Origin of the sequence: Haloarcula sp. CBA1131, from assembly GCF_008728975.1 — an archaeon.
GTDB lineage: Archaea > Halobacteriota > Halobacteria > Halobacteriales > Haloarculaceae > Haloarcula > Haloarcula hispanica.
This window is the reverse complement of the sequence record NZ_RPCY01000001.1, coordinates 2393600-2448284: the sequence shown is the minus strand read 5'-3', so window position 1 is coordinate 2448284 and position 54685 is coordinate 2393600. Positions and strand designations below refer to the sequence as shown.

Annotated in this window: 57 protein-coding genes, 2 tRNA genes and 2 pseudogenes (2 of these 61 cut by a window edge); 37 read left to right on the top strand and 24 right to left on the bottom strand. The window is 63.4% G+C overall.

Going from position 1 to position 54685, the window contains the following annotated elements; genetic code table 11:
* From Har1131_RS12390 to pfkB, 11 genes are all read left to right on the top strand, one after another.
* Positions 1 to 883 carry the 3' portion of a LeuA family protein gene (locus Har1131_RS12390; RefSeq protein ID WP_014039970.1) on the top strand. Its footprint begins 362 nt before the window's first position, so only the last 883 of its 1245 coding nucleotides appear in the window; its start codon lies beyond the left edge, outside the window; its stop codon occupies positions 881 to 883.
* A 345-nt stretch (positions 884 to 1228) separates the two neighbouring features.
* Positions 1229 to 2986, top strand: a complete 1758-nt coding sequence (gene ilvB, locus Har1131_RS12385; protein WP_151146669.1) for a biosynthetic-type acetolactate synthase large subunit — start codon at positions 1229 to 1231, stop codon at positions 2984 to 2986.
* A gap of 14 nt (positions 2987 to 3000) precedes the next feature.
* Positions 3001 to 3588, top strand: coding sequence for an acetolactate synthase small subunit (ilvN, locus tag Har1131_RS12380; RefSeq protein ID WP_005535182.1), 588 nt, complete (start codon positions 3001 to 3003; stop codon positions 3586 to 3588).
* Positions 3581 to 4612, top strand: a complete 1032-nt coding sequence (gene ilvC / locus Har1131_RS12375) for a ketol-acid reductoisomerase (protein WP_050037790.1) — start codon at positions 3581 to 3583, stop codon at positions 4610 to 4612. Before ilvN ends, ilvC begins: the two co-directional genes overlap by 8 nt.
* The gene (locus Har1131_RS12370) at positions 4605 to 4871 is read left to right on the top strand and encodes a hypothetical protein (protein ID WP_023843192.1); all 267 of its coding nucleotides are present in this window, start codon (positions 4605 to 4607) and stop codon (positions 4869 to 4871) included. Before ilvC ends, Har1131_RS12370 begins: the two co-directional genes overlap by 8 nt.
* The gene (gene leuC, locus Har1131_RS12365) at positions 4868 to 6289 is read left to right on the top strand and encodes a 3-isopropylmalate dehydratase large subunit (protein ID WP_014039974.1); all 1422 of its coding nucleotides are present in this window, start codon (positions 4868 to 4870) and stop codon (positions 6287 to 6289) included. Before Har1131_RS12370 ends, leuC begins: the two co-directional genes overlap by 4 nt.
* On the top strand, positions 6286 to 6930 hold the full coding sequence (gene leuD, locus Har1131_RS12360) for a 3-isopropylmalate dehydratase small subunit (RefSeq protein ID WP_151146666.1): 645 nt from the start codon (positions 6286 to 6288) through the stop codon (positions 6928 to 6930). Before leuC ends, leuD begins: the two co-directional genes overlap by 4 nt.
* Before the next feature lie 161 nt (positions 6931 to 7091).
* Positions 7092 to 7832 (top strand): DUF6293 family protein, encoded by a 741-nt coding sequence (locus tag Har1131_RS12355; protein WP_050037792.1) that lies wholly within the window; start codon positions 7092 to 7094, stop codon positions 7830 to 7832.
* Between the two features lie 469 nt (positions 7833 to 8301).
* A complete protein-coding gene (locus Har1131_RS12350; RefSeq protein WP_014039977.1) occupies positions 8302 to 9285 on the top strand; it encodes an isocitrate/isopropylmalate dehydrogenase family protein in 984 nt (327 codons plus the stop codon).
* Positions 9286 to 9373: 88 nt separating this feature from the next.
* On the top strand, positions 9374 to 10135 hold the full coding sequence (gene glpR, locus Har1131_RS12345) for an HTH-type transcriptional regulator GlpR (protein WP_014039978.1): 762 nt from the start codon (positions 9374 to 9376) through the stop codon (positions 10133 to 10135).
* Entirely contained in the window at positions 10132 to 11040 is a 909-nt protein-coding gene (gene pfkB, locus Har1131_RS12340; protein WP_151146663.1) for a 1-phosphofructokinase, read from the top strand. Before glpR ends, pfkB begins: the two co-directional genes overlap by 4 nt.
* 37 nt (positions 11041 to 11077) lie before the next feature.
* On the opposite strand, the gene Har1131_RS12335 is transcribed toward pfkB, so the two are convergent.
* On the bottom strand, positions 11078 to 12205 hold the full coding sequence (locus Har1131_RS12335; protein ID WP_151146660.1) for a hypothetical protein: 1128 nt from the start codon (positions 12203 to 12205) through the stop codon (positions 11078 to 11080).
* A 3-nt stretch (positions 12206 to 12208) separates the two neighbouring features.
* On the bottom strand, positions 12209 to 12991 hold the full coding sequence (locus Har1131_RS12330) for a class I fructose-bisphosphate aldolase (RefSeq protein ID WP_004962592.1): 783 nt from the start codon (positions 12989 to 12991) through the stop codon (positions 12209 to 12211).
* A 119-nt stretch (positions 12992 to 13110) separates the two neighbouring features.
* Here Har1131_RS12330 and Har1131_RS21790 point away from each other — a divergent pair, with 119 nt between their 5' ends.
* Positions 13111 to 13260 (top strand): hypothetical protein, encoded by a 150-nt coding sequence (locus Har1131_RS21790; protein WP_008309953.1) that lies wholly within the window; start codon positions 13111 to 13113, stop codon positions 13258 to 13260.
* Here the strand turns inward: Har1131_RS21790 and Har1131_RS12325 are convergent.
* Positions 13257 to 13706 (bottom strand): DUF5799 family protein, encoded by a 450-nt coding sequence (locus tag Har1131_RS12325; RefSeq protein WP_008309952.1) that lies wholly within the window; start codon positions 13704 to 13706, stop codon positions 13257 to 13259. The two genes, Har1131_RS21790 and Har1131_RS12325, sit on opposite strands and share 4 nt — an antisense overlap.
* A gap of 175 nt (positions 13707 to 13881) precedes the next feature.
* Between Har1131_RS12325 and Har1131_RS12320 the strand changes: the two genes are divergently transcribed.
* A complete protein-coding gene (locus Har1131_RS12320; RefSeq protein ID WP_050037795.1) occupies positions 13882 to 15165 on the top strand; it encodes an FIST signal transduction protein in 1284 nt (427 codons plus the stop codon).
* A 55-nt stretch (positions 15166 to 15220) separates the two neighbouring features.
* On the opposite strand, the gene Har1131_RS12315 is transcribed toward Har1131_RS12320, so the two are convergent.
* The gene (locus Har1131_RS12315; protein WP_050007744.1) at positions 15221 to 15616 is read right to left on the bottom strand and encodes an OsmC family protein; all 396 of its coding nucleotides are present in this window, start codon (positions 15614 to 15616) and stop codon (positions 15221 to 15223) included.
* A 167-nt stretch (positions 15617 to 15783) separates the two neighbouring features.
* Between Har1131_RS12315 and Har1131_RS12310 the strand changes: the two genes are divergently transcribed.
* Both Har1131_RS12310 and Har1131_RS12305 read left to right on the top strand, forming a co-directional pair.
* The gene (locus tag Har1131_RS12310) at positions 15784 to 16155 is read left to right on the top strand and encodes a hypothetical protein (protein WP_129754994.1); all 372 of its coding nucleotides are present in this window, start codon (positions 15784 to 15786) and stop codon (positions 16153 to 16155) included.
* A 52-nt stretch (positions 16156 to 16207) separates the two neighbouring features.
* Positions 16208 to 17062, top strand: coding sequence for a UbiA family prenyltransferase (locus tag Har1131_RS12305; protein WP_023843193.1), 855 nt, complete (start codon positions 16208 to 16210; stop codon positions 17060 to 17062).
* A gap of 72 nt (positions 17063 to 17134) precedes the next feature.
* Here Har1131_RS12305 and Har1131_RS12300 read toward each other — a convergent pair whose 3' ends face one another.
* On the bottom strand, positions 17135 to 17794 hold the full coding sequence (locus Har1131_RS12300; RefSeq protein WP_151146657.1) for a DnaJ domain-containing protein: 660 nt from the start codon (positions 17792 to 17794) through the stop codon (positions 17135 to 17137).
* A gap of 127 nt (positions 17795 to 17921) precedes the next feature.
* Between Har1131_RS12300 and Har1131_RS12295 the strand changes: the two genes are divergently transcribed.
* From Har1131_RS12295 to Har1131_RS12285, 3 genes are all read left to right on the top strand, one after another.
* Entirely contained in the window at positions 17922 to 18470 is a 549-nt protein-coding gene (locus tag Har1131_RS12295; protein ID WP_008309944.1) for a DUF1684 domain-containing protein, read from the top strand.
* A 70-nt stretch (positions 18471 to 18540) separates the two neighbouring features.
* On the top strand, positions 18541 to 19401 hold the full coding sequence (locus Har1131_RS12290; RefSeq protein WP_151146654.1) for a CPBP family intramembrane glutamic endopeptidase: 861 nt from the start codon (positions 18541 to 18543) through the stop codon (positions 19399 to 19401).
* A gap of 263 nt (positions 19402 to 19664) precedes the next feature.
* A complete protein-coding gene (locus tag Har1131_RS12285; protein ID WP_050037799.1) occupies positions 19665 to 21314 on the top strand; it encodes a PAS domain S-box protein in 1650 nt (549 codons plus the stop codon).
* 68 nt (positions 21315 to 21382) lie between these two features.
* On the opposite strand, the gene Har1131_RS12280 is transcribed toward Har1131_RS12285, so the two are convergent.
* From Har1131_RS12280 to Har1131_RS12265, 4 genes are all read right to left on the bottom strand, one after another.
* Positions 21383 to 23443, bottom strand: a complete 2061-nt coding sequence (locus Har1131_RS12280) for a TRAP transporter fused permease subunit (RefSeq protein WP_064288462.1) — start codon at positions 23441 to 23443, stop codon at positions 21383 to 21385.
* A gap of 45 nt (positions 23444 to 23488) precedes the next feature.
* A complete protein-coding gene (locus Har1131_RS12275; protein ID WP_146417397.1) occupies positions 23489 to 24655 on the bottom strand; it encodes a TAXI family TRAP transporter solute-binding subunit in 1167 nt (388 codons plus the stop codon).
* Between the two features lie 663 nt (positions 24656 to 25318).
* Entirely contained in the window at positions 25319 to 26677 is a 1359-nt protein-coding gene (locus Har1131_RS12270) for an NAD(P)/FAD-dependent oxidoreductase (RefSeq protein ID WP_151146651.1), read from the bottom strand.
* Between the two features lie 96 nt (positions 26678 to 26773).
* Positions 26774 to 27295 (bottom strand): response regulator transcription factor, encoded by a 522-nt coding sequence (locus Har1131_RS12265; RefSeq protein WP_023843195.1) that lies wholly within the window; start codon positions 27293 to 27295, stop codon positions 26774 to 26776.
* A 216-nt stretch (positions 27296 to 27511) separates the two neighbouring features.
* Between Har1131_RS12265 and Har1131_RS12260 the strand changes: the two genes are divergently transcribed.
* Complete coding sequence (locus tag Har1131_RS12260) at positions 27512 to 28465, top strand: D-2-hydroxyacid dehydrogenase (RefSeq protein ID WP_151146648.1); 954 nt, start codon at positions 27512 to 27514, stop codon at positions 28463 to 28465.
* 30 nt (positions 28466 to 28495) lie between these two features.
* On the opposite strand, the gene asd is transcribed toward Har1131_RS12260, so the two are convergent.
* From asd to Har1131_RS12245, 3 genes are all read right to left on the bottom strand, one after another.
* A complete protein-coding gene (gene asd / locus Har1131_RS12255) occupies positions 28496 to 29533 on the bottom strand; it encodes an aspartate-semialdehyde dehydrogenase (protein ID WP_050037803.1) in 1038 nt (345 codons plus the stop codon).
* Positions 29534 to 29601: 68 nt separating this feature from the next.
* Positions 29602 to 30036: a hypothetical protein gene (locus Har1131_RS12250; protein ID WP_050037804.1), complete on the bottom strand. Its 435-nt coding sequence runs from the start codon at positions 30034 to 30036 to the stop codon at positions 29602 to 29604.
* A gap of 58 nt (positions 30037 to 30094) precedes the next feature.
* A complete protein-coding gene (locus Har1131_RS12245; RefSeq protein ID WP_050037805.1) occupies positions 30095 to 32320 on the bottom strand; it encodes an AAA domain-containing protein in 2226 nt (741 codons plus the stop codon).
* 104 nt (positions 32321 to 32424) lie between these two features.
* On the opposite strand from Har1131_RS12245, the gene Har1131_RS12240 reads away from it, so the two are divergent.
* The 3 genes from Har1131_RS12240 (at position 32425) to Har1131_RS12230 (ending at position 34439) form a co-directional block, all read left to right on the top strand.
* Entirely contained in the window at positions 32425 to 33465 is a 1041-nt protein-coding gene (locus Har1131_RS12240) for a tyrosine--tRNA ligase (protein ID WP_151146645.1), read from the top strand.
* A gap of 12 nt (positions 33466 to 33477) precedes the next feature.
* Entirely contained in the window at positions 33478 to 34167 is a 690-nt protein-coding gene (locus tag Har1131_RS12235; protein WP_146417390.1) for a class I SAM-dependent methyltransferase, read from the top strand.
* 201 nt (positions 34168 to 34368) lie between these two features.
* Positions 34369 to 34439: transfer RNA gene (locus Har1131_RS12230), tRNA-Gly, on the top strand.
* A gap of 93 nt (positions 34440 to 34532) precedes the next feature.
* On the opposite strand, the gene Har1131_RS12225 is transcribed toward Har1131_RS12230, so the two are convergent.
* On the bottom strand, positions 34533 to 34847 hold the full coding sequence (locus Har1131_RS12225; protein ID WP_014039998.1) for a hypothetical protein: 315 nt from the start codon (positions 34845 to 34847) through the stop codon (positions 34533 to 34535).
* 394 nt (positions 34848 to 35241) lie between these two features.
* On the opposite strand from Har1131_RS12225, the gene dinB reads away from it, so the two are divergent.
* A complete protein-coding gene (gene dinB, locus Har1131_RS12220; protein ID WP_151146642.1) occupies positions 35242 to 36591 on the top strand; it encodes a DNA polymerase IV in 1350 nt (449 codons plus the stop codon).
* Here the strand turns inward: dinB and Har1131_RS12215 are convergent, their stop codons facing one another.
* A complete protein-coding gene (locus Har1131_RS12215; RefSeq protein WP_044952195.1) occupies positions 36592 to 36939 on the bottom strand; it encodes a hypothetical protein in 348 nt (115 codons plus the stop codon).
* A gap of 169 nt (positions 36940 to 37108) precedes the next feature.
* Between Har1131_RS12215 and bluB the strand changes: the two genes are divergently transcribed.
* Positions 37109 to 37780 carry a 5,6-dimethylbenzimidazole synthase gene (gene bluB, locus Har1131_RS12210; protein ID WP_014040001.1) on the top strand — a complete coding sequence of 224 codons (672 nt, stop codon included), beginning with the start codon at positions 37109 to 37111 and terminating at the stop codon, positions 37778 to 37780.
* Positions 37781 to 37949: 169 nt separating this feature from the next.
* Positions 37950 to 39887 (top strand): helicase HerA domain-containing protein, encoded by a 1938-nt coding sequence (locus Har1131_RS12205; RefSeq protein ID WP_050037807.1) that lies wholly within the window; start codon positions 37950 to 37952, stop codon positions 39885 to 39887.
* 27 nt (positions 39888 to 39914) lie between these two features.
* On the opposite strand, the gene tpiA is transcribed toward Har1131_RS12205, so the two are convergent.
* Positions 39915 to 40562, bottom strand: coding sequence for a triose-phosphate isomerase (gene tpiA / locus Har1131_RS12200; protein ID WP_014040003.1), 648 nt, complete (start codon positions 40560 to 40562; stop codon positions 39915 to 39917).
* Between the two features lie 98 nt (positions 40563 to 40660).
* On the opposite strand from tpiA, the gene Har1131_RS12195 reads away from it, so the two are divergent.
* Positions 40661 to 41266 (top strand): response regulator, encoded by a 606-nt coding sequence (locus Har1131_RS12195; protein WP_023843197.1) that lies wholly within the window; start codon positions 40661 to 40663, stop codon positions 41264 to 41266.
* A gap of 1 nt (position 41267) precedes the next feature.
* Here Har1131_RS12195 and Har1131_RS12190 read toward each other — a convergent pair whose 3' ends face one another.
* From Har1131_RS12190 to hisC, 5 genes are all read right to left on the bottom strand, one after another.
* A complete protein-coding gene (locus Har1131_RS12190) occupies positions 41268 to 41798 on the bottom strand; it encodes a multiprotein bridging factor aMBF1 (RefSeq protein WP_023843198.1) in 531 nt (176 codons plus the stop codon).
* A gap of 67 nt (positions 41799 to 41865) precedes the next feature.
* Positions 41866 to 43107: an RNA-guided endonuclease TnpB family protein gene (locus tag Har1131_RS12185; protein WP_050037808.1), complete on the bottom strand. Its 1242-nt coding sequence runs from the start codon at positions 43105 to 43107 to the stop codon at positions 41866 to 41868.
* A gap of 163 nt (positions 43108 to 43270) precedes the next feature.
* Positions 43271 to 43879 (bottom strand): CDP-alcohol phosphatidyltransferase family protein, encoded by a 609-nt coding sequence (locus Har1131_RS12180; RefSeq protein WP_151146639.1) that lies wholly within the window; start codon positions 43877 to 43879, stop codon positions 43271 to 43273.
* Entirely contained in the window at positions 43876 to 44382 is a 507-nt protein-coding gene (locus Har1131_RS12175; protein WP_151146636.1) for an adenylate kinase family protein, read from the bottom strand. The genes Har1131_RS12180 and Har1131_RS12175 overlap by 4 nt, the downstream gene beginning before the upstream one ends.
* Positions 44379 to 45461 carry a histidinol-phosphate transaminase gene (gene hisC, locus Har1131_RS12170; protein WP_050037811.1) on the bottom strand — a complete coding sequence of 361 codons (1083 nt, stop codon included), beginning with the start codon at positions 45459 to 45461 and terminating at the stop codon, positions 44379 to 44381. Before hisC ends, Har1131_RS12175 begins: the two co-directional genes overlap by 4 nt.
* A gap of 255 nt (positions 45462 to 45716) precedes the next feature.
* On the opposite strand from hisC, the gene Har1131_RS12165 reads away from it, so the two are divergent.
* From Har1131_RS12165 to Har1131_RS12155, 3 genes are all read left to right on the top strand, one after another.
* Positions 45717 to 46415 (top strand): chemotaxis protein CheC, encoded by a 699-nt coding sequence (locus tag Har1131_RS12165; RefSeq protein WP_151146632.1) that lies wholly within the window; start codon positions 45717 to 45719, stop codon positions 46413 to 46415.
* A gap of 48 nt (positions 46416 to 46463) precedes the next feature.
* Positions 46464 to 46916, top strand: a complete 453-nt coding sequence (locus tag Har1131_RS12160; protein WP_008309881.1) for a hypothetical protein — start codon at positions 46464 to 46466, stop codon at positions 46914 to 46916.
* 84 nt (positions 46917 to 47000) lie between these two features.
* Complete coding sequence (locus Har1131_RS12155; RefSeq protein WP_050037813.1) at positions 47001 to 47579, top strand: metal-dependent hydrolase; 579 nt, start codon at positions 47001 to 47003, stop codon at positions 47577 to 47579.
* On the opposite strand, the gene Har1131_RS12150 is transcribed toward Har1131_RS12155, so the two are convergent.
* Positions 47576 to 48892 (bottom strand): GMC family oxidoreductase, encoded by a 1317-nt coding sequence (locus Har1131_RS12150; protein ID WP_370455091.1) that lies wholly within the window; start codon positions 48890 to 48892, stop codon positions 47576 to 47578. The genes Har1131_RS12155 and Har1131_RS12150 overlap by 4 nt on opposite strands.
* Between Har1131_RS12150 and Har1131_RS22705 the strand changes: the two are divergent.
* A pseudogene (locus Har1131_RS22705) lies at positions 48779 to 49021 on the top strand (hypothetical protein); the annotation flags it as partial. The gene Har1131_RS12150 and the pseudogene Har1131_RS22705 overlap by 114 nt on opposite strands.
* Before the next feature lie 99 nt (positions 49022 to 49120).
* Here Har1131_RS22705 and Har1131_RS22700 read toward each other — a convergent pair.
* Positions 49121 to 49207: pseudogene (locus tag Har1131_RS22700) on the bottom strand (hypothetical protein); the annotation flags it as partial.
* 247 nt (positions 49208 to 49454) lie between these two features.
* On the opposite strand from Har1131_RS22700, the gene Har1131_RS12145 reads away from it, so the two are divergent.
* Positions 49455 to 49820 carry a hypothetical protein gene (locus Har1131_RS12145; protein ID WP_151146625.1) on the top strand — a complete coding sequence of 122 codons (366 nt, stop codon included), beginning with the start codon at positions 49455 to 49457 and terminating at the stop codon, positions 49818 to 49820.
* Here Har1131_RS12145 and Har1131_RS12140 read toward each other — a convergent pair.
* Together Har1131_RS12140 and Har1131_RS12135 are read right to left on the bottom strand one after the other, a co-directional pair.
* Positions 49789 to 49862 (bottom strand) — tRNA-Arg (locus tag Har1131_RS12140). The two genes, Har1131_RS12145 and Har1131_RS12140, sit on opposite strands and share 32 nt — an antisense overlap.
* A gap of 77 nt (positions 49863 to 49939) precedes the next feature.
* The gene (locus tag Har1131_RS12135) at positions 49940 to 50179 is read right to left on the bottom strand and encodes a twin-arginine translocase TatA/TatE family subunit (RefSeq protein ID WP_014040012.1); all 240 of its coding nucleotides are present in this window, start codon (positions 50177 to 50179) and stop codon (positions 49940 to 49942) included.
* Positions 50180 to 50815: 636 nt separating this feature from the next.
* Between Har1131_RS12135 and Har1131_RS12130 the strand changes: the two genes are divergently transcribed.
* From Har1131_RS12130 to Har1131_RS12105, 6 genes are all read left to right on the top strand, one after another.
* A complete protein-coding gene (locus Har1131_RS12130; RefSeq protein ID WP_004515651.1) occupies positions 50816 to 51061 on the top strand; it encodes a hypothetical protein in 246 nt (81 codons plus the stop codon).
* A 56-nt stretch (positions 51062 to 51117) separates the two neighbouring features.
* Positions 51118 to 51585 (top strand): peroxiredoxin, encoded by a 468-nt coding sequence (locus Har1131_RS12125; protein WP_014040014.1) that lies wholly within the window; start codon positions 51118 to 51120, stop codon positions 51583 to 51585.
* A gap of 46 nt (positions 51586 to 51631) precedes the next feature.
* The gene (locus Har1131_RS12120) at positions 51632 to 52444 is read left to right on the top strand and encodes an HD domain-containing protein (RefSeq protein WP_014040015.1); all 813 of its coding nucleotides are present in this window, start codon (positions 51632 to 51634) and stop codon (positions 52442 to 52444) included.
* A 62-nt stretch (positions 52445 to 52506) separates the two neighbouring features.
* Positions 52507 to 52905, top strand: coding sequence for a hypothetical protein (locus Har1131_RS12115; protein WP_151147274.1), 399 nt, complete (start codon positions 52507 to 52509; stop codon positions 52903 to 52905).
* A gap of 224 nt (positions 52906 to 53129) precedes the next feature.
* On the top strand, positions 53130 to 53411 hold the full coding sequence (locus tag Har1131_RS12110; protein WP_050007372.1) for a hypothetical protein: 282 nt from the start codon (positions 53130 to 53132) through the stop codon (positions 53409 to 53411).
* Positions 53412 to 53413: 2 nt separating this feature from the next.
* A protein-coding gene (locus tag Har1131_RS12105; RefSeq protein WP_050007371.1) for a methyl-accepting chemotaxis protein crosses the window boundary here: on the top strand, positions 53414 to 54685 show its 5' portion. 303 nt of this gene lie beyond the right edge of the window; the window shows 1272 of its 1575 coding nt (coding positions 1–1272); its start codon is at positions 53414 to 53416; the stop codon falls past the right edge of the window.

The window sequence follows — 54685 nt, the reverse complement described above, 5'->3', positions numbered from 1 at the left end:
GGACATGGTCCACACCTTCGTCTCGACGTCGGACGTACAGTTGCAAGATTCCATGCACGCGACCCGTCAGGAGGCACTCGACACTGCCGTCGACTGTGTCGAGATGATCAAAGATGCGGGCGTCGAATGCATGTTCTCGCCGATGGACGCGACTCGGACTGACGAGGACTTCCTCGTCGAAGTCATCGAGGCCACGTCCGCGGCGGGGGCGGACTGGATCAACATTCCGGACACGTGTGGGGTCGCCACGCCGCGGCGGTTCTACGACCTCATCGAAATCGTCGACGACTGCACCGATGCCTACATCGACGTGCACACGCACGACGACTTCGGACTGGCGTCGGCCAACGCCATCTCCGGCTTTGAGGCCGGAGCCAGCCAGGCGCAGGTGTCGGTCAACGGGATCGGCGAACGTGCCGGCAACGCGGCCTACGAAGAGGTCGTGATGGCGCTGGAGTCGCTGTACGATGTCGACACCGGAATCGACACCACCCGCATCACAGAGCTGTCGCGGATCGTCGAGGAGAAGTCTGACATCGGGGTGCCGGCGAACAAGCCCGTCGTCGGGCGCAACGCCTTCTCCCACGAGAGCGGTATCCACGCCGCCGGTGTCATCGAGAACTCCGACACGTTCGAGCCGGGCGTCATGACCCCCGAGATGGTCGGGGCCACGCGCGAACTCGTGCTCGGCAAGCACACCGGGGCCCACTCGGTCCGGGAACGGCTCGTCGACGCGGGCTACGACCCGACCGAGGCGGAGGTCAGAGAAGTGACCCGCCGCGTCAAGGAGTACGGCGCGGAGGAACAGGTCACCATGTCGGTGCTCGAACGGTTCGCCGAGGAGATCGGCGTGACCGAGGAAAGCGAGGAGGTCCGGGCGTAGGCCGATGACCTCGCTTCCGGCCGTCACCACGAGTGAGCAGCTACCGGTGAGTATCCGGTTCCGAGCGGCTGTCCGCCAACAGCTATCACAGAACGTTTATTATTCGGGACGAACTGCATTTGGATGTGATGACCGCGGCTGCTGGGCGTCAGGTTCGACCACCCGCCAGCACCGCGACCGCTATTCTCGGCGTGCGTATTGTAGGGGCACTATAGCCCCTCATTTCACATTTTCACCCCCGGCCGAATCGATTCGCCTGAACACCACAGAGTCACCAGTCATGCACGCAGCATACACATCACCGCGGTATCGACCCCGAACACGAACAGACGGAGGGATGACACGATGAGCGAACGTGCATCCGTCCCCAAGGAAGCGGAAGAAACGGAGTCAGAAACAGAACAGGAGCCGGTCACGACGGGCGCGCAATCGGTCATCCGTGCGCTTGAAAACGCCGGGACAGACTACGTCTTCGGCGTCCAGGGCGGCGCGATCATGCCCGTCTACGACGCGCTGTACGACTCCGACATCAACCACGTCACGATGGCCCACGAACAGGGGGCCTCACACGCGGCGGACGCGTACGGAATCGTCACCGGCGACCCCGGCGTCTGTTTCGCCACCTCCGGCCCCGGTGCGACGAACCTCGTGACCGGCATCGCCGACGCCAACATGGACTCGGACCCCGTCATCGCACTAACCGGCCAGGTCCCGACGGAGTTCGTCGGCAACGACGCCTTCCAGGAGACGGACACGGTCGGCATCACCCAGCCGATCACGAAGGAGAGCTACTTCGCCGCCGACTCCGACACCGTCGGCGACGACGTCAGCGAAGCGTTCGCGCTCGCTGACGCCGGCCGGCAGGGGCCGACGCTGGTCGACCTCCCGAAGGACGTGACCCAGGGCGAAACCGAGGTCGAACCCGGCAGGCCGGAGACGCCGGAGACCTACGAGGTGCCCGAGGAAGCCGACGACGAGGACGTCCAGGAGGCCGTCGAGGCGCTGGCCGAGGCCGACCGTCCGGTCATCCTCTCGGGCGGCGGCGTCATCAAGGCGAACGCGTCGAGCGCGCTCCGGGAGTTCGCCAAGGAGTACGAGATCCCGGTTATCACGACGATGCCCGGCATCGGGAGCTTCCCCGAGGACCACGAACTCTCGCTTGAGTGGGCCGGGATGCACGGCACCGGCTACGCCAACATGGCGATTAGCAACACCGACTGCATGCTGGCCATCGGGACGCGCTTCGACGACCGCCTGACCGGCGGCGTCGACTCCTTCGCCCCCGACGCGGAGGTCATCCACGTCGACATCGACCCGGCCGAAATCAGCAAGAACGTCTACGCTGACTACCCACTCATCGGAGACGCCCGGAACGTGCTCCGGCAGCTGTTCGACGCGATGCCGCGTGCGCCGGACGCCGACGAGTGGCGCGACCAGTGCCAGACCTGGAAAGATGAGTACCCGATGGACTACGACACGCCCGACGACGAGCCGCTGAAGCCACAGTACGTCGTCGAGCAGTTCTCGGAGATGACGCCGGACGACACTATTGTCTGTACCGGCGTCGGCCAGCACCAGATGTGGGCCTCCCAGTTCTGGGAGTACACCGAGCCCCGGACGTGGGTGTCGTCCCACGGTCTCGGGACGATGGGGTACGGCGTGCCAGCCGCCATCGGTGCCAAACTCGCCGCGCCGGACCAGGAGGTCGTCTGCTTCGACGGCGACGGCTCGTTCCTGATGACCGTTCAGGGCCTATCGGTCGCCGTTCGGGAGCAACTCGATATCACCTACGTCGTCCTGAACAACGAGGCGGTCGGGATGGTCCGCCAGTGGCAGGACGGCTTCTACGAGGGCCGCCGGATGGCCTCGGAGTACCCGTGGATCCCGCAGTTCGACAAGCTCGCCGAGGCCTTCGGCGCGCGCGGGTTCACGCTCGAATCCTACGAGAACGTCGAGGAAACGATACAGGAAGCACGCGACTACGACGGCCCGAGCGTCATCGACGCCCACATCGACCCCGGGGAGAACGTCTTCCCGATGGTCCCCAGCGGCGGTGACAACGGCCTGTTCGCGCTCAACGAAGACCAGCTGGACATGATCTAACAATGACTGGAGGAATGCCAGGCCCCGCGCCGGACGAACGGATGCGCCCGAAGGGCCGACGCAACACGCAGGGAATCCGCGTCGATCCCGAGGCCGAAGTGACCCACGAACCGCGCCAGGCGGTGCTGTCCGCGCTGGTCAAGCACCGACCGGGCGTGCTGTCGGAAGTGTCAGCGCTGTTCAGCCGACGGCAGTTCAACATCGAAAGCCTGACCGTCGGGCCAACGGTCGACGACGACACAGCCCGGATGACGATTCTCATCGAGGAACCGGAACCGGGAATCGACCAGGCGAAAAAGCAACTGCGGAAGCTCGTGCCCGTCGTCTCGGTCAGGGAACTCGAAGGCGAGGCCGTCCGTCGGGAGCTCGCACTGGTGAAAGTCAGCGGCGAGAAGCCAGACGACGTCAACGCCGTTGCCGACATGTACGACGGCCAGGCCGTCGACGCGTCGACCGACTCGGTCACCGTCGAGATCACGGGCAGCAAGCAGAAGATCGACGCCGCCATCGAGGCGTTCAAGCAGTTCGATGTGCAGGAGATCGTGCGAACCGGGGCCGCCGCACTGGAACGCGGCCCGAAAACACTAGAGAAAGATGTCTGACGAACTTACCACAACAGTCTACTACGACGAGGACGCTGACGTATCGACTATCGACAATGAGACCGTAGCCGTGCTGGGCTACGGCTCACAGGGCCATGCCCACGCGCTGAACCTCCACGAGTCCGGCGTCGACGTAATTGTCGGCCTCCGCGAGGACTCGTCGTCTTGGGCGGACGCCGAGGACGCGGGTCTCCGCGTCGAGACGCCCGACGTGGCCGCCGGCGAGGCGGACCGCGTCGTGATGCTCGTCCCGGACACGATTCAGCCGGCCGTCTACGAGGCCATCGAGGACGAACTGGACGCCGGAGACACGCTCCAGTTCGCACACGGCTTCAACATCCACTACGGCCAGATCGAACCGCCGGAGGATGTCGACGTGACGATGGTCGCGCCGAAGTCGCCCGGCCACCTCGTGCGCCGGACCTACGAGCGCGGCGAGGGGACGCCCGGTCTCATCGCGGTCTATCAGGACGCGACCGGCAACGCCAAGCAAGAGTCGCTGGCCTACGCGAAGGGCATCGGCTGTACCCGCGCTGGCGTCATCGAGACCTCCTTCCAGGAAGAGGTCGAGACGGACCTCTTCGGCGAGCAGGCTGTCCTCTGTGGCGGCGTCACCGAGATGGTCAAGGCCGGCTTCGAGACGCTGGTCGACGCCGGCTACGCGCCGGAGATGGCCTACTTCGAGTGTCTGAACGAGCTGAAGCTCATTGTCGACCTCATGTACGAGGGCGGCCACATGGGCATGTGGAACTCCGTCTCCGATACCGCCGAGTACGGCGGTCTCACCCGCGGTGAAGAGGTCATCGACCGCGAAGGGATGGAGAAAATCCTCGAAGAGATCCAGAACGGCGAGTTCGCTCGCGAGTGGATCAACGAGAACCAGGCCAACCGGCCCGCCTACAAGCAGTACCGCGACGCAGAACAGAACCACCAGATCGAAGCCGTCGGCGAGAACCTGCGCGACCTGTTCGCGTGGGGAGAGGACGCCGACGCAGAGAAGACAGAAGCCCCAGCAGATGACTAAGGAACACACGGATACGATGGACGGCGAACAGAGCGAATCGCGTACGACGATGGGCAGCATCGAGCACACCCACCCCGAGACGAACGGGACCTTCGGCGCGGTGTTTCGCCGCGGCCCGGTCGTGGCCGCCGACGGCGGCGAACGCGACGCGGAGGAGGAGACTGACGAGACGATGGAAGACATCGACCACGAAGCACCCGACGAGGGTGTCACCCGGGCGTACGAGCGCGGAACGGAAGGACGGGACGAGACAGTATGAGCCAGGGAACGCTGTACGACAAGGTATGGGACCAGCACAAGGTCACGACCCTGCCGAACGGCCAGGACCAGCTGTTCGTCGGCCTGCACCTCATCCACGAGGTCACCAGCCCGCAGGCCTTCGGGATGCTCAAAGAGCGCGGGCTTGAGGTCGCGCGCCCGGACCTGACTCACGCGACGGTCGACCACATCGTGCCGACCGCCAATCAGGACCGGCCCTACAGCGACGACGCGGCCGAGACGATGATGGCCGAACTCGAAGAGAACGTCCGGGACGCCGGTATCCAGTTCTCTGACCCAACGACGGGCGACCAGGGTATCGTCCACGTCATCGGCCCGGAGCAGGGTATCACCCAGCCCGGCAAGACCATCGTCTGTGGCGACAGCCACACCTCCACCCACGGGGCCTTCGGCGCGCTCGCGTTCGGTATCGGGACCAGCCAGATTCGGGACGTGCTGGCGACCCAGACCATCGCGATGGAGAAACAGAAGGTCCGCAAGATCGAGGTCACCGGCGAACTCGACGAGGGCGTCGAGGCCAAGGACATCATCCTCGAGATCATCCGTCGGCTCGGGACCGAGGGCGGCGTCGGCTACGTCTACGAGTACGCCGGCGAGACCATCGAGAACCTCGACATGGAAGGCCGGATGTCCATCTGTAACATGTCCATCGAGGGCGGCGCTCGCGCGGGCTACGTCAACCCCGACGAGACCACCTACGAGTGGCTCGAAGGCACGGACTACTTCCAGGAGCACCCCGAGAAGTTCGAGGAACTCAAGCCGTACTGGGAGTCTATCCGCTCGGACGACGACGCCGAATACGACGACGTCGTCGAGATCGACGCGAGCGAACTGGACCCCGTCGTCACATGGGGAACCACGCCCGGTCAGGGCATCGGTATCGACGATCCGATCCCGGAACCCGAGTCGCTGGCCGACGACAAGGTCGACACCGCCCGTCGCGCTCAGGAACACATGCGCGTCGAGCCCGGCGAGACGATGGAGGGCTACGACATCGACGTTGCCTTCCTTGGCTCCTGTACCAACGCTCGGCTGCCTGACCTGCGACGGGCGGCCCGCATCGTCAAGGGCCGCGAGGTCGCCGACGACGTGCGAGCGTTCGTCGTCCCCGGCAGCCAGCGCGTCCAGCGCGCCGCCGAGGAAGAAGGCCTGAAGGACATCTTCGAGGAAGCCGGCTTCGAGTGGCGAAACGCCGGCTGTTCGATGTGTCTGGGCATGAACGAGGACCAACTGGAGGGCGACGAGGCCTGTGCCTCCTCCTCCAACCGGAACTTCGTCGGCCGACAGGGCAGCAAGGACGGCCGGACCGTCCTGATGAACCCACGGATGGTGGCCGCTGCGGCCATCACCGGCGAAGTGTCTGACGTGCGCGACCTAGAGGAGGTGGCTCTGGCATGAGCGACCCCACTGAAGACATCCCGTCGGTCGACTACGTCGAGGGGTCTGGCATCCCGATTCGCGGGAACGACATCGACACGGACCAGATCATCCCGGCGCGGTTCATGAAGGTCGTCACCTTCGACGGGCTGGGCGAGTTCGCCTTCTTCGACCTGCGGTTCGACGACGAGGACAACGAGAAGGACCACCCGTTCAACGAGGAGCGGTTCCAGGACTCGAACGTGATGGTCGTCAACAACAACTTCGGCTGTGGCTCCTCGCGCGAACACGCGCCCCAGGCCCTGATGCGCTGGGGCATCGACGCGATCATCGGTGAGGGCTTCGCCGAGATTTTCGCCGGGAACTGTCTGGCGCTTGGCATCCCGACGGTCACTGCCGACCACGAGACGATCAACGCGCTCCAGCAATGGGTTGATGACAACCCCGACGGCAAGATCGAAGTCGACGTGCGGGCGGAGACAGTCACCTACGGCGACAACGAGATCAACGTCAGCGTCGACCGCGCCCAGCGCGAAGCCCTCGTCGAGGGCAACTGGGACACGACGGCGCTGATGAAGGCCAACCGGAACGCTATCGAGGAGACGGCCTCGCAGTTGCCGTACCTCGACCGGACGCGGTCAGATATCGAAGCGGACGACTAGCGAGGTCACTTGCGACCTCGAACGCGCGAACGGCAGCGCCGTGAGCGCAGCGCGATCATTTTCCGTTCACGGCCAGGTCGGTAATCCGACGGTCGTGCCACAGGAGAGGTCTGTCCCGGAGATGGCAAGACCAATAGCTGTGCGGGGCGCGTTCTTCCTGCATGGACCAGATTCGGGAGATACACATCGCGCCGCTGGGGCACGAACGCGACCGGATCGCCGAACCGATTCACCAGCACAACGCTGACGACGTGTACCTCCTCACAGCGACGACGGAGCCGTCACGGCTGACGCCGTACCAGCAGGCACTCGTCGAAGAACTGGACGCCAACGGTGTCAGCGTCGACCTGCACTGCGCGGATCTACACGACCTCTACGACGTGCTGGCGGTCGTGACGACGCTGACCGCCGACCATCCGGAAGATATCGTGCGCGTCAACGTCTCCAGCGGGCCGAAAGTAGCGGCCATCGGAAGCGCCATCGCGTGTATGGCGACGGCGGCGACGGCCTACTACGTCCATCCCGAGGAACACGTCCCGCCGATTTCAGCGGAGCCACTCACTCGTGGCATGGAGCGCGCGGAGGTCCTCCCGTCGTACCCCATCGAAGCCATCTCCCGCGATCAGGTCGCAGTACTGGACTATCTCAAGCGGACGAACACGAACACCTACACCGCCAAGAAATCAGACCTCATCGGGTTCGCCGAGGACGCCGGGCTTTCGTTCATCGACGACGCGGACCCGGCAAACGAGAAGGCGAAATTCGCGTTGCTGAACGCCAACATCGTCGACCCACTGGTCGAGGACGGCTACATCGAAGTCAACGATGTCGGCCGGACGAAACAGGTGGAACTGACCGAGACTGGCGAGAACGTCCTCCACGCCTTCCGACACAAACTCTGAGCTAAGCCACCCTCTGCCGTGACCGGCGCTTGGTATCGTTGTTTCGACAGTAGTGGTCCCTGCTGGACCGATAGTATCGATAGTATACTTTGTATCTGTAGTATCTACGGTATCAGTAGTTTCCATAGTGTTGTGGTAGTAAATACATATTAACCACCACAATACTCGGGTGCGCACGGTCCCTGGCGACGCGCTGTTCCCGTCGCTTCGGCCCTCCAGCAGTTCGATGCGCTCGCTGGGGAGCCGTGCCACCGCGCTGCCATCCCTGTCTCGGCCCCGAGCCATCGTCCGGCTCGCCGGGTCGAGACGGTCCACCGCTGACGCGTTCCACGAGTATGGCGGACCCCGGAGTCAACCGCTTCGGATCCGCTCCGGAAACTCCCGCTCGACGGACGCTGCCACCGCCCGAGCGCTACGTGTGAGACGGCGAACCGAACCACTTTCACCGGCCGACTACGTGCCTCCTGCTATGACACACGAGATAGCCGTTATTCCCGGCGACGGGATCGGACAGGAGGTCACACCCGCCGCGGTCGAAGTGCTTGAGGCCATCGACGCCGTCGACTTCGACTTCGTCGAAGGTGCGGCCGGCGACGCAGTGAAGGCAGAAACCGGCGAGGCGCTGCCCGAAGAAACGCGCGATCTGGCGGCCGACGCCGACGCGACGCTGTTCGGCGCGGCCGGCGAGACGGCGGCCGACGTCATCTTGCCCCTCCGGCAGGTCGTCGGCTCCTTTGCCAACGTCCGCCCGGCCCGCTCGTATCCGGGGCTCGACGCCGTCCAGCCCGACACCGATATCGTGTTCATCCGGGAGAACACCGAGGGCGTCTACAAGGGCATCGAGAGCGAAATCTCCGAGGGCGTCACCACCTGCACCCGGGTCATCACCGAGGACGCTTCCGAGAAAATCGCCGAGTACGGCTTCAGCTACGCGAAGGGGAACGGGTACGACGACGTGACGATTGCCCACAAAGCCAACGTCATGCGCACCACGGACGGCCTGTTCCTCGATACGGCCTCGGCGGTCGGCGAGGACCGGGACGCGTCCTACGACACCGCGCTGATGGACGCGCTCGCGATGCACCTCGTGATGAACCCGCAGGACTACGGCGTCGTCATCTGTCCGAACCTCGCCGGCGACATGCTGTCGGACCTCGCCGCTGGCCTCGTCGGCGGCCTCGGTCTGCTGCCGTCGGCCAACATCGGCGAGGAGAACGCGCTGTTCGAGCCGGTCCACGGCTCCGCGCCGGACATCGCCGGCGAGGGTATCGCAAACCCCTCGGCGATGATTCTCTCCGCCGCGATGTTGCTCGACCACCTCGGATACGACGAGCAGGGCGATGCTGTCCGGTCGGCCGTCGAGTCCGTGCTCGACTCGGGTCCCCGAACGCCGGATCTGGGCGGCGACGCATCCACTGAGGACGTGACCGCCGCGGTAATCGACGAGCTGTAGGCAGTTTTCTCGCGTTCTATCCGGGCAGAAACAAGCACGGTCCGATAGAAAGAGGTAAAACCGAAGCGAAACAATCACAGCAGAGAGAATGCTCCCGGCCGAGCGAAAGCGCACTATCGTCCAGTTGGTGACAGAGCGAGACGGCTGTTCAGTGTCGGAACTGGCCGCGGAACTCGAGTTTTCGAAGGCGACGATCCGCCGTGACCTCCGGGACCTGGAGTCGCAAGGCCGCATCAAGCGGTCCCACGGCGGCGCAGTACCGGCGTCCTCCGCCGGGACCGAACGACCGTACGGCCAGCGCGAGGTTGACCACTACGCGGAGAAACAGGCCATCGGCGAGCGAGCCGCACAGGAAGTCCGTGAGGGCCATGTGGTCTGTTTCGATGCGGGCTCGACGACGATGGAAGTCGCTCGTGCGATTCCGGACACCGACTACGTCGCGGCGACGAATATGCCGGAACTCGCCACCGAGGTGGCCGAGCGAGACGTCGATGCGAAACTCACCGGTGGAAGTCTCCGACCGCGGACCCGGGCGCTCGTCGGCCCGATGGCCGAGCGAGCCATCGGGCGAATGAACTTCGACCTGTTGTTTCTGGGGACGAACGCCCTCGACAGCGCCGCCGGGCTGTCGACGCCAAATGAAGACGAGGCGGCCGTCAAGGAAATCATGGTCGAGCGCGCCCGCCGGGTCGTGCTGGTCGCCGACGCGTCGAAGTTCGGCGACCGGAGCTTCGTCAGCTTCGCCGATCTGGACCAGGTCGACCTGCTGGTCACTGACGCCAGCCCGTCAGGGGCGCTCGCCACGGCACTCGCGGACGCCGACGTGACCGTCGAGGAGGTCAGCACATGATCGTCACCGTCACCTACAACCCCGCCGTCGACCAGACGATTCAGTTCGACGAGCAGATGGCTCCCGACCGTGTGATGCGGGCCGACGAGGCGCAGTTCGACGCGGGCGGGAAGGGCATCAACGCCGCGCAGTTGCTCACGGCCATGGACCGCCCCTGCGTCGCGACGGGACTGCTGGGCGGGTTCACCGGGTCGTTCATCAGAGAGACCCTGCAGGGCGACGGCGTCGAGACGGCCTTCGTCGACGTGGACGGAACGACGCGTCTCAACACCACCGCTATCGCGGCCGCGGAGGAGTACAAACTGAACCAGGCCGGGCCGACCGTCGGCGAGTCGGTCGTCGACTCGCTGCTCGAACAGGTGCGGGCACAGTCCCCCGACCGGGTGCTCGTCGGTGGGAGCCTGCCGCCGGGGCTGTCCCCGGCCGCCATCGACCGCATCGCGGCCGGCGGCGACTGGGAGACAATCGTCGACACCGGCGGCGACGTCCTCCGGGAACTCGACGCCCAGTACGGACTCTGTAAGCCGAACCGCGACGAGCTCGGCGATGCAACCGGGGCCGATGTCTCCACGGTCGAGGGGTGTGCGGACGCGGCGGAGAAGTTCCGGGAGCGGGGCTTCGACCGCGTGCTGGCCTCTCTCGGCGCGGACGGCGCTGTCCTCGTCGGCGACGCGGGCAACCTGTACGCCGAAGCGCTGGACATCGACGTCGTCGACACCGTCGGGGCCGGCGACGCGCTCCTTTCGGGCGTCCTGAGCGCCTGGGAAGCCGGCGCGGACGACGAGACGGCGCTCCGGACCGGCGTGGCCGTCTCCTCGCAGGTCGTCCAGCAGGCCGGCACGGCCGTTCCCGACCTGGGCGATATCGACTCGCTCCGGGATGGCGTGACGGTCCGACGGCTGTAGCGGGCACAAAAGATTCGTAGAACGCGGAGACAGCAACTCAGAACTTTTTGAGGTAGTCGTCGACGAACGCACGCACGTCAGCCAGCGACGGCTGGTCCGCGGTTCGGACGAAGTAGCCGGCGACGGCGTTGCCGACGACGACGGCGGCCGCCGGCGGGAGGCCGGCGATGAGCGCGAGCCCCAGTCCGGCGTTGAAGTGGTCGCCGGAACTGGTCGTCAGTTTCGGGTCCGGGACGGCCGGGACGGCGACGCTATCGGTACCGTCCCCGGAGACGGCGACCGACCGCTCGACGCCGTGGCCGACGAACCAGGTCGGTTCCAGCGCCTCGAACACTGCCTCGGCGTCGTCGGCGAACGACCGCTCGGCGTCGCCGGCGTAGGCGTCCGCGAGGACACCCGTTTCGGCACGGTTCGAGGAGATCACCACATCAGTCACCTCGTCCAGCCGCCCGATGGCCTCCCGGCCGGCGCGCAGCCGGTCGGCGTCGAGCTTTCGCACGTCGCCGGGGTCGACAAGCACTGTTTCGGGCGGGTCGTCGATATCGCCCCACAGGTCACGGAGCCCGTCGAAGACCGTCGGCAAGTCCGGCGTCTCGGACCAGTAGCCAGTCCCTAACAGACTCGCGCCGTCGAGCTTCCCGGCCAGTCGGTCGTGGCCGAAGGCCGTGTCGAGTTCGGCCCAGTCCAGCGACATCGTGTCGCCGATCTCGGTCAGCATGAGCTTCCCGTCGTCGAACTCGACGGCGTCGGTGACGCCGGGCTCGCCGATTGAGTGGAGGTCGTACTCGCCGAACTCCGCCTCGAAGGCGTCGTGGACCGGGTCACCGTACATCCCGACCATCACGGGGTCGAACGACCAGCCGCCGAAGGCCCGCGCGAGGTGGCTGGTGTGGCCGCCGGTCCGTCTCCCCTGCTGGAGCCACTCGAAGGAGAGCGAGCTGTCGGCGGCGACGGAGCGGTCGATGCGGTCGCCGAACCCCTCCAGCGTGGCGAGGCGCTCGTGGCTCTCTGGGTCGATGCGGTCCGCGACGACCTCCCGGACGCGGTCGAGGTAGCCGTCGAAGCCGAAGACGACCCGACCGGCGTCGATAGCGTCGGGAAGCGCATCGCTATCGGGCAACGCTTCGTCTGCCGCGGCGACGGCTCGGCGCGTCTCCTCGTCCATGGCCTACAGGACGTCGTCAGCTGTCGCGTCCTCGAAGATGACGCCTTCGAGCTTGTCCAGGATGTCGTAGGGGTCGTCGCGCTGCCAGACGTTGCGGCCGACGGCGAGGCCGGCGACGCCGACGTCCATACAGTCCTCGACGAGTTCGAGGAAGTCCCGGTCGGAGGTCTTCGAGCCACCGGAGAGCAGGACGCGGTTGTCGGCCGCCGAGCGGACGGCGTGGGCCATCGCCTCCTTGTCACGCGGATACTTGACCTTCGTGAAGTCCGCGCCGAGTTCGAGGCCGATGCGGGCCGCGTAGGCGATGGTCGACGGACTGCGGTGCTCCTTGATGGCCTGTCCGCGCGGGTACGACCACATCGCAATCGGCAGGTCGTGGTCGCGGGCGTTCTCCTGCACCGGGCGGAAGTCCTCGAACATGTCGGTCTCGCGGTTGACGCCCGGATAGACGGTGTACCCGATGGCGTCGGCACCGAGTTCGGCGGCGTAGTCGACCGACCAGTTCTGTGGCGAGTACGGGTCGCCCATCCAGAGGTCCGACCCGCCGTTGAGCTTCGCCAGCAGGTTCACGTCGTCCTCGTAGCTCGGGTAGTACGTCTCGGCGAGGCCCTTGCCGACGGCCAGCGCCGTCACGGCGTCGTGGGTCGCCATCTCGAACACCTCACGCGGGTCGAGGCGCTCCTCGACGCCGCTGAACTGCTTGGGACCGTGTTCCAGCCCGTGGTCGTGGGCCAGCACGAGCGTCTTGTCGTTCCGTACGAGCGGTGAGTCACCCAGTGGTCGCATGTGTCGTGTTTCTACCGAGAACGACCATTAACAGTTTTCGGTTCTGATTTGTTACTACTGTTCGCGTTCGTTTTTGAGCGAGGGCGGGAATTAAGTGTGTTCCAGTGAAAGGTTCGGGTATGCCATCCGTGGAACTGGACGCCGAGACAGTGGACCGCCTCGACGACCTCCGCGTCGAGGACGAATCGTACGACGACATCGTGACGGAACTCATCAACATCTACGAGGCCGAGGAGCTAACGCTGTTCCACGGCGGCGACGAGTACTAACCCTGGGCCTGCTCGCAGACGGACTTCCAGCGCCCGTTCGACTCCAGTTTCTCCTGCAACTGCTCAGCGTACGCCTGTGCGAGGCGTGCCGCTTCTTCCTCCTGTTGTTTGTTGCCGCCGCCGGACCCACCTAGTCCGAGCGCGTCTTTGACGCCCGAGAGGAGGCCGCCCCCCGAACTCCCAGACTGGTCACCGCCCGGTCCGCCCATCGGCCCCTGGTTGGCGACCCGCTCCATCTCGGGCATGACGCTAGAGAGCTTCGAGGTATCGGCGACGATTCGAGCGGCGTCAGGGTCGCCCGGGTTCTCGATCTCGAACTCGACTGCAGTCATCACGAGCCCCCACTGCTGGCTGGAGAACGACGACGCTTTGACCTGTTCGTTGAACCGCTGGTCGACCGCCATCCGTTCGCCGGCGATGCGGTCGGTCCAGTTTGAATCGCTCATGGACTGGTGTTTGCGGGCCGGCGGTATGAGCGTTTCCCGCTCCGTGCGGTGTTCTACGGTAAAAAGCACCGTTTCTGGGCAGACTGTTACGTCTCCGGCCGACCCACTGCCACGTCTTATTGTCTTCAAAACGGTTCCAATATGTTAAGTTAGCTCACGATATACTTGCATCTCAATGACTACTGAGTTTGGGACAGGGCAGGCGACGGGGGACTCTGGCGATGCCGCAGCTATGGACGCCATACGGGAAGCCATGGACGCCATCTCGGCCAGCGAACCGGACTTCTGTCAGATTTTCTGCTCCCCGACATACGATTACGAGGCGGTGCTGTGGGGCGCTCGGAGTGTTGTCGGTTCAGATACCGAAATCGTGGGCTGTTCGTCCTCTGGAGAGTTCACTGAAGCCGGTTCGGGGAACGGAACTGTCACAGTCGGCGTCGTTTCGTCGGACTCGATACAGTTCTTCTCCAGCCTCTCGACCGAACTCAGCGCTGATCCCGAGCGCTGTCTGTTCGAAGCCGTTCACGACCTCCCCGCGAGCGAGGACCCTGCTGTCGATGGGTACCCGCATCGGACGCTCATCAACCTTCACGACGGCATGGCCGGAATCGGAAACAAAGTCACCCGACTCACCGAGCAGTACCTCGACGACGAGGAGACGCCTGTCGTCGGGGGGTCTGCGGGCGACGACCTCCAGTTACAGCAGACCCACGTCTTCCGGAACGACCGCGTGGAGACGGACGCCGTCGTCCTCGCGCTCATTGCCTCAGAGGACCCGCTCCCGGTGACAGTCAACCACGGCCACGAACCGATCTCCGAGGCGATGACGGTAACCCGAGCAGAGGGAAGCACCGTGTACGAACTCGACGGCAGGCCTGCGTTCGAGGCCTGGCGAGACGCGATTCGGGAGGATGCGATGGAGACGTACGATATCGATGTCGACGAGTTGGAAGCAGGGTCGGAAGACCTTGTCATGTTGCTCGGTCGCTACGAGCTCGGTATCGAGTCGGAGCCAGAATCTGACGCGGACGGACTCGCTTCCCGAATCAAGACCTTCATCGAGAGTAAACTCATCTCGACGACGGGATACAACATCCGATGGCCGGGCCATACAACCGACACCGAGGGGCCGCTGGACTTCGCTGTCACTGTCTCCGAAGGAACGGAAGTGGTGGTGACACATAGCAATAAATCCGACCAGGTGTATGCGGTCCGGAACGCCGCCAACAACGCTGTCAATGAACTCCGCGGCGGAAGCGTCGCGGGTGGGTTCGTCTACGACTGTGCCTGCCGTGCGATGATACTCGGCGACGACTTCGACGACGCTGTCGACACGATTCACAGCGCTATCGACGCGCCCTTCGCCGGCTTCGAAACCTACGGCGAAGTCTGCTCGGCCGACGAGGATTACACTGGCTATCACAACACGTCCTCAGTCATACTGCTGTTCCCGGAGTGACGACGACAAGCCTACTATCAGCGAAAAATAAACGCCACCCCCTGTTCCTGCCTGCTCAGACGCCGGACTCGATGGTAATTTCGGCGTGGAGTTCATCCTGCAGCGCCGAATGGACGTGGCAGATGTCCTCAGCGAGTTCCACGATGTCCTGCTCTTCGTCGGCAAGTGACTCCTCGACCTCGACGTGGAAGTCGATGTACTCCAGGTCGTCGTCCTCGTCGAGACCCGCCGCGACTTCGACGTCGACGCTGCCGATGTCCTCGTGGCCGTACTTGTCTGCGGCGACGCGTAGCGCCGGGATGTAACAGGAGGCGTAGTCGGCGGCCAGAACCTCGTTCGGCGACGGACCGTTCTCGCTCAGCGCGTCGACGATAAGCTCCCATTCGCCGTTGATGACGCTTTCTACTGTGTATCCTTCCTCGCACGTACTCTCGACTTCGATATCTGCCATAGCACTCCTGTGGACACAGCCCTCCCCCTAAACATTTCCTGCGTGGCATTTCTGCCTGCGGACGCGAAACGCAGTGACTCACCAGCGTGGCACCGGGCTACCGCGGGTAAACCGGCTGGCCGGGCACTGCCGAAAGATAATACACCTCCAGTCCCTACAAATGAGCAATGGAACACCTCGCCCCGTCGAACGTGCCGGTGTACGCCACGCGGGAACACCAGCGCGAGATCTGGGAGCGCTGTCGGGACCGGGGGCAGCCGGTCCTCGCCGTCAGGGACGCGACGCGGGGGTTCATCGTCCGGTACGACCTCCAGCACCTGTCGTATGAGCTCTCGGACACCACCGTGCAGGCGCTTCGTGACCGTGTCCGGTCCCGCCGACCGTACCCGACGACCACGGACCCGATATCGGAGACGGAGGGCGTCGGTGGCGAGGCCGGCCCGGTGTCCGGCGAACTCCACGCGGACACCGAACGGGCTGCCAGAGAATTGGCCTCGCACATCTCGGGGTTCGTGCTGGACCGGTCGAACTGGCGGTAGTACCGAAACAACCCGGCTGGGGATTTTTCCCACAGCCGTGCCTTGAGTTCGTATGGCAGTCGCCCGACACGAAACCGGTCCGTTCGCGGCCGTGAGTGCCCTTGCTTCGCAGGTCCATCCGGTGTTTATGCTGCCACCACTCGCGACCTCGCTGTTCGGTGGGTTGCTCTCCGGTGGGTTCTGGCCGCCGGTGGCCGCGCTCCACGCGGGTGCGATGTTCTTCGCCGTCTACACGGCTCACGTCAAGGACGGTTACGTCGATTTCCACGTCCGCGGCGAGGACGACGACCACCCGCTCACTGGTTCGGGCTGTCGCATGGCGCTGATCGGCGCAGCCCTCGGCTTCGCGCTCTGTACGGCGGCCATCTGGCTGCTGGTCGGTCCCGGCGCGGCGCTGTTGACGCTTCCGACCTGGGTCATCGGGTACACCCACGCGCCGCAGTTGGACATGAACCCCGTCGGCGCGACGATGGGCTACCCGACGGGCATCGCGCTGGCGTTGCTAGGCGGCTACTACGCTCAGGTGACAACGCTGACACCGCGAGCACTCGGTCTCGCGGCCGTGTTCCTCCTGCTGTTGACCGGCATCAAGATTATCGACGACGAGCAGGACTACGACTACGACCGGTCGATACAGAAACGGACCGTCGCCGTTGTCCTGGGCCACCAACGCGCCCGGCGGCTCGCGTTCGGCCTGTTCGGCGCGGGCCTCCTTGGAATTGTCGGGCTGTCCGTGGCATTGCCCGGGGTTCCGCCGAGCGCCGCGGCGGCTGCGCTCGTCTTCGGGACGGTTGCGGCTATCGCCCAACGAGGCGACCCCGAAACCGCGACGATGCTGCTGATTCGCGGGTCGTATCTCCTGTTGGCCGTCCTCGTCACTGCTGTCTGGTTCCGACCGCTAGCGTGAGTGTGGCTGTTCTGCAAGTCGCTCGCCTCGCAGCTAGCCGCAACTGCACTCGCTCGAACCACGCCTCGTCGGTCAGCCTGAAATGTGTGTGAGCATGTGGGTCGCTGAGACGACCAGCGATATCGTCACCATCGAGACGGCCATGACGCTGGCGACAACCGGCGAGAGGTCCCCGGTGAGGCCACCGACTGCGAGCAGCACGGCGGCAATGATCGTACAGACCAGCAGGGCCAGATGGACGAATAGCCACGGACCGATACGTCGCAGTGAATCGAGCAGCGTCTCGACTCCCGACGGCTGTGTCGGCCGGACTCGCTGGCCGGGCTTGTAGTACTCTGTGGCAGTCCCGTAGCCCGTGCTTCCGCCACGAGTCTGGGTGGGCCGCTGTGTCGCTTTCGCCGTTGCCCCGCCCGTCGTCCCTGTGTCGACCCGCTGGTCGACGTACTGCTGTGCGATGTCACTGACACCGCCCGTGGCTGTTCCGCCGTCCGCGCCGCTGTCGACGTGCCTGTTGACGTATGCGTCGTGACCGAGCCGGTCGTATCGCGCTCGCTCGGCCTCGTCCGTGAGCACGTTCTTCGCCTGCGTGAGTCGCTTGAACCGTTCTCCCGCGGCGGGGTCGTCACTCACGTCCGGGTGATGCGCTTTCGTCTGTTCCCGGTAGGCGCGGACTATCGTCCCCTCGGTGGCATCTGGGTCCACCCCCAGAATACCGTAGAACGTCGCTTCCATACACACCCCTGTGTATTTATCCAGTTGGACTAGGCGTATAATAAGGTACCCACTCCCTCACGCTGCGATATCGCTCGTCTGTCGCCGAGTCGCCGGACTGAAACTGCGTGGCCGCCACCGTCTCTGTATGGACGAAGACACCAAAGACTGGGAGACACAGTTGCAAGCGAATCGGGACGAGAAAGACCGGTTCTTCGCGGAGCACCGCCAATCCCCGATTCCGCCGGAAGACCGCGACGACTTCGACGGACTCAGCTACTTCGACCCGGACCACGACTATCGGGTCGAGGCGACGGTTACGGTCCACGAGACGCCGGAGTCAGTCGATCTGGAGACGAGCGACGACCGAACGGTGCGCTATCTCCACGTCGCGACGCTGTCGTTCGACCTCGACGGCGAGTCCCGCGAACTCCACGCGTTCCGGCAGGCCGCCGACGAGTCCCGGACGCTCTTTGTTCCGTTCCGGGACAAGACCACCGGACAGCAGAGCTACGACGGCGGCCGATACATGGAACTGGAACCCGACCGCGACCTGAGCGACGGCGACGAGATTACGCTGGATTTCAACCTCGCGTACTCGCCGTTCTGTGCCTATAGCGACACCTTCTCCTGTCCGCTCCCGCCGGAGTCGAACTGGCTCGACACCGCGGTGACGGCCGGAGAGCGGATCGACTGAGGCATCTCCGCCGGCAGTCACGACCAACACCAAACGAATTGTTTACACATCGCCACGACCAAAGCAGTGTATGGCAACCGCGACCCGCGACAGTCCGATTCTGCAGGCCTTCCAGTACGGGTTTACGCTCTTCTCTGCGCTCTCGCTGGGGGTGATTGGCCTGGGATTCGGATCGATCCTGCTTCTCACCATCGCATTTTCGCTGTCACTCGGTGCAGGAGTACAGATAACGCAAGTACAGACGCTGGTTCTCGGGCTGATAACGGTCCAGGGAATCGGCTGCCCGGTCATCGCGTACACGTACATCAAGCTCAGACCGGTGATCAGAACGAAGCTCCGCGAGGTGTTCTCTTACTCTGCGGACAGCGGCGAGTTCGATATCGGTGTTTCTGTCCCGAGTTTCCGCGAGGCCGCCATCGTCGTGCTGGGCTACGCCAGCGCGATGGTCGGACTCGTGGTAGTAGCCGTCATCATCACAACGCTCGTCTCGATGTTCGGCATCGAAACGGCAACCAATCAGGCCGCGGAGATCGGCATGGAGAACCCCGATGTCCTCCTCCTGTTGATTCCCGCCTCGTTCCTCCTCATCGGTCCGGGCGAGGAACTGCTGTTCCGCGGGGTCGTTCAGGGCCGCATTCGGGACTACTTCGGCCCGATTTCGGGCGTCGCCATCGCGAGCGTCATCTTCGCCGGCATTCATTACCCCGCCCTCAGTGGCGGGTCGGTCACGGGCAAACTTGTCGGGGTGTGTGCCCTCCTCATTCCGTCGCTCATCCTCGGTGCAACCTACGAGTACACAGACAACATCGTCGTTCCGTCACTCATCCACGGCGCGTACAACGCCACGCTGTTTACTGGCCTCTACGTCACCGTGAAGTTCAGTGGTGAACTCTCATCCGCCGCGGGTGTCCTCAGTAACAGCGGGTTCTGACCGGCCCCTGCCCCAGCAGGCCCGTACTATAGTACGTTTGTAAATCATGTGATTGGTTGCCTGGCTTGCACACGCAAGGGAGTTGGTCTTTTTCATGATCGTGTGAAACCTAAAACAGTTCAAACGGGGCTTACAGTGGCGTTATATCTGAACTACCACTTTATCACGCTCTCGACTTTTTACCCAGTAGCAGAACCTGAATCGGAGATATTACTTTGAAATGACAAACGTCTTATTAGCGTTTTTGTACAACATTCAAACAGATGGTTGGTTCAGTGCGCGTCTTACATATCGATGACGAACCGGACTTTGCCGATCTAACTGCGGCATATCTCGAGCGGGCCATGGATTCATTCAGCGTCGACACCGCGATGCGGGTCGACGAGGTCATCACGGACCGCCCGCAGGACACGTATGACTGTATTATCAGCGACTACGATATGCCTGGCATGAACGGGCTGGAGTTCCTCGAACGGATTCGCGAGGACGCACCGAAGCTTCCGTTCATCCTCTACACTGGGAAGGGCAGCGAAGAGATCGCGGCCGAGGCAATCTCCGCAGGTGTCACGGACTATATCCAGAAGGAACCGGGAACGTCCCAGTACACGGTGCTAGCGAACAGGGTGCAAAACGCGGTCGAAGCCCGCAGAGACGAACTGCAAGTCACGCGTGGTCACCGCGCAATGAACGCGGCCTGGGACGGCATCAGCACACTGGACGACGAGGGTCGGTTCACCTATTTGAACGACGCCTACGCAGCCACGTTCGGCTACGAGCGCGACGAGCTTCTGGGCGAACACTGGCAGAAAATCCACTCGGCAGAGAGCCTCAAAACGGTCGATGATGAAATACTCCCGGCTGTCAACGAGAACGGGACGTGGACGGGTGAGACACTGCTCGAACGCGCCGACGGGACACAGTTCATCGGCGAGCACACCGTCGCGAGTATCGCAAATGACGGCTCCGTCTGCGTAGTCCGTGACCGGACTGACCGCGAAGAACTCGACAAACAACTGCGACACGAGCGCGAGCGGTTCCGGCTACTCGTCGATGCGGTCGAGAATTACGCGATGTTTCTGCTCGACCCCGACGGCCTCATCCAGTCGTGGAACGCCGGTGCGAAACAGCTCATGCAGTACGAGGAATCTGATATCCTCGGCGAGCACTTCTCGACGTTTCACACAGAGAAACAGGTGGCCGACGGCATTCCCGACCAACTGCTGCGAGAAGCCGGGGAATGCGGCAAGGCCACCGACCGCGGGCTCCGCGTTCGGAAGGACGGGAGCACGTTCTGGGCAGATGTGGCCATCACTGAACTCCGGGAAAACGGCGACTCCCGTGGCTTTGCGAAAGTGGTCAAGGACATCACGGAGGAGATCGAACGGGAGCGGCTACAGGCGACGGCCGAACGCTACCGAGAGAAACTCTACGAGGTCACGAACGATTTGGATCGCCGGTTCGAACAGCGGTTAGTCGACGTACTGGAACTCGGTGTCGAGTATCTTGCCGTCGACCAGAGCCATCTCGTCACAATCGACCCTGAGGCGGGAACACATGAAATAATCGCCATTAGCGGCGACCCGTCTCTCACTACCCCCGGCGACATCACGTCACTCTCCGAGACCTACTGCCGACGAACCGTCGAATCCGACGGTCTACTCTCTATCTACAACGCCGAGCGACTAGATCTGGATGACGACCCTGCATACCGGCGGTACGGTATCGGCTGTTACCTCGGTGCGAAAATCGAAGTCGACGGCGAGCTGTTCGGGACGGTCTGTTTCGTTGCTCGTGACCCCCGGTCGGAGCCGTTCAGACAGGACGAACAGGCCTTCGTCGAACTGCTCGCCCGCTGGCTCAAATACGAACTGAGCCGACGCGACGGACAGATCCAGTGGCCGCTAAAACCCTAGAATCTGGGAACGATACCGTGTCGGTCAGCGTCTCGGGCTGACCTAAGACCTGACCTATGGCGGGCAGGTCAGTCGTCGACTGAGGCCTGTTCGGACTGTCCGGTTTCGGATCCGGAATCGTATCTCACCTCCATGTACAGCAACGCGAAGATGGTGAGTGTTGCGACGGTCTGTACGGCAGCGGTCATCGGCGCCAGCGGAGCGAACATCGCTGCTCCCGCAGCCACCAGTAGCCCGGCGCGACTCGGAATCCTGAGTTGGCCAGAGAAGTAGTTGACAATGGCTGCCACGGCGGCGACGAGACCGATTCCCACGACGACGAACGTAATCGGTGTCGCGGGAACTGACCAGAACAACAGACTGTCGTTGACGACGAAGACGTACGGGAGAACAAACAGCGGCGCCCCGAGCACGAGCGACTTTCCGGCGGTCCGCCAGAAGTTCCCGCCTGCGACCCTTGCCGTGACGAGGCAGGCGATGGCAACCGGCGGCGTCAGCGCCGAGAGAATCGCGAAGTAGAACACGAAAAAGTGCGCAGCGAGTAGATCGATACCGGCCTCGGTCAGTGCTGGTGCGATCAGTAGCACGGCCGTGATGTAGGCTGCGACGGTTGGCATCCCGAGACCAAAGAGAAGCGCGGCAACCATCGCGAACATGAGCAACAGCGCAAGCACGCCTCCCGAGAGTTCAACGAGGCTGGAAGCGAACACCTGCGTGAATCCGGTGAGGTTCAATACACCGACGAAGATGTTCATGACGCCCAGTGACACCGCAATCGGGGCTGCGTTTTCCATCCCGCGGCCCAGGCCGTCCATAGTGTCCACGAGGAAGTCGCGGATTCCGTAGCCATCGCGAAAAAAGATCCCCTGGACGAACGCGGCCGGGAACGCGGACATTATCGAGAGGAACCCTGCGTACAGCGGATCGTACAGGAGAACGACCAGTGCGTACAGGAGAACGGCCAGCGGAACCCACAGCGCGAGCCCCTCGACGAGCAGGTTACGAACCGATATCTGGCCGAAGGAAACAGCGGTTGTCGTTCGGCCGAAGATCCTATCGAGTGCGTTTTTCCGATCCCTGTCGACCGTCTCTACGTCGGTCAGTTCTTCCTCGTCAATCTCGCTCGTGAGCCCTTCTTTGACGGTTGTCAGATGAACACCGATAGCGACCGTTCCGTAGAACAGGAGTGCCGGCAGGAATCCGACGACGATAATCTTCAGGTAGCTCGTCCCGGTGATCTCGGCCATTATGAATGCCGCTGCACCCATGATCGGTGGCATAATCTGGCCGCCGCTGGAGGCCACCGCCTCGTAGGCCGCTGCGGTATCTCTATCGAGCCCGTGACGCTTGAGCAACGGGATGGTAAACGCGCCCGTCGTCGCCGCGTTGGCGGCCGCGCTGCCGTTGACCGACCCCATACCCATGCTCGCGACCGTCGTCATCTGCGCCAATCCGGACCGGACCCGTTTGCCGATCAGCGTTCCGACCTGGACGAAATACTCCAGCGCGCCGTACGCTTCCAACAGCCCCGCGAGGATCATGAAGATAATAATAAACGTCCCCGAAACCTCGACAATGACGCCGAAGACGCCGCTGCCGAACTCAACTGTCAGACCCTGCACCAGTCGTTCGGCCTGAACTCCATTGTGGTTCAAAATACCCGGGAAATACGGGCCATACAGCGCATAGACAAGGCCAGCTACGCCGACCAGCGACAGCATCGGACCGTAAACCCGCCTGCAGACATCCAACAACAGCAGGATGATCAACAGCCCCATGAACAAGTCGAGGTCGGTGTATATCCCGAGTTGCTCGTAGACGATGCGGTTGAAGGCCGTAAAGAGGTAGACGGCGACGACGGCCGAGAGAGCGGCCTCAAATAGCGTCGCGTAGTTTCCGAACCGCTCCCGGCGCGTCTCGGGTTCGGGGGTATACGCGAGGACAGCCGCCCCGACGAGCATGAATCCGAGGTGGGCGATCTTGTGTTGGTCCTGTTCGAACGGGAACAGCTGGGTGAACCAGAGGTGATAGACCGTCGAGGCGACTCCCAAGGCTATCAGGAACCCGTACTTGGCCATGCGTACCCGGGACGGGTCGACCCAGCTCCCGGTTGTGTGTTCCCCCGTCATGGCTGGCGTTGATGGGGTGGGCGGACGAGAGACGGGTCGCTCGCGTTACCCCTCATACTCCTCAAGTGTGGTCAGTCCGTCCTTCCAGAGGTCCTGCTCCTTGTAATACTTCTCAGCGCCGGGATGGACGGGTGCGTTCGGCGAGGGGAGTAAGAATTCCTGCGCGAAGTCCGGACCGGCGCGAGAGAGCACTGAACTCGCCTCACGGACCGCGTCGATGTCCTCCATGACGGTACGGACGAACTCATAGCCCAACTCCTCAGATACCTCGGCCGGGAAGATAGTTTCATAGCCGACGCCAACTGCCGGAATGGAGTCCATTCGAATGTCCTGCCCGTCCCAGAGGCCGGCCGGCGTTTCGATGTACGTGTAGGGCAGATCGGAGTTGGCTAAATCTGACTCGTCGAACTCCCAGTTGACGACCGCGACGTCGGCCTGTGCGCCGGCCTCCTGCGCCCACCCGGTCAGTACTTCACGGCTGACTCCGTAGACCATCATCATATCGAGACGGCCGTCAGCGAACTGTGCCCCCTGGTCTCCCCAGCTCATCGACTGGAGGTCGTACTTGTCCTCGACGTTGTCGATCCCGGACAGTCGGAACCCGTCAAGGCCCGCGAAGTAGTTCGTCCCGCCGCGCTGACCGAACGCCATCGAGACCGACCCGTCTTGGGGAATGTCCGACACCGACTCGATGCCTTCGAGTGCATCGTCAGTCCGCCTGACGAGGTAGTACTCCAGAGTCATGAACGGTAACACCTGCGTCATCGTCTTCCCGACCGGTTCCCCGTACGGGTCTCCGCCGCTGTTTGAGCGCGCGACTGCCCAGTCGGTACTCTGGGCGATATCGATGTCTCCCTGAGCGATCAACCGAGGGTTTGCGGCGGTCCCGCCGGTCGTCTGGGCGCTCATGCTGATGTCGTCGGACTTTTCCGAGAGCAGCTGTGCCATCGCTACCCCCGACGCGTGAGTCGCCGTCTCCGGCCCTGACGTTCCAACTGTCCAATTTGTACTGCCGCCACTGCCGTCGCTGCCGCCGCTGTCTCCACCACTGCCGTCGCTGCCACTGCCGTCGCTGCCACTATCCCCGTCACCACCAGCGCCGCTACCGCCGTCTCCACTACAGCCAGCGAGACATGCGAGGCCAGCGGCACTGACCGTTTTCAAGAAGCTACGCCGCTCGGAAATCGAACCATCCTGATCGTTTCTGAACATTATCTAAGCTACAACTATGCTGTCAACCAATCTATATTTAAATGTTACTGCAAATATCTTTATCATACAGACATCGGCTGCGGAAACAGACAACGCACCCCGAGCAAATTTTCAAATCTCGGGCAATAGTGGCCACTCAGCCGCATTATCGAGACTGTGAAAATCTGAGAGATGTGACTCAACTCGACAGCCCTACTGTTGGGAATACCACTATCAACGGTTCCCGAAGATCCGGCTAACAGGGTACCATCACGGAGAAATTCGTCTCAGTGACACAGCAGAGCCACTGTGGCTCTGTCCGTATCATGTCAAATATTGCCACTAGTAGACTCGAAATGTACGCCCGGAACACTAACGTCCGGCATCATCCTCGGCGGTGTGCCACGTCAGCCGGCAAACCCTCGTGCCGGGCGGGTCGCCGGATACGGCGACCGATTGCGCGAGCGGCGTCAGCCGCGAGCGCGGGTGATTATGGCGTAATCACCGAACGCCCAGACGGTGCAACCGTCTGGCGGGTCGTCGATAGACGACCAAGTGCGGTATGAACCGCGGTCATGTCGCGTGCCCGGGTTCTCCGGGTCGTCATCGTCCCGGTGACGGGTCTCAGCCGGGGATTGAAGGCACGCACTAGCAGTTCGCCGGTCGCACACCTAAGGGTGACGTTCAGACGGCGTAGTCGTCCTCGCGCAGTTGGACGTACTTGCCGTTGCGGTAGGAGAACTTCCCCCACTTGTACCCGAGGACCATCTTAATGCCGTTGAGGCCGCCACGGAGCGCCGCGTCGGCCTTGATGCCACGGGCGTCCATCAGGTCGTTGGCGGTGGTAAAGGCCCGGTCCCAGTCGCCGGGCCGCCAGTCCCGGACCATGTCCGCGAAGGTAACGTTCCGGAGGATTTCGTCGCCGATGGCGTCGTGCCAGGCGTCGTTGTACCGTTCGAGGCGGTCGTTCGCGGCGAGGCGACCGGCTATCTTCCCGGTGCGAACGGCGACGTGGTCGCCGCCCTCGTGGAACGCCGAGGTGGTCCCCATTGCCCCGCCGGCCACAGCGATGCCGGCACCCACCGGGGACTCTATCGGTCGGGTCGAGGAGATCGGGTACGTCTCCGTCCCTTTCGATTTCCCGCGGTCCTCGACGAGCGGGAAGTCCTCGAGATCGTACGCCTGGAACTCCTGTTCGAGCAGTCGCTCGATGTACTGCCGGCCCTGCGGGATGCTCTCGTCGCTCTCTCTGAGCAGGTCCCACTCGCTGCGGTCGTAGGCGTCGATGTCCAACCCGATGGGCATCGTGAGGCCGATGCGGGCGACGGGGGCGTCGTTCGGGAAAATCCACGGATACGCCGTGTGGCCGGGCATGATGCCCCACCAGAACTCGATGAACTCCGGCGTGAACAGTTCCTCGGGCATCCGTCGGTGCTCCTGATAGGCGATGTGGTTGGCCTTGTTCGAGGGCATGATGTCGGCCATCGTCTGTCCGGCCGGGAGGAACTGGTCGAGCGTCCCGCCAGTGACGGTCCGCTGTGGGCCATCCGCGAGGATCACGTACTCAGCGGCGATATCTTCACCGTTGGCCAGCCGAACGGTGTGTCGTGGCGAACTCCTCAGGTCGGTCTCGACGCCGGTGACGCTGACGCCGACGCGGTAGTCCGCGCCCGCTTCCGTCGCCCGTTCGCGGAGCCAGTCGTCGAACCGCGCCCGGTGGAACGTGATGCCGAAGCCGTCGGCGCTGGAACTGATACCGGTCTCTGTGAGCGTCATCTCCGTCGAGGGGCCGTAGAACTTCGCCCCGTCGAGTTCGCTCAGCACAACATCCTCGGGGAACTCCGACCGTGGAATGTCCATGATGTCGAACCAGTAATCGAGCAGCCCGGCGGCGTCCGTCGAGTCCGGCCCCGCCCCCTCGCGGTCGGCTCTGGGGACCCCCTTTTCGAGAAGGACGGCGTCGGCCCCGTGGTCGGCTGCAGCCTCGGCCGCCGACGACCCGGCCGGGCCACCACCCACAATGGCGACGTCTACGTGTTCCATACCCGCTACGGTGTCCCGCGCCCGCTAAAACCTATTGTCTTGCATCGAATCCGCGGTCTGACGACCCTCTGTGTCTGAACTGGAATGCACTGCGCGCTACGGTTCGGACGCTGCGTCGGCGAGTGACACGTCGTGTTGTTCCAGCCGTTCGACGGCCCGCTTGTACGCGTCGCTCTCCGCGAGCGCTGTCGCTCGGACAGCGTCAGCGACTGTGTCTCGTCGGTCGGCAAGTCCCAGGAGTTCCCGACGCTCCGTCTCGTATTCGCACCGGCGCTGAACTGCCGAGAGTACCGACACCAGGGTATCCCGGTCGGCAGGCTTTCTGAGATACGAATCGACGGGAATGTCCAGAATATCCACGTCCGGCTTGACGCTACTGATCATTACGACCGCAGGGGTAACTGACCGCTGTCGGAGCTTTTCGGCGACCGTTTCGCCGCTCAGTTTCGGCATCTGCCGGTCCAGCAGTACCGCATCGATTGAGTCGTCAATCCGCTGTAACCCTGTACGGCCGTCACCGGCCTCTATAACCTCGTATTCTTCCGGAAGCCAAAGTTTGTAGAGCTGTCTATAGTCCGTATCGTCATCGATCACCGCAACGCTCGTCGGTCTCCCCATTCCTTCGAAGTTCTACGTTGGTCATCCTACAAATATGCTAAGATATCGGTATACTATTAGTACAAATTTTACTAATCTAGACTGGTAATTCCTCCGTTCTCTAAATACAAAAATTCTAATAATACTTCCGGCGCGCGGTCACCAGACTGCCGGCACCGTTTTGAGGCCCCCGCGTGGAACAGCCGGTATGACTCCGCACGTCACAGGAGGGGTTCAATGGCCGACATCGTCGTGAGCCGATACGACGTTCACGGAATGCCGGTCGACCAGTACGCGGCAGCGCTCCGGGAGCGACTGCCGGAGTGGGACATCGCCATCGCGGAGACGCCCGAAGCCGAGCGCGACCTGATTGCGAACGCAACGGTTCTGACCGGCAACGATGTCTCGCCGGACCTGGTCGATACTGCCGACTCGCTGAAGCTGTTTGCAGGGACATACGCTGGATACGACCACCTCCCGCTCTCGGAACTGGCCGACCGCGACATCGCGCTTACCACGGCCTCCGGCGTCCACGGTCCGAACGTCGCTGAGAACGTCGTCGGGTCGTGGCTCGCCTTCGCTAGGGGCTTTTTCACCGCCCGCCGCCACCAGCGCGACCACGTCTGGCAGTCGTTTCACACCGACGACTTCGCCGGTAGCCGGGTCTGTGTCGTCGGGCTGGGAGAAATCGGCGAGGCCATCGTCGACCGTGTGCAGGGGTTCGACGTGGAGACCGTCGGCGTCCGCTACTCGCCGGAAAAGGGCGGCCCGACCGACGAGGTGTACGGCTTCGACGAGATTCACGAGGCGGTCACTGACACGGAGTACATCGGACTCGCCTGCCCACTCACCGACGAGACGCGCCACCTCATCGACGAGGAGGTGTTCGAGACGATGCCTCCCAGCGCGGTGCTCACCAACGTCGCCCGCGGCCCGGTCGTCGACACCGATGCGCTGGTTACTGCGCTCCAGCGCAACCACATCGGCGGCGCGGCACTGGACGTGACCGACCCCGAACCGCTGCCCAGCGGCCATCCGCTGTGGGACTTCGAGAACGTCCTCATCACGCCACATAACGCCGGCCACACGCCGAGCTACTACGAGCGGCTGGCCGATATCGTCGCCGAGAACGTCCAGCGGGCAGAGCGAACCGGCGAGTGGGACGGACTCAGGAACCAGATTGCGCTGTGAGGGCTATCGCTGAACCGAACGCGATAGCCCTTACAGATAGCCGCGCTTGTTCAGCAGTTCGCCGTTCAGCACGCTCGCACCGGCAGCACCGCGCATCGTGTTGTGCGCGAGGCAGTTGAACTGGACGCCGTCGGTCGTCTCGCGGAACCCACCGACTGCGACGCCCATGCCGTCCTCAACGTTGCGGTCAAGGCGGGGCTGTGGGCGGTCCGGTTCCTCGAACACCGTGATGAGTTTCTCCGGCGAGGACGGCAGGTCGATACCGGTAGCCGACTCCATCGCGGCCTCGGCGTCGGCCGTGGAGATGTCCTCCGCGGTGTCGGCCCAGACGTTTTCGAGGTGGCCGTCGAGCGTCGGGATGCGGTTACAGGAGGCGGCCACGTCCATCTCGTTGCGGTGGACCTCCGCGCCGTCGAACGAACCCAGGAGCTTGCGCGATTCGGTCTCCATCTTCTGCTCTTCGCCGCCGATGTGCGGGATGGCGTTGTCGATGATCTCCATCGACGAGACGCCGGAGTAGCCCGCGCCGGAGACGGCCTGAAGCGTCGAGACACGTACGTCGGTCAGGTCGAACTCTCGGTCGAGGGTGGCCAGCGGCGGGACCATCGTAATCGTCGAGCAGTTCGGGTTCTTCAGGAGCGCGCCGTCCCAGCCACGTTCGTCGCGCTGGACTTCGAGGAGGTCGACGTGGTCGGCGTTGACCTCGGGGATGATGAGCGGCACGTCCTCGTCCATCCGGCCGTTCGAGGAGTTCGAGGAGACAGTGTAGCCGGCCTCGCAGAACTCCGGTTCGACCTCCGCGCCGACGCTCGACGGGAGCGAGGAGAAGATGAGGTCGACGTCGTCGGGTACCGAATCCGGGTCGGTGGCGCGGACCTCTAACCCGGCCACGTCCTCGGGAATCGGGGAGTCGACGCGCCACTTGGCGGCGTCCTTGTATGTCTCGCCAACGCTTGCGTCGCTGGCCGTCAGTGCTGCAATCTCGAACTCGGAGTGGGGGTCGAGCAGTTGGATCAGTCGCTGCCCGACTGCGCCAGTCGCACCGAGCACACCTACGCGTACAGTCATCGCTTGACACACGGCTGTGGGTGGTCAAAACAGTTTGGATACGGAGCGATACCGCTGCCTTCGTAGGATTACTCACCCTCGGTGTCCTCGAAGACCCACTCGATGACGCGAGCCTCCACGAGGTCCCGCTCTTCGACGTAGGGGTCGTCGCGGTTCGCCAGCGTCTCCTCGGCTTCGGCGCGCATCTCCGATTCGATCTCCGTGTGGTCCGGCTCGTCCCGGATGTCGTTCAGCAGCGCTTCGAAGTCTTCCCGGAGGTCGAAGGAAGCGCGAGCGGCGTTACACCGGGACAGCGGGCTCATCCCGGTCTCTAACACGAGGTCACGTACCGTCTCCCAATCGGAGTCACAGAAGTAGATGGACACCTCGCCGACGATGTCCTGCCAGGCGATGGGGTCGGCGTGCTTGAGCAGTGGGACCGCCCGCGGCGGCAGGTCCAGACGGGTCTTCGTGTCGGGATTCCCGCACAGACAGCAGGCCTTCTCCGTTTTCCCCGTGTACATGTGAGACAGTTGTGTCGGACGTATTTGGACCCATCGCAGTCGGGCGGTCGCTGGCCGGCTACACCGGAATGAATTCAGGGTCCACGTCGTTCAGGCGGTCGGTGTTCGAGACGAACTGGTAGAAGTCGCTGTAGAGGTCCGTACACTTCCCGTCGGCGTCGTAACGGAGTGTGTGCCAGTCGGCGACGACGGCGCAGTAGCGCTTCGCTCGCGTGAGCGCGACGTTCAGCCGCCGCGGCCCGTCGACCGGCCGCCCGAGGAAGCCGACATTTCCGTCGGCGTTGCTCCGGACGAGCGACAGCACGATGGCCGTCCGTTCGCCGCCCTGAAACGAGTCGATGGTGTCGACGGTGACGCTGTCCGCATCGTCAGTACGCTCCGTGAGTGTTTCACGAATGCGAGACACTTGTGCGCTGTACGGTGTGATGACGCCGATTTCGTTGGCCGGCACGTCCGACAGCAGGTCCTCAACGAGATGCGCGACGAGGCGGGCTTCGGTGGGATTGGACTTGGAGTGCCCGACGGTCTCGACCCGCCCGCCGACGTTGTACCCCTCTATCGCTGGCCGGTCGGGAAGCGGGTCGACGGCCCGCCCGTTCCGCAGCGTTCGGTCGTAGAACCGCCGGTTCGGGAAGTACGCGATGTCCCGGTGCATCCGGTACTGGGTCTGGAGCTGGAGGCCGACACCATCGTAGACGCCGCCGTCAGCGTAGAGATGCTCGAACAGCGAGTGGCCGTAGCTCGACGCCGGAGGTTCGTCGCTCGCGCTGTAGGGCGGGAGCTGTCGGTGGTCGCCGGCGAGCACGGCGCGGTCGGCCCGGACCAGCGGGATACACGACGCCGCACAGGTCGACTGCGTCGCCTCGTCGAGCACGACCAGATCGAACTCCCGGGAGAGCGTGGCGGCGCTGTTGTTCGTCACCGCTACCACGTCGGCCCGCCCGGGTACGTCGCCGTAGGCCCGCCGGACGACGCCGTTCGACGACTGGCCCGCGTTCACGCGGTCGAGGGTGTAGTCGCCGTCGCCGTGCTGGCCGTACGCGTGCAGCGACTGCGGGTCCGCCGTGTCGTCCGTCGACGACCCCGCCACGAGGTTGTCGACGGCCTGGTTCGAGTCGGCACACACTAGCACGTCCTCACCAGCCTGTGCGGCCCGTCGGACGATTTCGACCAGCGTCCGCGTCTTTCCGGTCCCCGGCGGGCCGTGAATACAGAACAGGTCGTCGGCAAGGAGCGCGTGCTCGACGGCCAGTTGCTGCTCCTGATTCAGTTCCGCGTCGAACTGCTCGCTCCGGGCGGCCGCCCCGTTCGAGAAAGTTATCGGCCGGTCGCCGGCGAGCACGTCCCGGAAGCGGTGGTCGGCCAGCGAGTCAATCGCCTCCCGTTCGCGGTCGAACGGAACGGGGTTGAGCAATGCTGTGAGCCCGTAGGTGGCGTCACCGTCGGTGAGCGCGCTTTCGAGCGTCGGTGCACCGTCGACTTCGGCCCAGTTCACGGTGAGCCAGACCGACCGGCCGCGGATGCGCTCGACCGTCGCCGCGACCGGAAACGGCCCGTCCGCTCGGGACCCGTCCACGTCGTGGACTAGCACCTCGTTTCCCTGGTGGATGCCGAAGACGGATTCCACGACGAAGGCCCAGTCGCCGTCCTGTCTGGCGGCGACGTCAGCGGGCGGGTCGACGCGGAACTGGTAATTCCCGTCGTCTCGACCCAGTGCTCGGAGTTCTGGAACCGCATCGCCACCAGCCTCGTACACCTCGTCAGGTGAACGCCGTTCGGCCTGTTCGCGGTTCTGTTGGCGGGTCGCTGCACGCTCGTGCTCGACGTGTGTACGCAAACCGTCAATCAGCTCCCCCTGCGGGATTGGATTCCGCGGCGGTTCGCTGTCGTCTATCGGTGAGTCGTAGGAGGGCGGGTACGTCTCCGGGACGTAGTCGGAGTGCCAGAAGCGGATCCGGTCGGCGAGTCCCGTGGCCCCGAAGTCGTCCGCGTCGACGAAGTCACGTTCGCCGTCGCGCTCGAAAACGAATATTCCGCCGTGAAGGGAGTGGTCGGTGAAGGCGACGAACTCGCCGGTGAGCCGCGCCGAACCCGGTTCGTGCAGCGGGATGCACACCCAGTCCTCCTCGGGGTGGGCGAGTCCGTCGTGGTGGCTCGCGAACTCGGCGACGGGCCGTGCGGGGATGACATCGCCGCGGTCGTCGAGGGCGTCGTCATCGGGGACACACAGCGTGGCGTCGTCGAGGTCGAAGGACCCGATGACGTGGTCGAACAGGAGCGACATCTACCCCCGATTGTGCCCCGCTGTCGTAAAACAGTACGGCCCACCTCGACAGCCCGTCACACCGGACAGGAACGTTTTAATCGCCGGACCGGCCACACATCGGTATGGATACCGCCGAGCGACTCGATCTGGTGACGCAACACACCACAGAGGTCGTCACCGAGGACGAACTGCGAACGCTGTTCGAGGAGAGCGACCCGTCGGCGTACATCGGCTACGCGCCGACCGGCGAGATGCACATCGGCCACTTCACGACGATGCGAAAGCTCGCGGACTTCCTGCGGGCCGGCGTCGACGTGACGGTCCTCATCGCGGACCTGCACGCCCATCTTGACGACAACAAATCGCCGTTCGACCTACTTGACGCCCGCTCGGCCTACTACGAGACGGCCATCGAGGGCATGATTGAAGCAGCCGGCGCGGACCCCGAAGACGTGACCTTCGTCCGCGGGACCGACTTCCAGCTCGACGAGGAGTACACGCTCGAGATGTACCGGATGGCTGCCGAGACGACCATTTCGCGGACCCAGCGCGCGGCCAGCGAGGTCGTCCGCGAGTCCGACAGCCCGAACCTCGGCGGACTCATCTACCCGCTGATGCAGACGCTCGACGTGAAGGCACTCGATGCCGACATCGCTTACGGCGGTGTCGACCAGCGCGGCATCTACATGCTCTCGCGCGAAATCCTCCCGGACCACGGCGGCGAGTCGCCGATCTGTCTGTTCGCGCCGCTGCTGTCGGGCCTGTCCGGCGGCAAGATGAGCGCCTCGGACGAAGCGTCGAAGGTCAACCTCACCGACAGCCCCGATGAGGTCGACGAGAAAATCAATCAGGCGTACTGCCCAGCCGGCGAGGTCGAGGAGAACGGCGTGCTGGAGTACCTCCAGCACCTCGTCTTTCCGGTGCTGGACGTTCGCGGCGATTCGTTCGTCGTCGAGCGCCCGGAGGAGTACGGCGGCGACCTGACCTACGAGAGCTACGACGAGGTCGAATCGGACTTCGTCAGCGGCGAACTCCACCCCGCCGACCTGAAGCCGTCGGCCGCCAGCGCGATCTCGGACGTTATCGACCCGGTTCGGGAGCGACTGGCCGACGAGGACGAGCTACTCGCCGAGGCCTACCCCGAAAAGTACGGCGCGGAGTAACGCGGTCGACCGATGCCGTCTCGTGACACTGCTGCCGGCGATGCTGACGGGGAGCCATCGCGGGCCGCCGTCCGCCGGACGTACGAGGACATCGGCGATCACTTCTCGAAGACCCGCGAGTACGCCTGGCCGGAGGTCGAATCGTTCGTCGACGAGTCCAGCAGTGTCGGGACGGCGCTCGATGTCGGCTGCGGCAACGGCCGCCACGCGGAACTGCTCGCTGGGGTCGCTGACCGCGTCGTCGGCCTCGACGCCAGCCGCGCGCTCCTGCGGGCGGCGACCGACCGCGTCGGCGACAGCGTTGCGCTGCTGCAGGGCGATGCGACCCGGCTCCCGCTCACAGCCGGGTCCGTTGACCTCGCGGTGTACGTCGCGACGCTGCATCACCTCCCGTCACAGGCCGCCCGTCGCGCCAGTCTGGACGAACTGGCCCGCGTCCTCGCGCCGGGCGCTCGGGCGCTCGTCAGCGCGTGGAGCACGGCCCACGACCGCTTCGACGCCGACCCCGACGCGGACGAGGGCTTTGACACGACCGTCGACTGGACGCTCCCCGGCGGCGAGACGGTCCCGCGGTTCTACCACATCTACGCGCCGGCCGAGTTCGAGCGCGATGTCGCCGACAGCGACCTCCGGCTCGTCTCGATGGAGCTGTCAAGCGGCAACTGTTACGGGGTCGTCGAGCCAGAAGGGAAACGCACTTAATTGCCTTCCATCTATGGATGTGTACGTTCGCACTCGGGCGAAACACAGTCCATCTGGTCTGTGTCCGCACGAGTGAGTGGCGGTGGTGAGCAAATCCAACGGATTTGCGAACGACGCCGCGCGCGAACGCAGTGAGAGCGCGACGGTGGCGAGCGATTCCAGCGGAATCGCGAGGCACGCCGCGAAGACGCGAAGCGATGCGCGGCGGTGGTCTAGTGGTAGGACCTGAGCCTTCCAAGCTCATGGCCCGGGTTCAAATCCCGGTCGCCGCATTCTACAGCAACAAAAACGACCAGCCGAGGCGTTATCAGACGTTTTGGACGTCGCCGAGGTCTCTCAGCCGCCTCTGAAGCCAACTGACGCCGTCACTCCGGTTCGACCGCAGCCTGCTCGAACTCTTGCCAGTCGTCGCCCATCCATTCCTGCAGGCGGTCGGTGACGCCGGCGAAGTCCTCGCCGTCCTCGAAGGACTCGACGACGACCCAGCCGTCGCCGTCGCGGTCGTAGCCGAGGCTGTAGCCGCGGTCGCCGTCGATGATGACGACGAACGCGGCCACCACGTCGAGGTCGGGGAAGAACCCGACTGGCGCGAACCCGTAGTCGTCGTGCTGGGCTTCGAGGGCAGAGATTTCGCTCGTCGAGAGCGGTCTGTCCGGCAGTGAGTCAGTCAGTTCGGTCATTACGTCGCAGTCGTGGGGAGAGGACTGAAAGCGTTTCGAGCGGGGCGCGGCCGGGGGACCTCAAAGTGTGAGGCAGACATAACTTCGGCCAACATTGAAGTATTATCATGACTTTTGTTAACATGGAGCTTCCTACGCTCCCGGCGGGAACGACCGTCGTACCATCCGGGATTGGCATCGGCGGACGATCATCGCCGGTGGAGACTGGCCACTCCACCGGCCACGTATCGCTTTGAAACTAACGGCAGACGGAGCAGCTGACACCTCACCCCCACCCCCACCACTTTCCCTGCTCCCGTTTTTCGAGGTGGTTTCGATACAGTAGTCCAAACGTTGACCTGATAGGGCCGGCGAGGGCCGGTGGGGTTTTCTGCCAGTACGTGTAGCGTCGGATATGGACGCCGCGCGGCTCCCTGGAACCAGCGGACCCGAGCAAATAGTCGCGCACGTCGACATGGACTGTTTCTACGCCGCCTGCGAACAGCGGCGGGAGCCGGCACTCAGAGGCGAGCCGCTCGTCGTGGGGATGGGCTACGAGAACGGCGCGACCCACGGGGCCGTCGCGACAGCGAGCTACGAGGCCCGGGCGTACGGTGTCGAGTCGGCGATGGCGATCTCTGAGGCGCTGGAACGGCTCCCACGGAAGGTCGACGCTGTCGACGATCCGGCCCTCGATGTCGAGGATGCTGGGTTCTACCGCCCGGTCGAGATGGACTTCTACGAGTCCGTCGCCGCGGATGTCCGGGACATCCTCCATGCAGAAGCGGCCGTCGTCCGCGAGGTGAGCATCGACGAGGCGTATCTGGATGTGACCGAACAGGTCTCCTGGGAGACCGTCGAGTCGTGGGCGCAGGACCTGAAAGACACAATCGAGTCCGCGGTGGGCGTGGTCGCGAGTGTCGGCGTTGCCCCGACGATGAGCGCCGCGAAGGTGGCCAGCGACCGCGACAAGCCGGACGGCCTAATCGTCGTCGAACCCGGGGCTGTCCGAGAGTTCTTCGATGACCTCCCCGTCGAGGACGTCCACGGCGTCGGCCCGGTCACCGCCAGGGAACTCGCCTCGCTCGATATCGAAACCGCGGGCGATCTGGCGGCCGCTGACCCGGAACTGCTTGCCGAGCGCTTCGGCGAGCGCGGCCGCGAGATACGCCGCTACGCCCGCGGCGAGGACGAGCGGTCGGTGACACCGAAAGGCGACCCCAAGAGCCTCTCGCGGGAGTCCGCGTTCACCGAAGCGACGGCCGAGATGGAGGCCAAGTGTCGGCAGGTTCGCACCCTCGCCGACGCTGTCGCCGACCGTGCACAGCGAAAGGGCGCGCGCTACCAGACCATCGGCATCAAGGTCGTGACGCCGCCGTTCGACGTGAACACGCGTGCCCGGTCGCTCCCCGGCCCGGTCGAGGAGCCCGACCTTGTCAGGCGCGTCGCGCTCGACCTGCTCGGCGAGTTCGACGACGACCCGGTTCGGAAGGTCGGTGTCCGCGTCTCGAACCTTGATTTCTCGGCCGGCGAGCAGGCCAATCTGGACGGGTTCGGCGGTGGCTCCGGAACCGAGGAGACGACCGATAGCTCCGTCGCCGACAACAGCTCGGAGACGGCTAAAGAACAGGACGAGGAAGGACAGGTCGGTCTCGGAACGTTCGGTGAGAGCGAGGCTGCCGGAGATACGATGGACGAAGATGGAGGCCCCGCTGACACTCACATTTCACTCCCGCCCGGCCAGACCACGCTCGCGGATTTCTAGTTAGGCGACACCGTGTTCCAGATTCTCCAGCAATTTCCCGACGAACAGACCGGCTCGCGGAGAAATAGTGTCGTCTGCTGGGACTGCTGTCGGATGCGCGGCCAGCGTGTCGACGAACCGCTGGCTGTGGGTCATCGCGTGTAACATATCGACTACGTCGACCACCAGTCCTTCGTCGCTGGTGTCCATCCCGGCGTAGCGCTCTTTCTCGGCCTCAGAGTAGGTGATCGTCCAGGCCGGGCCGCCGGCAGCCGCGACGATGTCTTCGAGCGGTGCCACTTCGAGTGGACCGTCGTCACTCCCGACGTACACCGTTCCGTCCTCGACGAACGTCTCGTACCTGTCCATGGACAGCCCCAGCCGAACGAGTGTGTCAAGGTGTCGCACCACAATAGCCGTTGCCCCGTCTCGGGCTGACTGGCACCGCTCACGGTCCGTTTCGCGTTCGCATCCCGTCGTACCCGGGACACTGTCGGTCAGCACAACCGGTTTACAACTGTCGTTTGTCAGGGAAGATATGGTCGAGTTCGGACCACGCGACCGCGAGGCGGTCTACAAGTCCATCTACTCGCGACGGGACATTAGACGATTTGCCGCGGACTCCGTTCCCGAGGACGTACTGACACGGGTCCTTGATGCTGCACACAACGCGCCCAGCGTCGGGTTCTCGCAACCGTGGGATTTCGTCGTGATCGAGGACGAGCAGACGAAATCAGCGGTCGCAGCGATTGCCGAACGGGCGATAGCCGCCGCACGCGAAGGCTACGAGGAGCCGCGCAAATCGGATTTCGGCCAGTTGAAACTGGAGGGGATAACCGATGCCCCGGTGAATATCTGTGTTACCTGTGACCCCACTCGCGCTGCGCCACACGTTCTCGGCCGGAACACGATGCGGCGAATGGACGTCTATTCGACGTGTCTCGCCGTACAGAACCTCTGGCTCGCTGCCCGTGCCGAGGGCATCGGTGTCGGCTGGGTCTCGTTTCTGTATCCCCACGAACTCCGTGCGGTGCTGAACATTCCACACCACGTTCAGCCTGTGGCCTACCTCTGTGTCGGCTACCCCGAAGACGGCTTCCCTGCTGAACCGGTACTGCAACGGGAAGGCTGGCGTAATCGCATCGACAGAACGGAACTGGTCCATTACGACGAGTGGGACCCCAGTCGGACGCCCGAAACGAAGTCATAGCGGCGTCGGTAACCGAAGCCCCGTCGGTAGCACACGAGAATTTGAAGCCCGAGCGAGCGAAACCTCGGACTGGCTTCGAACTGCTTGCTGCGTCCAGACCTGTTCCACAGCTGATGGGCGTCTGACGGAGAGTTATGGGGCCTGCGCGTCTCATTCGTGACAGAAACGCATGGCAGAGACCGAACAGATAACTGTCGCGACGACGAGCGCAGGGCCGGGTGGGACCGGGGAGCCGGGCGAGACCGTCAATCTCCCGGTAGTGGAACTGCTGACCGGCCGGGGATTCATCACCGGCAAGAGCGGGTCAGGGAAATCCAACACGGCGAGTGTCATCGCCGAGAAGCTGCTGGACAACGGGTTCGGTCTGCTCATCGTCGATATCGACGGCGAGTACTACGGCCTGAAAGAGGAGTACGAGATCCTCCACGTCGGCGGTGACGAGGAGTGCGACATTCAGGTCACGGAAGACCACGCCGGCAAGATCGCCTCGCTGGCGCTGGAACAGAACGTCCCTATCATTCTGGATATCTCGTCGTTCCTCGACGAGGAGGAGGCAGAGACGCTACTGACCGAGGTCGCCAAGCAACTGTTCGCGAAGGCGAAAAAGCAGAAACAGCCGTTCCTGATGCTCGTCGAGGAGTGCCACGAGTGGATGCCAGAAAAGGGGTCGATGGGCGAGGTCGGGAAGATGCTCATCAAGATCGGGAAGCGTGGCCGGAAACACGGACTGGGAATCGTCGGCATCAGCCAGCGCCCGGCCGACGTGAAGAAAGACTACATCACCCAGTGTGACTGGCTCGTCTGGCACCGCCTGACCTGGAACAACGACACGAAAGTGGTCGGGCGTATCCTCGACAACAAGTACGCCGACGCCGTCGAAGACCTGGACGACGGGGAAGCGTTCATGATGAACGACTGGGCCGAGCAGGTCAGCCGGGTCCAGTTCCACCGCAAACAGACGTTCGACGCCGGCGCGACGCCCGGCCTCGACGACTTCGAGCGCCCGGAACTCAAGTCCGTCAGCGACGACCTCGTCTCCGAACTGGAGACCATCAGCGAGGAACAGCAGGCGACGGAGAACCGCATCAAGGAACTCCGCGAGGAACTGGACAAGAAGAATTCCCGCATCGCCGAACTGGAAGCGGAACTGCAGGACGCCCGGGACCTCTCGCGGATGGCCGAGCAGTTCACCGAGGCGATGCTGAACCAGGCCGACGACTACAACCCCGGCCGGACGGCACAGGAGGAGATGCGCCGCCAGCGCGAACGGTTCGCCGAGCAACCCACGTCGGACGGCGACGCAGACACCAACAGTGAGGCGGACACTGACAGTCCCGACGAGCAGTCTCCGGAACCGGACGAGACGGCCGACGCCACGTCCGGCGGCGGGTTCGGCGACGCGTTCAGTGCCTTTGCCGAGGACGGGGCCGCGATGAACGGCGGCAGCGCCAGTGACGGTGCGGAGACGAACGGTAGCAGTGCGGACGCCGGAGCAGCGATGAACGGCAGCACCAGCGATGACTCAGCGACGAATGCCAGCACTGCGGACGCCGAACCGGTGTCGAACGGTCACGCCGACAACGCTGCTGCGGCGACGAACGGGGCCAGCGCGGACACCGGTGCGGTGGCCGTGCCAGCGAACGACCACACCGAATCGGACGGCGCTACTGAGGCTGATGACGAGGACCTGAGAGCGGCCATCGCTGAGGCCGTCGAAGCCGAGCAGTCGAGCGGGGCAACTGGGTCCGCTGAAGACGAGTCCACATCCGACTCCGAGGGGCCCGCCGTCTACGGCGACTTGCGAGCCGACATCGAGGAGTTAGACCGAAAGACCCGCCGAATGCTCGCGTACTACCGCGAGCAGGGCCCTGGAACGCCGCTGAACGCCCACTTCTCGGCCGGCGGCTCCGGCGACCGGACGGCGGCCTACGCGCGAAACAGGGAACTCCGACTCCGCGAACTGGTCGAACACGTCGGCCGCGGGAAGTACGATTCCCGGATTGCGGCGCTGGTTCGAGAAGAGAGCGACCGCCGACTCGACGACGATGAGGTAGAGTCGGTCGTCTCCCGACTCGAATCGGCGTTTCTGGACGGCAACGGCGACTGAAAAGGTAGTACCGCGATAACGGCGATTTTACAGTAGCGGTTCGACGAGGTCTTCGAGCGCCGCACGCGGGTCGTCGGCCTTCGCGACGCCACTCGCTAGCAGGACGCCGCTCGCGCCGAGATCGCTCGCTGAGACGAGGTCCTCACCAGTCGAGATGCCGGCCCCACAGAGCACGTCCACGTCGCCGTTGACGCGGGCGGCGGCGTCGACTGCGCCAGTCACGATGTCCGGATCGGCCTTGCTGACGGGCGTGCCGGTGCCGATGAGTTCCGGCGGTTCGACGGCGACGCCGTCGGGGTCGAGCGCGGCGGCCGCGCCGATCTGTGCGGGGTTGTTCGCACAGACGATGGTTTCGAGGTCCGCGCGGTCGGCGGCGTCGAGCGCACCATCGATGTCCGCGAGCTTGAGTCGGTTCTCGGAGTGGTTCAAGAGGGTCCCGACGGCCCCGGCGTCCGCGGCGGCCTCGGCGAGTGTACTGCCGGTGTGGCTGCCGTGCTCGACGGCGCTGACGTGCTGGGCCCACGTTTCGACGCCGGTCTCCGCAACAGGGCCGATCTGTGCGGCCTGTGGCGCGACGGCGACGCGAACGCCGGAGTCGTCGCTGACGTCAGCGGCGGCGGTCGCTACTTCGACTGGGTCACACGGGTACGCCTTCAGATTGACAAGGACGAACATACGAAACGCACCGGCTGCTGTCGGGAAATAGGTTGCGAAGCCGCCGTTTGGCGTGCCTACTACTGCGCTGTCGTTCCATCTCGGTCCACCGCTCGGGGATGACAATTATTACGCTTCGGCCGAGACAAGAAACGAGACAAGCCGTGACAGCAGGGGATGACGACACACCGACCGTTCTGATAGTTGAAGACGAGCAGCACCTGGCCGATCTGTACACCGATTATTTGTCCGACCAGTATCACGTTCAGACGGCTTACAGCGGCGAGGAAGGACTGGAACTGCTGTCGCCCGACATCGACGTGGTGCTGCTCGACCGCCGGATGCCGGTCGTCTCCGGCAACGAAGTACTCGCACAGATCGAGGAGAAAGGCCTTCGATGCCGCGTCGCGATGGTCACCGCTATCGACCCCGACTTCGACATCATCGAGATGCGCGTCGACGACTACCTCGTCAAACCCGTTACTCGCGACGACCTCCAGGAGGTTGTCGACCGACTGTACAAGATCCGGGAGTACAACGACAGACTCCGGACACTCACGTCGAAAAAGCTCAAGCGCAACGTCCTCCGCGTCGAGAAGACCGACCGGGAACTGCAGGACAGCGACCGGTATCAGGAACTTCAGGACGAGATCGAGCGTATCTCGTCGAACGTCGAGTCGCTCGCGGACGAACTCGACGTCGAGAAAGACGACCTCCAGTTGTAACCTAGTCCTTCCGCTTCACGACGTCGCCGAGCGTGTACTCGCCGTCGCTGCTGCCGCCGGACCACTCCGTCTCGTCGGCGCTGCCGCCGGCGCTCAGGGAGATCTCGAGCGCGCTTTCGAGTTTCTTCTGGACGTCGTCGCTGGGCAGGGAGTTACCCTGTTCGAGCTTCCGGATCAGGCTCGCCTTCTCGTTGAGTTGCTTGGCGAGTTCCTCCTGGCTGAGTCCCTGGGACTCCCGGCCCTTGCGGATCCGGTCGTGGTAATCCTGTGCGATCTCGTCCATCTCGTCGAACATATCTCGACGGCGGCCACCGGACCCGCCACCACCCGAGGAACTCGACGAGGAGGACGAACTCGACGACGATGACGAGGAGGACGACGTCGAGTACTTCGTCGACGTAGACGACGTCTCCTCCGTTTTGACCTCCGTGCCGAAGTCGGTACACTCGTCACAGACGTCGAGTTCGGCTCCCTCGATTTTGACGCGGTTCGGAGACGAAACCTCCGTCCCGCACATCTCGCACTGAACCATACCGACGGCTTGGACGGGGCGCGGTTTGAATGTTGCCCTGCGCACGCTGGCGCGGGGAATCCTGTTCTCACGTAGACAGGCTTCCTGTTTCGATGACGTGACTTGCAGACATTCGCTGAAGATCAGCGGTGTCCGTAGCGGTCACAGTCTCCACAGGCGTTGATTCGGGCCATCCCAGCCCTAGTTCAGAAAACCCCCTTTGCAAGACGTTCATCGCTGCATTCGCATCCCTATCTGTCTCAAACCCACATGATGGACAGGAGTGTTCCCGGACCCAGATGGACTTCGATGACTCCACACCACACACCGCACATTCTTTTGTCGTCCCTGCCGCTTCGACCTGCACAACGTGCGTACCGTACACATCGCCCTTGTATTCAAGCAAAGTGATAAACTGTCGCCACGCCGCATCCTGCTTGTTCCGACCGTTTCCATCCGCTCGAAGCATACTCTGAACGTTCAAGTCCTCCACAAACACGGCATCGTACTCCTTGACGAGCCACGTCGTTATTTTGTGCTGGTAGTCCAGTACTTTCCGGTGGATGTCGCGTTTGGCCTTCGCCACTTCGACTCGCTGATTCTCGTAGTTGTTCGACCCATGTTCTTTCCGCGAGAGTTTGCGGTGCGCACGTCGGAGTCGTTCGTATTCGCCTTCGAGGTCGAGCCAATCCACGGTCTTCCCGTCGCTGGTATGGATGTAGTTCAAGATGCCGAGGTCAATACCCACGCTGTTGCTCGGGTTGAGTGAGTCCACATCGGGCTTCTCGGGCAAATTAGCGTCGTCGATTTCCAACCCAAAGGAAACGAACCACTCACCGGTAGTCTCTTTCTTGAACGTGGCTTCCTTTATTGAGGAATCAGCAGGGATTGGACGGGAGTACCGTATTTTGACCCATCCGACTTTGCTGAAGCGAACGTACGCAAACCCGTCTTGGCCCCTCTTTTCATCGAGGTCGAAACCAGACTGGTTGTACGTCACGCTCCGGTAATCGGTAGGTGCTTGCCGTTTGAGACGACCAACGGTGTGCCCGTTCTCTTTTTGTTTACGAAGGTTCGAGAGGTTGCGGTGGAAGCGGGCAACGGTAGCTTGCGCGGCTTTCGAATACGTTTCCGCGAACACTGGCCATTTTTGCTTCCACTCAGGGAGTTTGTTGTTCTGGTCGAACTCACTCGGCTTAGCATCCACGGGGCTGTTCGTGTAGTCCCATCGGACGTGGTTGTATAGTTGGCGATGAATATCTACCTGATGTTCCAGTTCGTCCGCTACCCCTTCTGTCGGATAGGCACGGTAGCGGTAACTGTGTTCCATCGCTATCCTTGATTGTCGACATATTTATTTAATGGTTTGTGACATGGAGTTTCGGCTTCATCCCCGTTCATGGTGTGTCGGGGGATTCGCCACGCTGATCAGTATAAATAGTGCACTGGTCGTTCTCAGCGGGATGCCGGTCCGTCAATTGCTGAGCCGATGTTCAGTCGAGCGCCCGCATCGCGTGATAGAACCGCTGGGCGGCGGTGACGTGGCCGACGACGGCGAACACGACCAGCAGCCAGCCGACCAGCGTCAGACCGGTCAGCGTGGTCGGGACGAACGCCGCGACGCCCGTGACAACGCCGACGAGCGCAAGCCGGTCGGCGCGGCCGAGCAGGCCGCCGTACACGCGGTCGAGGCCGACCGCCTGTGCCTGCGTCCCGAGGTAGGAGGTCATCAGAACGCCGGTGACGGCGGCGATGCCCAGTTCCCACTGGTTCACGCCGGCGGCGAGGCCGACGATAATACCGATGTCGGCGTAGCGGTCGAGGACGTGATCCAGCAGGTCACCGCCCGAGGACGCGACGTTCAGCTCCCGTGCAAGCGCGCCGTCCACGAGGTCGAGCCAGCCGTTCAGGAAGACGAGGACAGCTCCGCCGAGATACAGCAGGGGTTCCCGCGCCGCGACGGCGTACACCCCGCCCGCTCCGAGGGCCAGCAGGAACGCGATGACGCTGACACCGTTCGGGGAGAGGCCGGCAACCTTGGCGGCGCTGACGAACGGGCCGAGCACGCGGTCGGCCAGCGGGCGGAACTTATCGAGCGTCATAGCCAGTCGATGTAGGAGACAGTCCCTGCACTCGGCTCGCGCTCGCCGGCCACGACGGCCTGAATCTCCTGCGCCACCTCGTCGGGGTCCCGGTCCGTCGTCTCGATTTCGCACACCGATTCCATGCCGTGCTCTTCGACGGCTTCCCCGAGAATGACATCGAGCGCTTCCGACTCCGCGTTCTCGTAGGCCTTCGAATCGTCGTCGCCGCGCTCACGAAGCCGCTCGACGATGGTTTCAGGGTGGGATCGCAGCACAATCACCCGGTCGGCGGCGAAATGATGCGCGAGGTGGGATTCGAACAGCACGTCGTCGCGGCTGTCAAGCCACTCCGACAGCCTGTCGAGGTCCGCGACGAGGCTCCCGCGGTCCTCGTCGATGCCCGTCGAGAACCCCTCCTCTTTGATGACGTCGTTGAGGTGTAGAACGTCGAGGTCAGTGTCGAGGCGCTCCGTCGCCGTGGTCTTGCCCGTGCCCGGCGTCCCGGTGACAGCGACTCTCACGCCTCGACCACCTCGATGACTTCGTTCAGTACCGAGACGGCGCGCTCCGTGTCTTCGCGTGTCCCGCAGGTGATGCGGATACACTCGGGCAGCCCGAACGAGGAGCAATCGCGGATGATGACGCCCCGCTCCTGGGCGGCGTCCGCGACGGCCGACGCGTCGCCGACCTCCGCGAGAATGAAGTTCCCGGCGCTGTCCCAGGTCGGCGAGTCGAGTTCCTCGGAGAGGTACTCCCGAGCCCACGCGGCGGTGTCGACGGAGCGCTCGACGTGGTCGTCGTCGTCAAGCGCCGCCAGCCCGGCGCGACAGGCGAGTTCGCTGGCCGAAAACGGCGTGTTGATACGTGCGTAGGCGTCGGCCCATTCCTCGGGGACCACCGCGTAGCCGAGGCGAACGCCCGCGAGCCCGTAGGCCTTCGAGAACGTACGCAGGAGCGCGACGTCGTCACGGTCGTCGAGTAACGGCCGCTTGCTCGGCCGGTCGGAGAACTCCCCGTAGGCCTCGTCCACGACGACGAGGGTCTGTTCGTCGGTCTCCTCGGCAATCGTCCGGACCGCGTCGGTCGAAAACTCCGCGCCAGTCGGGTTGTGCGGACTGGTGAGGTAGACGATGCGCTCGCCGTCGTAGTCCTTCAGGACGGTGTCGGCGGTCTGAGCGAAGTCGTCGGCCTTCGAGAGCGTGTACTCGTTGACCTCGCCGTGGTGATAGCGGGCGCTCATCGCGTAGTACGCGAAGCCCGGCGACGGGACGAGCACGTCCTGCCCGGGGTCGAGCATGGCTCGGGCGAGGCAGTCCAGCGCGCCGTCGCCGCCGTTGCTCAGCCACACCTGTTCGGGCGTCACGTCCCACATGGCCGCCAGTTCGTCGACGAGGTCGGCGTGGGAAGCCTTCGGATAGGAGTGCATCCGCTCGGCCGACCCGCGAATCGCTTCGACGGCGTCCGGACTTGGCCCGTACATGTTCTCGTTCGACGCTAGCTTCACCATGTCGCCCGGGTCGAGACCGAGTTCCCGGGCGACCTCCTCGATACCGCGACCTGCCCGATAGACAGTGTGAGCGGAGAGGTCCCGTGGTTCCATGGCTGTGCAAAACGGACGGGGCGGCTTAAGCGTGCTCACATCGGGCGTGGCCGTGGCTCCCCAGCCAGACCCGTAGAAATACGCTGGTGGGCTCCCGTGTGAAACCCGTCGAGGACGGGTAAGGCACGGAATAGCACGCTCCCCACCGAAGCCCTGTCAGTCAGTGGTAATGAGCGTTACGGTGATCCACCGTGCAGCCCCGGGACGCCGCCCCCACCGAAAACGGTAACACACCATAGGCCCTGATAGCGTGCAATGCCGCTTCTCATCGATATTCGGAAACTCACGCTCATCACCAGACTCATTCAGGACGGGGCTGAGCAGGTCGCCGACTCGCTGGCGACACTGGCCGGCGTCGACGCCGCCGTCGAGATCAAGAGCCTCTCGTTCGTCCAGCCGGAGGACATCGCCACCGAAATGGGCGGCGGGATCATCTACAGCGCCCGCGTTCGCCTGACAGAGCCGCCCTACGGCGTCTTCCTGATGACGTTCGAGACCGAGACGGCCGCCGAAATCGCGGAGCTGATGACCGGTTCCAGCGTCGACGACGGGTTCACACAGCTCCACGAGTCCGCGCTCCAGGAGATGTGTAACATCCTCACCTCGGGCTTCATCGACGGCATCGCGAACACGCTGAACGCGACCATCAATATGGGGACGCCGACGGTCGTACAGGACGACGCGACCGAGATCGCCGACAAGGCCCTCTCGCACGTCCGGCGGGACTCGCTGACCATCGTGCTCGACTCGCTCGTCGACATCAAGGAGAGCGACGTGGCGTTCTCGCTCCGCATCTTCCTCATCCCCGACCCCGGTTCGTTCGTCCACCTCATCGACCAACTGGACTACGACACGGACCGCGAGACGCATATCTCGGCCGACACCGACGCGGTCAAAGAACTCGATATGTCCGGTGACGCGGACGCGCTCGATGCCTTCGATTCCTCGGAGTAACCACACCGAACCCACGACGTTGAAGAGGGTCGCGTCCAACCGCCGCATATGAGTGTCGTAAACGCGGCTGTCTTCGGGGTTCACCTGATATTCGCCGCGCTGTGGGCTGGCACCGTGTTGTTCATGACTTACGCCGTCCTCCCGACGGCGCTGAACGGCGACTCCTCGCCGGGACCGCTGTTGGCGATTACCGGGAAGCTCAAGACGGTGTCACGGGCGAGCGCACTGCTCCTGTTTCTGACGGGCGGGCATCTGGCAGCGACCCGCTACACCGCCGAGTCGCTGACGGGGACCGGGCGCGGCCACCTCGTCATCACGATGATCGTCCTGTGGTTCATCCTGGCCGGCCTCGTCGAAGTCGGGGCCTCGAAGCTCAGTGACGGCTTCAATCAGCAGAAGGTGCGCGAACCGGCCCGGAACGCACGCCCGTTCCTGCTGGGAGCGTCCGTTGTGTCGATTCTCCTCCTGCTCGACGCCGGCGCGATTCTCGGCCTGTACTGAACGGCCGGCATATCGGTTGCCGATCGCTGTGCAGACAGACCTGTATCAGCAGATACAAATCACCATCCGGCGTACCAGTACCCAATGTGGCCGTGGGGACATCTCGCCGTCGCCTACCTCGTTTACGTCGTCGACACTCGCCTTGACCCGACCCGTCGCCAGACGGCGGCGACGCTGACCGCGCTGGCAGTGGGGTCGCAGTTCCCGGACCTGATCGACAAGCCCCTCGCATGGACGTTCGGTGTCCTGCCGTCAGGGCGGTCGCTCGCCCATTCGGTGTTTACCCTCCTCATCATCGCTGTGGTCTTGCACCGACTCGCTGTCCGCTATCGCAGAACGGACCTCTCAAAGGCCTTCACGGTCGGTGCGTTCGCACACACGCTGACCGACATGAGTCCGACAGCGGTAGCGGGGCTGCTCGGCGGTGACCTGACACAGCTACAGTGGCTTCGCTTTCTGGTCTGGCCGCTCCGGCCACCGCCGCCGTACGCCAACGACACCTCCTTCGTCGAGCAGTTCGCCTCGCTCTCCGTCGAGCCGTACGTCCTGTTCCAGTTCGGGCTGTTCGGCCTGGCTGTCGCCGTGTGGATCGCCCACGGTGTACCCGGGCTCCGGTCGGTCACTCGGCGAAGCAAGGCTGTGTTCACGGACTTCGCCGATTAAAGCCGTTCGGAAACGTGGTCAGCACACTTCAGCGCCAGCGCGGCGATAGTCAGCGTCGGGTTCATCGACCCGGCGGTGACGAACACCGACGAGGACGCGATTGAGAGATTCGCCACGTCGTGGGTCTGCAACTGTGGGTTGACGACGCTCTTTTCAGGCTCAGTCCCCATCCGCGTCGTGCCCATGTGGTGGTACGCCGGCCCGGTGTCAGCCGGCCCGACCGTCCACGAGATGTCGACGCCCAGCTCCGACAGCACGGCGCGTTGAATCTCGTTTGCGCGACTGAGCGACCGTTCCAGTCGCTCACCCCACGACCACTGGATGTCTGGAACTGGATTGCCGTGATCGTCTGTCGTTGACGTGTTCAGCGTCACCCGGTTTTCCTTCCGCGGCGGCTGGCCGACCAGCCCGCCCATCGCGATGCTGTTGCCGTAGCTCTCGCGGAGGCTCGACAGCAGCGTATCGCCCCACTCCTCCCCGGAGAGCGCGAGTTCGACCGGCGACGGACCGGCGTAGTTCAGAAACTCCAACTTGAGGGGTGACAGCGCCTCGTCGGTGGCCCCGACCACCGTCTCGCCATCCGCGACGCGCTCGACTGCCTGCCCGGGGTCGTCGTAGAACTGGTGGCACTCGCTCGTGAGAAAGCCGACGTGGTTCTGGCGTGTCTCCCGGTCGAGGGTGCCGCCAGCGCCGGCAAACAGGTGGTCCATGAAGTAGTGGCCGACCAGTCCCGAACTGTTCGCCAGTCCGTCCGGGTGGCCGTCGCTCTCCGATAGCAGGAGGAGTCGCGGCGTCTCGACGCCGCCCGCCGCGATGACGAACTCGCGGGCCGTCTGTCGGTGTTCGGTCCCGTCCGGTGTCGCGTAGACGGCTGCTTCGACGCGTCCGTCGGTGTCAGTAACGAGGCGCTGGACCGGCGCGCGGTCGATGACGCGTGCCCCCTCGGCCTCGGCGTCCTCGATGTGGACGCTGGCGTCGTATTTCGCGCCGGAGGGACAGACCGGCTGACAGGTCCCGTAGCCGACACACGGCCCCCGGCCGTCGTATGGTTCGGAGTTCCGGGCGTTGGGCACGGAGTGCATCGTGATGCCCAACCGCTCGCAGGCCTCAGCGAACAGCGAGTCGCTGTACGACGGCGGAAAGCCGGGCAACGGGTACGCACCGTCCCGCGGTGGTGCGAAGGGGTTGTCCGCGTCACCGGCGACCCCCAGCGCCCGCTCGGCATCGGCGTAGTACGGCCGCAGGTCGTCGTAGCTGATCGGCCACGCCGGGTCGTCGGTGTCGTGGCTCCCGTCGAAATCCGAGGGATGCAACCGCATCACCATCCCCTGCCAGTGCAGTGTCGACCCGCCGACCCCTTTCACTCGCGAGATATTCAGCGGGTAGTACCGCTCGCCGCTCGCACTGAACGCGTCGCGGTCGCCGCCCATCCCCCAGACTGAGCCGTGGCCGCCGGGCCGGATTGCCTGTTCCATCTGCTGCTCGCGCTTCGACCTGTCGAACCGCGGCCCGGCCTCCAGCACGACAACGTCGCGACCGTCGCTGGCGAGTTGGCTCGCGACGAGTGCCCCTGCCGGCCCGGCCCCGACGACACAGACATCCGCCCGCTCGGACGGCTCCCGGTCCATTTCAGCAGGAGTTAGGCAAGCCTAAACTTATACGTTGGCATCTCAGGTGCTGTGGAGAGTCTGCACAGCAACTGCGACGTATCCCAATTGTATCGCATCCTCTTTGCGCGACGTCACGGTCAGACGTATTCGCTCCACTGCGCGCGACCTCCCTGATTAGAATCCCGCCATGCCGGTTCAGTCACAGACTCGCTTCGCTCGTCGGTTCCCTGCACGGGCGTGGCGGGACTGAGCAAACGCGAAGCATTTGCGAACTACGCGAGACCCGCTGCAGCGGGTCTCGCGGGATTCGAACCGGAGCAAGACGGTCGTCTCGCTTCGCTCGCCGTTGCGACTTGCAGGGTTCGAACTCCGGGCCCGTCGACTCCTCACATCCGTTCGTCGCACGACGGGCGTGGCGGGACTGAGCGAAACCGAAGGTTTCGCGAGGGTCGCCACGGCCGCGAGTGTGTTTCGAGCGGACGCGAGAAACCACGAAGCGGGCGTGGCGGGATTCGAACCGGACCGAGACTCGCTCCGCTCGTCTCGTAGGGTTCGAATCTCCGGGCCGTTTTCACGGCTCTCTGTCGCTCGCCGGAAAACGGGCGTGGCGGGATTCGAACCCGCGTTCTAGGGGTTAGGAACCCCTCGCCCTGGTCCACTAGGCCACACGCCCTATCGGGTGGTCGATTGAGCGGTGAAAAATCCTTTCGTTATCACTACAGACCGCTGAAAACGGAGAAGTGGTCGAGATTACGTCTCGGTTTCCGTCGCCGTCTCGGTCGACTCGGCCGAGTCCACGGTGGATGCATCGGCCCCTTCTGCAGCGCCGCCCTCACGCATCTCTTCGAGTTCCTGCTCGACTTCTTCGCGCCCCTTCTGGAACTCGCCCATGGCTTCGCCGGTCGACCGCGCTAGTTTCGGAATCTTGTTCGCGCCGAACAGCAGGACGGCGATGAGGAGGATGACCATCATCTCCGTCGTCCCGGGCATCCCCGGGAACAGTACTCCGGATGTCCCTAACATTGTATCCGAAGGTTACGTGGTTGCTATTATAACCTTTTTGCTCAGGACGGCCTGGCAGGCGAGTCACTGCCGTCGAGGCCGACTCTCCAGTACTGTCTGGCGTGGCCAGCAGACAGACCGTTAGTCATCACCGAGCCGTGGCGGCTTAGTCTGTCGAAACGGCCTCGCCAGGAACCGACGGCGAGGCCCGACACAGGAGGAGTGAGTGGGTGTGGCCCGGAAGCGGTAACACAAGGCGCTGGTCTCTGACTTCCCGGTGTCGCTGGCTTGGGTTGGCACGTCGACAGATACACCGCAGCATGTCCTCGGGACTGAGTCGATAGCTGGAGCTGTTCAGGTGACACGATTTCCGTGGCCATGTCCGGCGTCGGATTTGCCTGCGTGCGGGTTCGCACCCGCAGTACCGGCTACACGGTCCTGTCAATTTATTATATTCTGGTTAAGCCACTGCTCATCCTGTCGGCTGTACGTCTGTGAAGAATTTCGCCCGGGGTGAGGAATATCTTGAAATAGTTACAGCCGACAGTATCACCAGCCACAGCGCCGGGCAGGTGCACTCTCCGCCCGGGGATATAACTACCGTCGGGCGCTCAGAGAGACCAGATGCCGGCCGATAGTCACACGATGGAAGTCAGGAGCGGGGAAGAGGTAACGATTCGACCGATCAAACCGGTCGGAGAGGACGTCGTTCGGGTCGATATCGAGGCTGATGGGGTGTGGCGACTCGATATCACGCGCGAGGGCGAAATCGCAGACGTCGTCACGACTCGTGACGCCGACGGGACACTCGCGGACCGCGAACTGCCGGAGTGGATCGACGAGGTCACCGCGAAGTTCGCGCAGTTCTGATTCGGGACTCGTCCGCGTCGGAAAGGGTTTTATCTGCCACGACCCAGGTCGCCAGTATGGTATCAGTCGGAGACGCTGCACCCGATTTCACGGCACCGATTGCCAATGGCGACGTTGATGAGATAACGCTATCCGAGGCAGTTGACGATGGGCCGGTCGTGCTCGCGTTCTTCCCGGGCGCGTTCACCAGCGTTTGCAGTCACGAGATGAACTCGTTCCAGGACCGACTCGACGAACTCACCGAGGCGGGGGCGACGCTGTACGGTGTCAGCATCGATACGCCGTTCTCACAGAACGCGTTCCGTGACGAACTGGGACTCGAGTTCGACCTCGTCAGCGACTCCGGGCGCGAAATCGTCGACGCCTACGACATTTCGATGGACTTCGAGGCGCTGGGCGTTCCGAACGTCGCCAAGCGGGCCGTCTTCGTTATCGACGAAGACCGGGAAGTCACGTACGCCTGGGTCAGCGACGACCCTGGCGTCGAACCGGACTACGACGAAGTTATCGACGCCGCCACCTGATCGCGCCGGTGGGGGATTTTTCGCTGTGGGTCGTTTGGGATGTGGTATGAGCGTTGATAGAGACAATGCCAGCGGCCGGATTTACGACCCCGAGGCAGACCACGCGTTCCCGGACGGGCGACTGAACGCAGTTCTCGACACTATTACGACTGACGAGGAGATCCAGGCGTATCTCGAAGCCCAGAACATCAATCCCGTCGCGCGCAAACAGTACAACGACCACGGCGCGAAACACATCGGTATCGTTCGGAACCGAGCACTGTGCCTGTATGACCTCCTCAAGCAGGGCGGCGTCGAGTTCAACGGTGCGGCCGACCACGGCCTCGACGAGGCTGACGAGGCTGTCATCATCGCACTTGCGACGACGCTCCACGACATCGGGCACGTCGTCCACCGCGATTCACACCCGTACTATTCGATCCCGCTGGCGGCTGACATCCTCGATGACATCCTCCCGGAGTTCTACGGCATCCGTCAGGCGGTTCAGGTAAAGGGTGAGGTGCTCCATGCCATTCTCTGCCATCACACCGAGGAAAACCCGCTGACGCTGGAAGCCGGCGTCGTTCGCGTCGCCGACGCGCTGGACATGGAGCGCGGTCGGTCGCGCATTCCGTACAAGCACGGCGGCCGCGGTATCGATACCGTCTCCAGCCAGGCCATCGAGACGGTTACGCTGAGCCCAGGCGACGACTATCCCGTCCTCGTCGAAATTTCGATGAACAACGCGGCCGGCGTCTACCAAGTCGATAATCTTCTGAAAGCCAAACTCAGGGACTCTGGCTTGGAAGAACACGTCCGTATCGTCGCGCTCAACACCCGGGAGGACGGCAATCAGATCGTCGAGCGAATCGAACTCTAAACCGGATCGACACAACGGTTTTGTACCGTGCTTCCCTAGCTATGTCTATGAGTCTCACACCCATGGATGAGCCACGGGGTGCCCGGGCCAGGACGGACGACGGCGACGTGCCGCCACCCTCGCTTTTGGACCGGGTCAGGTACCGCGTGCGCTCAGCCATTGAGACCATTTCGTTTGGGGAGAACTGTTCTGAGTGGCTTGATAGACGTGGTCGAGACAAGCCACAGTCGACGATTCACACCGATGGGTTCGCTGACGACGTCGTTACGCCGCCGGAGTGTCCGTCGATTAGCGACCTTCCGACGCGGTCACGACCGTTTACGTATCCGACCCGAAATCACACGGAAACCAACACTGTCGACCTCATCGCAGTCGAATCTGGAGACCAACTCACTATGACACATCCGGACAACTCTGCGGCGAAAATAACGTCCGATACTTGGATGGGCGTCGAACAGTAACCCGAGGACAGCCCTTCTTTTTGATTCAGCATCTCTCTCGTTGTAACGCTTTCATATTCGCTTTACACAGCACAGCAGTGACGTGTTTTCTGCACGCGCAGGAGTACTGTGGTTGTCGTAACTATCGACGGGTAAATATTGGTATATAATGTTAAAACTGGTATTATTATCGATTCTGATGCCAGGGCCGAGAACCTTTTTAAACGTCAAAACTTGTTCAATCCATGGTTGGAATTGGCCCATTTGGAACACTGGAAGTAGTTGGTCTGCTCGTCGCGGTAATCGGTTTAATACCCGTTCTCTCACAGTATCGCGAGGAGACCCGGTGGTTCACTGTTGGGTACGTTCTTCTTGTGGTTGGCATGGTCGCAACGAACCTCGAAGCGGTTGTTCTCGGCGATGTGCTAAACTTCGTTGAGCACGGCGTCGGTATCGGTGTGGCCGGTCTTACTTTCTCTCTGGCCGCCTATCTCCGTCGGGAAAACCGGATCAAGACTAAGGGATAACAATGGTCGGGATTGCACCTCTATTCGACGGTTTGGGCGCGCTCGGCTTTCTCGCTGCGACAGCGCTCGGATGGCTCAATTATCGAGACACTGAGGCCGAGTCGGCCTTCTGGCTGACGTTCAGCTTTGCATCGACGCTTGGTGCCGTCTGGACGGTCAGCCTCATGTTCGAGAAGGCCGGGATCTACGAGGAAGTGTTCAACCTGGCCACAGGCCCGCTTATGACATCGACTGTTGCCGTCTTCGCCATCGGGGGCACGGCCACCCTCTCGCTGGTCACAGAGATGCAGGAGCTGGTCGACGAGGCCGAGACGAAGCGACAGGAAGCGGAGCAGGCGAAAGAGAAGGCGACGAAGCAACGCAAGCAAGCCAAAGAGGCACAGCGTGAATCGGAAGAAGCGCGCGCAGAAATTGAGGAGCGCGAGGCGGAACTTGAGGATTTGACCGCAGATCTGGAAGCGACCGCCGAATCATACGGTCAGGCGATGGAACGGGCGGCGGCCGGCGACCTCACGGTCCGGGTCGACGCGGACAGTCGGAACGATGCGATGTCGCGCATCGGGACGGGGTTCAACGCGATGATGGACGAACTCCAGACCGTCATCGCCGAGATCCAATCGTTCGCACGGCAGGTTGACACGGAAAGCACAGAAGTCACAGGCGGCGCTTCGGATATTCGGTCCGCCAGTTCGGAGGTCGCTGAGAGCACTGAGGAGATTTCCGCCGGAACGGAAACACAGAACGAGAAACTCAACGAAGCGAGCAGCGAGATGAGCGACCTATCCGCGACGATCGAGGAGATAGCCTCTTCGTCGGAGGAAGTCGCCACCCAGTCGCAGCAGGCCGCAGAACTGGGGCAGGAGGGCGAAGAAGCGGCCGCGACAGCCGTCGAGAAGATGGCCACGCTTGAAACCCGGACTGATGAAACCGTCTCAGAAGTAACAGACCTCGAAAACGCTGTCGAGCGAATCGAGGAGGTTGTGAACCTAATAAACGATATCGCGGAACAGACGAACATGCTCGCGCTCAATGCGTCAATTGAGGCCGCGCGCGCCGGCGAAGCGGGTGAAGGATTTGCCGTTGTCGCATCCGAAATCAAATCGCTGGCTGGCGAGACTGCTGACGCGACCCAGGAAGTCGAGACGCTCATTGAGGGAATCGAGGACTCGACAGAGAGTGTCGCCAACGACATCTACGACACGCAGTCGGAGGTCGAGGAAACTCGGGAGACAATTGACGAGACAGCTACCGCACTGAACCGAATCGTCACCGAA

Excerpts from the sequence above, each read along its gene's own strand:
- Har1131_RS12205 (WP_050037807.1), top strand. The coding sequence starts at position 37,950 with ATGGCAGAGACCGAACAGATAACTGTCGCGACGACGAGCGCAGGGCCG.
- Har1131_RS12335 (WP_151146660.1), bottom strand. The coding sequence starts at position 12,205 with ATGGACGAGGAGACGCGCCGAGCCGTCGCCGCGGCAGACGAAGCGTTG.
- Har1131_RS12110 (WP_050007372.1), top strand. The coding sequence starts at position 53,130 with ATGGTTGGAATTGGCCCATTTGGAACACTGGAAGTAGTTGGTCTGCTC.
- Har1131_RS12130 (WP_004515651.1), top strand. The coding sequence starts at position 50,816 with ATGCCGGCCGATAGTCACACGATGGAAGTCAGGAGCGGGGAAGAGGTA.
- Har1131_RS12235 (WP_146417390.1), top strand. The coding sequence starts at position 33,478 with ATGCCGTCTCGTGACACTGCTGCCGGCGATGCTGACGGGGAGCCATCG.
- glpR (WP_014039978.1), top strand. The coding sequence starts at position 9,374 with ATGCTCCCGGCCGAGCGAAAGCGCACTATCGTCCAGTTGGTGACAGAG.
- Har1131_RS12315 (WP_050007744.1), bottom strand. The coding sequence starts at position 15,616 with ATGGCAGATATCGAAGTCGAGAGTACGTGCGAGGAAGGATACACAGTA.
- Har1131_RS12155 (WP_050037813.1), top strand. The coding sequence starts at position 47,001 with ATGTGGCCGTGGGGACATCTCGCCGTCGCCTACCTCGTTTACGTCGTC.
- Har1131_RS12350 (WP_014039977.1), top strand. The coding sequence starts at position 8,302 with ATGACACACGAGATAGCCGTTATTCCCGGCGACGGGATCGGACAGGAG.
- Har1131_RS12185 (WP_050037808.1), bottom strand. The coding sequence starts at position 43,107 with ATGGAACACAGTTACCGCTACCGTGCCTATCCGACAGAAGGGGTAGCG.
- ilvN (WP_005535182.1), top strand. The coding sequence starts at position 3,001 with ATGCCAGGCCCCGCGCCGGACGAACGGATGCGCCCGAAGGGCCGACGC.
- Har1131_RS12215 (WP_044952195.1), bottom strand. The coding sequence starts at position 36,939 with ATGGACAGGTACGAGACGTTCGTCGAGGACGGAACGGTGTACGTCGGG.
- asd (WP_050037803.1), bottom strand. The coding sequence starts at position 29,533 with ATGACTGTACGCGTAGGTGTGCTCGGTGCGACTGGCGCAGTCGGGCAG.
- Har1131_RS12295 (WP_008309944.1), top strand. The coding sequence starts at position 17,922 with ATGGACGAAGACACCAAAGACTGGGAGACACAGTTGCAAGCGAATCGG.
- pfkB (WP_151146663.1), top strand. The coding sequence starts at position 10,132 with ATGATCGTCACCGTCACCTACAACCCCGCCGTCGACCAGACGATTCAG.
- Har1131_RS12270 (WP_151146651.1), bottom strand. The coding sequence starts at position 26,677 with ATGGAACACGTAGACGTCGCCATTGTGGGTGGTGGCCCGGCCGGGTCG.
- Har1131_RS12250 (WP_050037804.1), bottom strand. The coding sequence starts at position 30,036 with ATGTACACGGGGAAAACGGAGAAGGCCTGCTGTCTGTGCGGGAATCCC.
- Har1131_RS12120 (WP_014040015.1), top strand. The coding sequence starts at position 51,632 with ATGAGCGTTGATAGAGACAATGCCAGCGGCCGGATTTACGACCCCGAG.
- Har1131_RS12325 (WP_008309952.1), bottom strand. The coding sequence starts at position 13,706 with ATGAGCGATTCAAACTGGACCGACCGCATCGCCGGCGAACGGATGGCG.
- Har1131_RS12195 (WP_023843197.1), top strand. The coding sequence starts at position 40,661 with ATGACAATTATTACGCTTCGGCCGAGACAAGAAACGAGACAAGCCGTG.
- Har1131_RS12225 (WP_014039998.1), bottom strand. The coding sequence starts at position 34,847 with ATGACCGAACTGACTGACTCACTGCCGGACAGACCGCTCTCGACGAGC.
- leuD (WP_151146666.1), top strand. The coding sequence starts at position 6,286 with ATGAGCGACCCCACTGAAGACATCCCGTCGGTCGACTACGTCGAGGGG.
- Har1131_RS12265 (WP_023843195.1), bottom strand. The coding sequence starts at position 27,295 with ATGGGGAGACCGACGAGCGTTGCGGTGATCGATGACGATACGGACTAT.
- Har1131_RS12115 (WP_151147274.1), top strand. The coding sequence starts at position 52,507 with ATGGATGAGCCACGGGGTGCCCGGGCCAGGACGGACGACGGCGACGTG.
- Har1131_RS12305 (WP_023843193.1), top strand. The coding sequence starts at position 16,208 with ATGGCAGTCGCCCGACACGAAACCGGTCCGTTCGCGGCCGTGAGTGCC.
- ilvB (WP_151146669.1), top strand. The coding sequence starts at position 1,229 with ATGAGCGAACGTGCATCCGTCCCCAAGGAAGCGGAAGAAACGGAGTCA.
- Har1131_RS12190 (WP_023843198.1), bottom strand. The coding sequence starts at position 41,798 with ATGGTTCAGTGCGAGATGTGCGGGACGGAGGTTTCGTCTCCGAACCGC.
- leuC (WP_014039974.1), top strand. The coding sequence starts at position 4,868 with ATGAGCCAGGGAACGCTGTACGACAAGGTATGGGACCAGCACAAGGTC.
- Har1131_RS12275 (WP_146417397.1), bottom strand. The coding sequence starts at position 24,655 with ATGTTCAGAAACGATCAGGATGGTTCGATTTCCGAGCGGCGTAGCTTC.
- Har1131_RS12370 (WP_023843192.1), top strand. The coding sequence starts at position 4,605 with ATGACTAAGGAACACACGGATACGATGGACGGCGAACAGAGCGAATCG.
- dinB (WP_151146642.1), top strand. The coding sequence starts at position 35,242 with ATGGACGCCGCGCGGCTCCCTGGAACCAGCGGACCCGAGCAAATAGTC.
- ilvC (WP_050037790.1), top strand. The coding sequence starts at position 3,581 with ATGTCTGACGAACTTACCACAACAGTCTACTACGACGAGGACGCTGAC.
- Har1131_RS12300 (WP_151146657.1), bottom strand. The coding sequence starts at position 17,794 with ATGGAAGCGACGTTCTACGGTATTCTGGGGGTGGACCCAGATGCCACC.
- Har1131_RS12290 (WP_151146654.1), top strand. The coding sequence starts at position 18,541 with ATGGCAACCGCGACCCGCGACAGTCCGATTCTGCAGGCCTTCCAGTAC.
- Har1131_RS12245 (WP_050037805.1), bottom strand. The coding sequence starts at position 32,320 with ATGTCGCTCCTGTTCGACCACGTCATCGGGTCCTTCGACCTCGACGAC.
- tpiA (WP_014040003.1), bottom strand. The coding sequence starts at position 40,562 with ATGTTCGTCCTTGTCAATCTGAAGGCGTACCCGTGTGACCCAGTCGAA.
- Har1131_RS12165 (WP_151146632.1), top strand. The coding sequence starts at position 45,717 with ATGCCGCTTCTCATCGATATTCGGAAACTCACGCTCATCACCAGACTC.
- Har1131_RS12240 (WP_151146645.1), top strand. The coding sequence starts at position 32,425 with ATGGATACCGCCGAGCGACTCGATCTGGTGACGCAACACACCACAGAG.
- Har1131_RS12125 (WP_014040014.1), top strand. The coding sequence starts at position 51,118 with ATGGTATCAGTCGGAGACGCTGCACCCGATTTCACGGCACCGATTGCC.
- Har1131_RS12310 (WP_129754994.1), top strand. The coding sequence starts at position 15,784 with ATGGAACACCTCGCCCCGTCGAACGTGCCGGTGTACGCCACGCGGGAA.
- Har1131_RS12330 (WP_004962592.1), bottom strand. The coding sequence starts at position 12,991 with ATGCGACCACTGGGTGACTCACCGCTCGTACGGAACGACAAGACGCTC.
- Har1131_RS12285 (WP_050037799.1), top strand. The coding sequence starts at position 19,665 with ATGGTTGGTTCAGTGCGCGTCTTACATATCGATGACGAACCGGACTTT.
- Har1131_RS12355 (WP_050037792.1), top strand. The coding sequence starts at position 7,092 with ATGGACCAGATTCGGGAGATACACATCGCGCCGCTGGGGCACGAACGC.
- Har1131_RS12160 (WP_008309881.1), top strand. The coding sequence starts at position 46,464 with ATGAGTGTCGTAAACGCGGCTGTCTTCGGGGTTCACCTGATATTCGCC.
- bluB (WP_014040001.1), top strand. The coding sequence starts at position 37,109 with ATGGTCGAGTTCGGACCACGCGACCGCGAGGCGGTCTACAAGTCCATC.
- Har1131_RS12180 (WP_151146639.1), bottom strand. The coding sequence starts at position 43,879 with ATGACGCTCGATAAGTTCCGCCCGCTGGCCGACCGCGTGCTCGGCCCG.
- Har1131_RS12135 (WP_014040012.1), bottom strand. The coding sequence starts at position 50,179 with ATGCCCGGGACGACGGAGATGATGGTCATCCTCCTCATCGCCGTCCTG.
- Har1131_RS21790 (WP_008309953.1), top strand. The coding sequence starts at position 13,111 with ATGCCATCCGTGGAACTGGACGCCGAGACAGTGGACCGCCTCGACGAC.
- Har1131_RS12260 (WP_151146648.1), top strand. The coding sequence starts at position 27,512 with ATGGCCGACATCGTCGTGAGCCGATACGACGTTCACGGAATGCCGGTC.
- hisC (WP_050037811.1), bottom strand. The coding sequence starts at position 45,461 with ATGGAACCACGGGACCTCTCCGCTCACACTGTCTATCGGGCAGGTCGC.
- Har1131_RS12320 (WP_050037795.1), top strand. The coding sequence starts at position 13,882 with ATGACTACTGAGTTTGGGACAGGGCAGGCGACGGGGGACTCTGGCGAT.
- Har1131_RS12280 (WP_064288462.1), bottom strand. The coding sequence starts at position 23,443 with ATGACGGGGGAACACACAACCGGGAGCTGGGTCGACCCGTCCCGGGTA.